A 57,671-nucleotide genomic window follows, 5' to 3' on the forward strand; every position below is an offset into this window, starting at 1 on the left:
CTCTCCCTTAGCGTTGCGTACGTACCATGAATCGAAGTCTTTTGGCTGCATGCGGTATTCCGCATCACTTTGCACCATCACTTTCTTCACACGACCGCGATCAATATAATCGTTAATGTAAGCCCCGCCCCATGCAGCTGACAGGATTTGGTTTACGTCATTGATACTGACATCCAAAGCACGAAGTTTGACGTGGTCAATGTTCACTTTGTACATTGGCGCATCTGCCTGACCGTTTGGACGAACACCGACAAGTTTCGGGTTTTGTGCTGCCATGCCCAGAAGTTGCCCTTGAGCCGCAACTAATGCATCGTGCCCTTTATTCAACGAGTCTTGGAGATAGAAATCGAAACCTGTCGAGTTACCTAGCTCTTGAATCGCTGGAGGGGCGAACGCAAACACCAAAGCTTCTTTAATGGTAGAGAAGTACCCCATCGCTCGGCCCGTAATGGAAGCCGCATCAGCGCCAGGCGCTTCACGCTCAGACCAATCTTTCAAACCGATAAATGCCATCCCCATGTTTTGGCCTTGGCCTGCAAAACTAAAGCCCGCAACGGAGAAGACGGATTTCACGTTGTCTTTCTCATCCACAAGGTAAAAGTCGCGCATTTTCTCAAGTGTTTTTTCCGTCTGCTCTTGCGTTGAGTTAGGCGGCAAAATGGCCATTGAGAATACCGTGCCTTGGTCTTCATCCGGCAAGAATGACGTTGGAAGGTTCATAAATAACCAGCCAGCACCTGCACTCATTGCCAAAAATACAACCAACATGCGACCTGTGCGTTTTAGAAGTTTGGCAACGCCGGTTTCATAGCCTGCTGTCATCGCATCAAACTTGCGGTTAAACCAGCCAAAGAAGCCTTTCTTCTCTAGAAGCTCAGCATCGCCTTTTTTCAGCAACGTAGCACACAATGCTGGAGTCAGAATTATCGCAACCAAAACGGAAAGCGTCATAGCCGCCACAATAGTTATTGAAAACTGACGGTAAATAACCCCGGTAGAACCAGACATAAACGCCATAGGGACGAATACCGCTGAAAGCGTCAAACCGACACCAATCAGGGCACCAGTAATCTGCCCCATCGATTTTTTGGTCGCTTCTTTGGGCTCTAAACCATCTTCATGCATCACACGCTCGACGTTTTCCACCACAACGATGGCATCATCCACCAGCAAACCGATAGCCAGAACCATCGCGAACATGGTTAACGTGTTTACGCTAAATCCAGTCGCGTACAAAATAGCGAAGGTTCCGAGCAATACGACAGGCACTGCGATCGTTGGAATGATCGTCGCACGGAAGTTCTGCAAGAACAGGTACATGATTAAGAACACAAGAAGAATAGCTTCTAATAGCGTTTTAACCACTTCTTGAATCGAGGCTTTGACGAATGGTGTTGTTTCAAATGGGTAAGCAATCTGCAACCCTTCTGGGAACGTTGCACTCAGTTGTTCTAAGCGCTCTTTTACCGCATTGGCTGTCTCAAGCGCGTTTGCGCCAGTACCTAATGAAATACCTAACCCCGATGCTGGGAAGCCATTATATTGGCCTCGAATATCATAACTTTCTGCACCACGCTCAACGCGAGCTACATCTTTCAAATAAACATTCGAACCACTGGCGTCGGACTTAAGAATGATGTCTTGGAACTCTTCTACACTGCTCAAACGACTTGCAGAAGAAATCGTAGCATTCAACAACTGACCCTCCTGCGCAGGTGCCGCACCAAGTTGACCTGAAGAAACTTGCGCGTTCTGTTCACTGATTGCATTTGCTACGTCGATCGCGGTCAAGTTGAATTGCGTAAGCTTAAATGGATCCAGCCAAACTCGCATCGCATACTGCGCACCAAACGCCTGCACTTGTCCTACGCCAGTTACACGACTTATCGGGTCTTGAATATTCGTTACAACAAAGTCGCCGATATCGTTTTCTTTAAAGTCAGGATCTTCAGAATAAACTGCGACAACCATGAGAAATGCCGTATTGGATTTATTGACGACAATACCTTGGTTTTGTACCTCCATCGGCAATGAAGTCAATGCCAATTGCAGTTTGTTCTGCACCTGTACTTGCGCGATATCAGGATCAGCTTCGCTATCAAACGTCAGGGTAATTGTCGCATTACCAAATGCATCACTGCTCGATGATAGGTAGCGAAGGTAATCTAATCCTGTCATGTTTTGCTCGATAACCTGCGTTACCGAGTCTTCAACGGTTTTTGCTGATGCACCTGGATAGCGAGCACTGATGGTGATCGTCGTCGGTGAAATCGTTGGGTATTGCGAGACGGGTAAATTGAATAATGACATTACCCCCGCCAACATCGTTAGAATCGCGAGAACCCAAGCAAATACCGGACGATCGATAAAAAATCGTGCCATGATTACTCCTGTTCACCGTTTTGGATAGTTACCGAACTGCCTGGCCCTACCTTTTGTAAACCGGCGGTAATGACTTTATCACCCGCGTTCAAACCATCAATAATGCGCCATTGGCTATTGATCGCTTCGGCAGTCTTCACTGGTTTCGCTTCCACTTTGTTCTCGCCATTAACCGTCATCACTGTCGCTTTACCTGTCGCATCACGAGATACCGTATTTTGTGGTATTAGAATCGCATCAGGGTCGACACCAGTAATGACCGTCGCACGAACAAACATTCCAGGTAGCAACAAACCGTCAGGGTTTGGGAATTCGGCACGAAGCGTCACGCTGCCCGTACTTTCGTTCACATTGACCTCAGTAAATTTCATTGTGCCTTTGTGTTCGTAAGTGCTGCCATCTTCAAGCATCAATGTAACTTGCGCAGAGTCATCTTCTTGCATATGGCCTTGGGAGAGTGATGCTTTCAAACGCAGCAGTTGCGCGGATGATTGCACAATATCAACATTGATAGGGTCAAGCTGCTGAATGGTCGCTAATTTGGCAGCTTGGTTAGCCGTAACCAACGCACCCGCTGTCACACTCGATTTACCGATCACCCCGCTAATCGGAGCTTTGACTTGCGTATAATCTAAGTTGATTTTTGCTGTGTTGATCTTGGCTTTTGCGACTAGGACCTGCGCTTTCGCTTCTTTGTATGCCGCTTCTGCTTCATCCAAGTCTTGTTGGCTGATGGATTTTTTGGTGATCAAGGTTCTGTAACGCTTCACCGTGGCATAGGTCGACTCTGCCGCAGCTTGCGCACGGATTAATTCCGCTTCAGCGCTCAGCAAATCCGCCTGAAATGATGAATCATCAATTTGATATAGCGACTGTCCTTGTTCAACAAGGCCACCTTCAACAAAATTTCGCTCCGAAATAATGCCAGTGACTTGCGGACGAACTTCTGCTTCTTTGAATGCTCTGCTACGACCCGGCAACTCTACTGTCAATGCTTGGCGCGTTGGCTGCACTGTTAACACTTCTACTTCGGTTACGGGCGCAGGCCCCCCACCTTGGCTCGATCCTTCTTCGCTAGGTTGACATCCAACCACAAAAAGGCTCGACGCAATCAGCAGAGATAGCGTGGTTTTACGTCTCATGAATTTTTCTCTCTTATCTACCGACAAGCCTTCAAGATTCCTTATTAAAAGCTTCTAGAATGACTTAATAATGACTAATGGATGTATATCCAGAACAAATTAATTAGGATGATAAATACCCAGTGTTGTACATACAACAAAATTTACAGTTCTATACGCTTACGAAAAACGTTTATGGTAAAGGTGTTATGAAGTTCTCAAATTTGAAGATTTTGGGTTGGAAATCACATTTTCCTGTGTGCAATTGCAATGGTTAAAAAGCAGCAAAAGTGATGATAAAAGCATCATCACGCTGTACAGAGTTTGTTACCGCTGTCTAGGGTTATTTGCCCACTCTGGTATACGAACTAAAGTGAGAAAGGAATGTAAATATAGTCGAAATTTCACAAGTCAGGTTCGCCACTTATCTAAAAAATAACCCGCTAAGAAGCGGGTTATTTCGTCAGTGAGATTGCTGTTCTCAGCTTATACTTTGAACTGACTGACCTGATGATCTAAACGTTGAGTTTGCTCTGACAACATGGCTAAAGAAGCTTGCGCTTGGTTTACGATTTCCACAATTGAAGTGCTACTGTCTGCAATGCCTTGTACGTTGCTATTTACTTCGTCACTTACTGTACTTTGCTGGCTCGCAGCCGTTGCAATGTGTGTATTCATCTCGTTCATACGTGAAATCGCGTTCAAGATTTCAGAAAGGGATTCACTCGCTCGGCCAGCGGACTTGATCGTTTCATCACTGCTATTTTGGCTACCGCGCATCACTTCTACAGCTTGTCCTGCACCAGATTGTAGCTTTTCAATCATGGTTTGGATTTCTCCCGTACTCTGTTGCGTACGACTGGCTAAAGAACGAACCTCGTCCGCTACCACAGCAAAGCCTCGCCCTTGCTCTCCAGCGCGAGCCGCTTCAATGGCTGCGTTAAGCGCTAATAAGTTTGTTTGCTCGGCAATACCACGAATTACATCCAGTACGGACGCAATGTTACTCACATCATGATCCAATGTGTTAATGACGTGGCTTGCGCTTTCGATTTCACTTGCGAGGCTGCGAATTGAGCTAACCGTTTGATCCAAAATAACATTGGTATTGGTAAGTTCATCATTCGCTGTTTGGCTCGCAACCGCGGCTTCGTTAGCGCTATCGCTTACATTTCTGCTGGTGACTTGCATTTCGTGCACTGCCGCCGCTACCGCCTCACTATCTTTTTGCTGAGAAACGGTCGAGTTCGCGATGGTCTTGGTCAACGAGCTAAGATTTGCCATTTCGTTACGTAGGGTATTTGAGCTTTCAATTACCTGAGCGACTGTCACTTGAATTTTGGACACAAACTGGTTAAATGCGTCTGCTAAATTGCCAATTTCGTCTTGTGTTTTTACATCGATTCGCTGACTTAGATCACCTTCACCGGACGCAATTTCTGTCATCGCATTTTTAATATCATTGATAGGCTTCACAACCGTTTGCAACAACAAAAACGCCATCGCAATAGCGGCCAGAATAACAATCACAATGCCCGCTTCAAGAATGAGTTCTGCTCTTGTTGCAGCCGCTGATATTTCGTCCTTCAATTGGCTTTGCTTTTCTTCTATTGCATCTTTTACAACGTTAAGCTGCGCTCTAACCTCGATAAATTGGTCTTCAAAGGTATGTTTGTGCTCATTGTAGTAACCACGCCATTGAGATTGAGGTAAACGTAGCATCGCCTCATAACTTGCTAACCATTTTTCACCCAAAGAGACAAGCGTTCGAACTTCATTACCATGTGTAGAAGGCGTCACACCGGCTTGCGATAGCTCAATCATTTGTTCCATACGCGGCAGCGCTTTGTATGCGTTGTCTTTGTATTCACCGATGTGGTGATCAATATCGGTTTGAGTATCAGAAAGAGCAACACCTTGGATTGCAGATGTAGCTTGGTAAAGATCGCGGTAAGCATCCTCAATCGTTAATAAGTTCGGCACGATCTGTTCGTTGAGTGTCTCACTCAATTCAGATTGCTTCCAACTTGTCATAACGTTTAATACAGAGCTCACAATAAACAATCCAATAATCAATGACAGCGGAATCACTATCTTCTGCTTGATCGTTAAGTTCTGGAACATGAATAGACTCTCTTTATTTATGGTATACAAACTGCCGGAAATTATATCAAACAAATAGAGTATACTATTAGGTAAAAGAGGCTATTCAACATGAAATCTAATGACTTTTTGACAAGGGTTCTAATTTCAACAATTAGTTGATTTTATACAAAATTTAACAAAGAGATCTTTTCAAAAGATGCAAATTAAAATGCTCTTTCAAAACGAAAAATATGTAACAGAAAGTGAATTAAAAGGGACCACATTTTGAAGAATAGATCGACTCAATGATTTACTGAGAACACATACAAAACACAGTTCTTGGATTGAGCACCACCGCGGAATATGCAAAGGTCCGAACATTTCTTCTAAAGCTCAAAAAAACCATTGTTTATCTGACGTATTTAAGGGTACTCCTTGATGATGTTAGTCGTGATGTTGGCAGACAGGATGCTTACAAGTTTTCGAAGTTAACCAGTAGCACAGTGAACGATTCAGATTTTCTTGAGCGCCAAGGCAATAAAAAAGTTTGCTATTTTCCTCTCAAGAGACGCATTAAAGAAAATAATGCAACCTAGTCACAAAGTCTTGCTACATCTTCAGAAAAGAATGATGTTGCTAAACAAATCTGGTGCAGCATACACATTGAAGCTAAACTCGTTTAAGGAACTTTTTCATATCAATATGAGAAAACATAGATTTCTCAAAGTTACACCGACCATTCAACGATTAAACTAATGTTAGCGTACCGGTACGTCCAAAAACTCCATGCATGAACCATTTGAAAGAGCCAAAATGTTCCAACCCAACTTCGCCTCAGTGGAGTGGCGAGTCGTTTCGCTCGCTCTCCTACTCTCTCTTCCTAACACAGCTCAAGCGGATCCACTAGATAAGGAAATTAGCAACCTTCTCCAACAACGTTTTTCTATCGCGGTTTTGCTGTCCGACACTGACGCAATTGCGTTTGGTATTGGCGACTTTGATCCGAATGCATTATTTGATACCGCCAACCCAGAGTTCGGGACTGACGAGTCAATCAATGAACGTCGAAGCAAATCCGTATATGTTCTCCCTTACACGACTAACTTTGACATAGAGGGCAGCGAGGACTTACATGAGCTGTCGTTTAAGGCATTTACGATACAAACAGAGAATGATCTCAAACTATTCGGCACAAGTAAGGATCTTCTCAAGGAAAGGACATACGGTGCATCGATTGGTTATGGGTATCTATACAAAGCAAGTGAAAACGTCACCCTTAGCACCAGAACGACGACTCACCTTATGCGTTATAAAAACTCATTCTCTACCGATAATAAACTTTCATCCATCATTGGAAGAATCCTAGACGGCCGTGCCGTTAACGTTTCAGCATGGGCGGCAATAGTTCAACCATCCATTAAAGCCAAATACACGTCTCCCACAATTTGGGGGAAATGGCATGCCAGTTCGACATTGAATTCATTCATTGGGCACAGCTGGGGAAGCGCAAATAACGGCAATATAGGCAACCCTAAAGGTTGGTACCTATCTAATGAAATCACCGGTTACTACAATATTTATCACGGTGAGCAGGCTTTATTTACCGGGATTAAAAGAGTCGACCTTTCGCATGATTTAAGCGATGAACTGGGAAGTCCGCATTACTACGAAGCTTCTATAGGATGGCTATTTTATGCACCAAAGCCCTTTGATTGGTTGGACAATTTCGGCATAGGCGTTAACTTCAACTACGGCTCGACTCTCAGAGGCGGCAGCATTCAGCTTTACTACAACAAACAATAAAGCCGTCAATACAGGAACCAGTTGGTAGCATATATAACAAGAAGAACGAGAAGACACAAAAGGAATGGCAGAGTTAGCGTCTTCGCAAACTTTTTCATGAGACTTGGGTTATCAAACACCACACCTTCCGCTTCTCTTACCCTTCGCTCTTCGTCAAAATGCCATTTAATGGCTAAGTAGGCTCCTATCCCTAATACAATAAGCTTAAAAGCTCCAGCAAAGTAAGGAAAGAAATTAGCCCAACTGTCATTCATTATCCATCTCCATCAAATTCAATATCAGCTTTGCGGTGGCAGAATCCAAAATTCATGTAGAATGCCCCCCTCAAAGTCAGACTCTCTGGCTAGCGCCAGTCTACTGCTCGAGATAGCTGTCCACAACTCTCTTTACCATATCGGCATCTATTAATTATTTAATAAATAATAAGAAAGACACTAGCACACTTGCTGAAAAGTAAGTGTCAGTTTGGATTGAAACTCATCAGAAATCGAAAATGGTCCGCAGTCGACTTGTTGATCTAGTGAAAGCCGAATTACCTAGCGCCAAATCGTTCGCTAGTATAAAAATGTAGCCTATCGCACTTCTGGTCGAGTGCTAACGAACTTATGATGCATATGTCATTAGCAGTGCAATTTTAAGTTTATCAATTAGCTAAAGTTTCCCACCTTAACTGCCAGTAAGTTTGCTGTGTTTGAGATGATCTCGACATGACTAGTGTATAAATAGTATGGAGGTTCAAAGTGAAGGCAAGGCAATTTTCCTTACTAAAAATATTGTTTTTGTAATTTTATTTCAGGATTATCGAAACCATCATAAGGATAATTCGAACTAATCTTAATCCATGCTCCTTCAGTTACATTTGCTTTCTTTTACTCACTTCTCGCGACTATTAGTGGCATTTTGAGACAATTTCCTACACTCCTTTCTTTCCCTTAGTTGATATAAATCATGGTTAGAAGAAAACAGAATCACCTGTATTTCTCGATACATGAATCCAAACTGCCCGACTTTTCGTAACTAAATTACAGATAGACACGATTTTTAGTATGGCACGTTTTTGAGGAACCAAGATGTTAGATACCCTCATGCTGTCGCGGATCCAGTTCGCGGCCAATATCAGCTTTCACATTCTCTTCCCGACCATCACCATCGCGTTGGCATGGATGTTGGTGTTTTTCAAGTGGCGATATAACCGCACCCAAGCCCCCGTATGGCTCGATGTTTATTACTTCTGGGTCAAGATATTCGCTCTTACTTTCGCCTTAGGTGTAGTATCCGGCATTACGATGAGTTTCCAGTTTGGTACCAACTGGCCAGGCTTTATGGAACGAGTCGGTAACGTAGCAGGACCATTGCTCGGATACGAAGTGATGACCGCCTTCTTTATGGAAGCCACCTTCCTTGGCGTGATGCTTTTTGGACGAGGACGAGTGCCGGAATGGGTTCATACTCTCGCCACCGTTCTGGTTGCTGTTGGGACAAGTATGTCCGCGTTTTGGATTCTAGTGCTTAACAGCTGGATGCACACACCAAGTGGCTATGAAGTGATTGACGGAATTGTACATGTAACCAGTTGGAAGGAAGTTATTTTCAATCCTTCTTTACCTTACCGTCTTCTGCACACGCTATTAGCATCGGCGCTGACTGCCAGCTTCTTGATTGCGGGTATCTCAGCTTATCAAATAATGAAAAAGCCAGATCACCGCTCAGCCAAACTTGGCCTAAAAGTCGCGCTGTTCGCGGCGGCTGGATTCATCCCAATTCAAATCTTTGTCGGTGACCTTCACGGGTTAAACACGCTTGAACATCAACCTGCAAAAATCGCAGCGATGGAAGGCGTGTGGGAGACCGAGCAAGGCGCGCCTCTTCTTCTGTTTGCGATGCCAAATGAAGAAACTCGCAGCAATGATTTTGAAGTGGGCATCCCAAAGCTGGCGAGTTTGATTCTTACGCATGACTTAGATGGGGAAATCCAAGGACTTAACGAGTTTGCACCTGACCACCCGCCAGTGAAGCCCTTGTTCTTTGGTTTCCGCGTGATGGTTGGTGTTGGTGTCCTTATGTTGCTTGTTAGCTGGTATGGCGCGGTGAAGCTAGCACGTAAAAAAGCGCTACCTAAACCTTACCTGTACACGGTATTAGCCATGACGTTCTCTGGTTGGATAGCCACACTGGCGGGTTGGTATGTTACTGAGATTGGTCGACAACCTTGGTTGGTCAGCGGTGTATTGCGAACATCCGAAGCCGTCACCACGGTTGCGAGCAGTAGCGTGATGACTTCGCTCATTATGTACTTAGCCATTTATGCTGCATTGCTGGTTGCGTACATCCATACCCTATTCTATTTGGCGCGCAAAGACGTTGCAGCCCATGAAGTCCCACTGACACAACAAGAGGCCTAATCATGCTCGACTATCTACCAGAAATTTATCTTCTGCTGCTTGGCTTCTCGGTCTTTATGTATGCCGTGCTCGACGGCTACGATCTTGGCGTCGGTATCCTTTTACCGAGTGATAATGAAGCGCAACGTGACCGAATGATAGCGTCTATCGGCCCTTTCTGGGATGCGAATGAAACGTGGTTGGTGTTAGCCGTTGGTATTCTGCTAATTGCCTTTCCTACTGCTCATAGCTTGATTTTGACGGAACTTTATATGCCGACCGCGATTATGCTTATCGCACTGATCATGCGTGGCGTGGCGTTCGACTTCCGAGCCAAAGCGAACTCGGATCATAAACCTCACTGGGATTGGTGCTTCAGAATTGGCTCGTTAGTCACCGCGCTAACCCAAGGCTACATGGTGGGTCGTTACATCATGGGATTTGAACAATCAACCGAAGCATTTGGCTTTGCTTGGTTAAGCGCACTTTGTGTAGCGGCGGCGTACGTTTACATCGGTGGCGCATGGTTAGTACTAAAAACGGAAGGTGATTTGCAAATACGCTCGGCCCGTTGGTCTCGCCGTGCTGGTTGGTTAGCAGCCTTAGGAATCTTGGTGGTTAGCGTTGTAAACCCAATTGTAAATCAACAAGTTGCCTTGCGTTGGTTCAGCTTCCCAGAAATCTTGTTGCTTGCCCCAGTTCCGTTAATTGTATTGGCAACCATCTTCCTAGTTGATCGCTATTTGCGTCAGGTTCCAATGGTGAATGATCTGGGTGTGCGCTGGCCTTTCTTTGGTGTCACTGTCATTTTCGCGTTGAGCTTTCTCGGGCTTGCGTATAGCTTCTTCCCAGAAGTTGTGCCGGGATTAATGACCGCACAACAAGCTGCCTCCTCGCCTGCGACGTTAATAATCGTGGGCTACGGTGTGATGATTGTTATGCCGGTGATATTGCTTTACACCTTTGTGGTATACCGGATCTTCAAAGGCAAAGCGACAGAACTTAGCTACAAGTAGGAAAGGGAATTCCTCAACAAAGCGCCGCTGCTCATGCGGCGTTTTTTTGCAGTACTCAACGACTAAAGTATCTACCCAAGGCGACTGAGTGGGAACGCTGAGAGAATGTAGCGGCAGCCAGTAGTTTGTTCCTAACTAGAACGAGATAACCGTTTCTCAACTATAGCGATACAGGCACAAAAACAGAAAGAATATTTGATGTTACAAAAGGTAGACCGCCACTTTAAAACGCTTTGAGTATTTTTTGCGCTCAATGTGGTGCAAGTATACTTATGCTTTTTATGACTTGTGAACACTCAATTGCATGTTATGTTGCTGTTGAAATCGTACATGAAATAAGGACAAGAACATGAAGATAAGATGCAAAACGACGCAAAGCATTGAAAAATTTAACCCTGATGACCTCAATCTAAACACAGATCTCTTTGGTATGATTGCTGTTGTATTCGTGTTCATGGCTGTTTTGCTTAGCATCTAGTAGCACTACGTTCATTCTTGTGGCCGTATTCATACCTCATGTGATATGGGTGCTAAATTCTAGATTAAAGCGGATGTGCTAACCCGCACCAATCAGATTATGGCTGCCTCTGTATAGCATCTTCAATTTTGGCGTTGTATAGAGGTGAGATGTGAATAGTTGGCTTGTAGATAGAATGGCGCTTGCACCTTGAGCACTCTTGTGTACTTTCAATTACGCATTACTTTAGTGTAGATACGAAAAAAGGCCTGACAAATCAGACCTTTTAGAATGTGGCGGTGAGTGAGAGATTCGAACTCTCGATACGTTGCCGTATACACACTTTCCAGGCGTGCTCCTTCAGCCACTCGGACAACTCACCGAATCAAATTTTGGTTAGCATCATTGGCTAACGAGGCGCTAATTTAATGATTATGTGCCTGATGGTCAAGGCTAAACATAAAAAAAAGCGCCCTTTTCGAATCGATTGCTCACTAAGTAACTAAATTGAGCAAAACTGGGGCATTTACATGCTTTGAGAATAACCGGGAACACGGAACCAACGGCGGCACATATCCAAGAAGTACCCATACAACACACCCATGCCACAAGAAATAACAGCGTTACTTGCCACTGCGGTCACAATTTGATCTGTAGACGCGCCAACCGCGAATAAGATACCCGCATAAACTGGAGATTGAAATAGTACATAAGCGACCAGATCAGAGATGTTTTTCATAAAGGAAGACGGCGACACCTTACTACCTTGATGCAGCACCCAATCACGAAAAACCCCATACGGCCAAGCAATGGCGATATTCACTGGAATCGATAGCGTACGCGATGCTAGAGATTGCTCAAATGTCATCCCTGAAATCAAAATCTCGACAATCATCCCTGTGATAAAGCAAAAAACAACCATAGCAAAGGTATCCGCTGCGGCGTGACGAATACAAAATGGTCCACGAGACTTCATTTACAAAACCCTTAAAATCAAACACTGCAATTAATAAAAATAATAAAACTATTAACCACTAAAAAGACATCAAGCCAGTTAATGATGCAATTAGAACACACAAAAACTAGCTTATGGCTCTGTATTTAAAATTAAGTTGTAAATTTATAACCAACTTTTAAAGTAAAAGTAGTTTTTTTCACCAATGGCGAGTAAAAACGCCTAAAATTACGTAAAAATGGTACAAAAACACGGATTTCACTTACATAAAAAGGGGTTACGATAATTATTTTGACGTAAAGTTAGAACAAAACTCGGACTGTAAACAGTCACTCCTATAGCTTATGCTACCAAGCTGCGAAAATTCAGAGTATTACCGATATAATCACAGTAGAAGGTCTTGCTGCTTTACTCGTAAAAGTAAAACTGCAAGCCTGTTCATTGCAGGTTAGAAGAGTTTGTGACGACGCTGGATGACGTATGAATAGTAAGAACAATTTACAGTTGCGCCATATTGATTCAGTTATGGTGAGGCCAGCAAAATCGTTAATGTATCGATATCATCTTGGTCCGGGGATTGCTGACGCTTTAAGTTACTTCTTATCCGTTCAGCGACTGAAGAAACGTCGCCACTGAGTTCAAGGGGAGCCTCCGCAATGATCGCTGAAATAGCCTCAAGTGCTTCATTAAGATGTCCATTATCTAGAGCGACATAGAAGTTGAGTAACCACTTTTCAGCATTAAAGCTATCTGCTGCATTTCCATCAAAGTCCGATTGGTACTGATATAACTGTGTCGCATGAAGATACAGTGCATCATTTAATTCAGACTCCACTATTGGTTTCGCTATTATGTGGTCTGCTCCTACATTAATCATACGCTCTTGTGTTTCTTTGAACACATCCGCTGTACAGCCAAAAATCAGTACCGACTTAGCAGGTGAACTCATTGCTCGAATGGCTGATATGGCCCCAACGCCATCTAGAACAGGCATATGATTATCCATCAGTATCAAATCAAATGGTTTGATCGCAACCTCATCGACTGCAAGCTGACCATTTTCGACACTTGTGCACTCAAAGCCCTTGGCTCGGAGGAAAGTTTCCATAATGATCGCATTTGTTCGGTTGTCTTCAACAATGAGTGCTTTCAACCCTTTACAGTTCAATTTATGTGTATTGATTGACTCTACTTTACCCGGCTTGCAAGGTGTAAGGGCAATTTCGACAGTAAAAGTCGTTCCAGCGTCCTCCTGACTCTCTACAACCACTTGCCCACCCATATGTTCCGCGATTTCTTTGACTATTGCTAAACCAAGCCCTGTACCACCAAACCGTCTAGTCGTTGATGACTCTGCTTGCTCAAAAGGACGAAAAATGCGTTTTTGTGCCTCTTTTGAAATACCAATCCCTGTATCTTTTACCTTTAGTATCAGCTTGGTGCCAGCCTTACTCGATTTCTCGGCTAGCTCTACCTCTACGATGCCACGATCGGTGAACTTAACAGCGTTATTGAGTAGATTGAACAGTACTTGACGCAAACGGGCTTTGTCATTGTTGTACCAACGACCCGTTGGTAAATGCGAGACTACTCTAAAGCGAAGACCTTTTTCTGCACATAGCGTTTGATAAACACTCTTGATACTGCCGATAATCGACTCAATTGGGAAAGGCTTATTTTCAAACTCAACATGCCCTTGTTCAATTTTTGAGTAATCTAAAATCTCATTGAGTAATGTCATCATGTGATCACCTGAATCATAAAGTGTTCTCAGGTGCTTACGCTGCTCATCGGTAAGTGGTGTTTTTAACAGTATCTGGGCAGTTCCTAGTACACCGTTCATTGGTGTGCGAATCTCGTGGGACAATGTGGCTAAGAATGCCGTTTTAGCGTTTGTCGAAGCCTGAGCTTTTATTCTCTCCTGCTCTAAATAGATCGTCTTTTCATTGAACTTCTCGATAAGCTGTCCGATTTCGTCATCGCTATCGTAGTCAATATCTATGATCCCACCAGTTTTCGAGTCATCAATCTTAGCGGCAATGCGAACAATTGGTTCAACAATATAGCGATTCAGTAAGTAGTAACCGACCAAGACACACAAGAGCAAAAATGGAATGATCCTCCCCTCAACGCTCATCACTTGTTCAAACACTTGATCGGCGACTTTAGCTTTTGCGTTGACAACTTCCATGCGCCAATCGAACTCTCCGAAATCAAGCTCGCTGACATAAATTTCGTCCGTCAGTTGAAAGTTGTGTTCAATAATCACGTTTGAGTCAGCATCGCGAACCACTACCCCCAAAGAATGCTGGTTCGTGTGCTCTCGAATAAACTGAAAAAGTGCATCAAGTGATAGGTCTACCGTTACAACTCCAGCGAATCGACCGTTTTGGTAGTACGGAGAAGACGCGGTAATCATCTGGACCTGAGTAAAGGTATCGATGTAAACCGTAGACCAACTAACAGAACCTACCGGAGCATCGGCGGCAGCGACATACCAGGCTTCATTATCATAACCGCCAGATTCGGGGTTATTGTAGGAGTGAATTTGGTCAATACCACTATCACTGTTTTTATTGAAGAATAGACTTTGATATCTCCATTGTTCTGCTTTTAGTTCGGGTTTAGGCCATACGCCACCACTAACAAGCATCTTGTCACTCAATTGAAGTATATGTGGAATTATTGTGTTGAGAGATTGAATATTTTCAGTCCCTTGGGCTAGCCCTACTAAGCTGCTCAATACACCTGTAGAACTGAGGAGGGGCTCTTTTATCTCAAGAGCCAGGAGTTGGGTACGTAACTCTAGGTTTTGCTCTAGCTTTTGTCTAACCGGTGGCTCAACAACCAAATAGGCGACAGAACCGATAGTGGCGATAAAGAAGCACAGGTAAAGTGTTAGGGCGAGAATGCTTTTTTTTCTAAGTGATGAGCGAATTTCCATAGATGTGTGAATCATTCCCTAATATCGATTTATCACTAATTGATTGGTAAGATGAGCGCAATCAACCAGCCCATTAACAAATGGTATTCTATTTTGAAACTACAAGACATCCTTTCTCTCCCAGAACTTGACGGTAAACTACTAAACCTAGCAAAAACTCAAGGCTTTGTAACAGCGATGGCTGCAGCGCCAAACGTATTAATGCCTCAAGAGTGGTTGCCATTCTTATGGGGTGGAGAAGAAACAGCGCCATTTACTGACGGTGAACAACTAGAGCAGTACATTGACGAGATTGTACAAATGTGGAACCAAACTCGTCCCGCTCTCCTAGAAGGCACTTGGCAGTGGCCTGCAGGGTGCGCGCTAGATGAGCAAGACATTGTAACAAGTCAGGCTCGCGATTTCTGTGAAGGTGTATTACAAGGCTGGCAACTTGCGCGTGATGACTGGGAAACGTTGATGCCTGAGGATAGCGAAGATAATGCCCTACTCGGTGGTGTTTTACTTTCTCTTACTATGCTTTACGACCCAGAAACAACCATTGAAACATTGGCCGAACAAGGTATGGAAGGCTTAGAGCAGTTTGAAGAGATCTTCAATGCAATGCCAGTGATGTTATGTGGTCTTACCCAGCGCGGTGTTGCATTAGCTGAAGAACAATAGACGCAACGCTGTCGACCATCAAGATTGAACGGCTGAATAGACAAAAAGCTCTCCAAATGGAGAGCTTTTTTGATCATGTTAAAATTACATGTGGAATATACCGCGCCATATCTTGAGTCACTAAGCTACTGTCTTCCCTAATCGAAATACCGGCAGCTCTATCATTGACCAACCAACTGCCAATTAACGTATGGTTTTGCCCAAACTTAGGTAGTGGATGGTATTGCTGGACGATATTGAATTTAGATTCATAAGGCCCTGACGTTTTAACAAAACGTTTTCCATCGATGACGATCTCGATGTTCGCGCCCTCTCGAGAAAATAGTGGCTTGATGACACAATCTCTCATAGTGTTCGCTTTTGAATCGTTAGCAAAATAAGCGGGCAAAAGGTTCGGGTGATTAGGAAAGCGCTCCCACAATAACGGTAAAAGTGCTTTATTGGATAGAATCGACTTCCACATCGGTTCTAACCAGTTTACGTTCGCAGTCGCTAAGTACTTCGCATATTCCTCTTCAAACATAAACTCCCAAGGGTAAAGCTTAAACATCCAACGAATCGCTCTGTCGTCAGCATCCACAAACAGACCATCTTCCGTCACTCCAATATCTTCGACATGCACGAATGCCGTTGCTAACCCTGCCTCTCGCGCGCAATCCTCTAAATACTGGACAGTCCCTTTATCTTCTTCAGTGTACTTGCAGCAGCTAAAGTGAAGTGTTTGTCCTGGTTGGTATTTTGCTATTTCGGCAAAGCGCTCGATCAAAAAGTCTTGAAGAATATTGAATTGATCCGCGCTCTGGTGAACTCGACCTTTATTTACAACATCTTCTAGCCACACCCACTGCCAAAAGCCAGTTTCAAACAAGCTGGTTGGCGTATCCGCATTGTTTTCCAGTAATTTTGCAGGCGAGGTCCCGTTGTACGCGAAATCCAGCCGCGAATAAAGCGAAGGTTCGCTTCGTCTCCATGAAGAAGCGACCTGCTCCCACATAGATTCAGGGATCGCACATTGCGTCAGCAACCGCTCACTCCGAACGACTTCATCCACAATAACCAGGCACATCTGATGCAGCTCTTCAGTGGGCGCTTCTATATCGCGCTCAATTTGCTCCAGCGTGAATTGATAGTAAGCACTCTCATCCCAATACGGTTGGTCATACATGGTATGGAAACCAAAACCAAACTGGCGTGCTAATTCACGCCAGTTTTCGCGCTCTTGTATTTCTCGTCGAAACATAGTTCTTTTTAACCGCCTCGACTGACCGACACCGCTTTACCAAACCCGCCTCGAGACATCGCCCTGCCAATGGTGCCGCCACCACTTTTATTAAGGCTATTCGTCGCAACTTTGGTCGGCTGATTTCGGTAGGAGCCAAAGAATTGCCCTGCTCCATTATAGAATTTGGATTTATAACGGTACATCGGCTCTGAGTAATAGCTCTTGTTATAACCTTTCAACCCGCTTAATGAGCGACTGTAAAAAAAACCGCCAAAGTTAGGTACATAAGCTCGGGAACTGGAACTGTAGTAACAATCATCCTCGTAGAAATCATTCTCGCATTCGAACTCGCTGCGGTAGCGAGGGGCATTTTGTTCGGCACGAGCTAAAGCTTCTTGGTATGCAATGTCACACTGTTCACTAAACTCAGGCGAGTTAGATTTACACTCATCGGCATCAGAAAAAATGTACCCTTCTGTTTTTGACTCGTACGTAGCAAAGAAGAAAATACCACCAAAGGCAGCAAAGGGAAGAATTTTCCCAAGCTTTAAGCTTTTGTCCATGGAAGAACGTTTAACGTTAGAACTCCGCTTCATCGTTCCTCCTAGTAGGTCATGCACGCGGCATTCAATACGCCAACCGAAACAGAAACTGCTGCTAATACGATACCGGCTGGCAGTTCATCTTTTTCGATACGCTCTGCCACTTTCGGAAGTAAAATAAAGCGTACAATTGCAAATGCGATAATTTGAGCAAGCATTGCAACAACGCCCCACACCATAAAATCGACGATATTGACCGAGTTTTTTGCCGCCCCCGAAATCGCGAGACAGTAACCAAGGAAAGCCCCACTTAGCGCAATCGCTGCTGCTGTATTTTGTTTTTCTTTAATCAGATGCCACTCATCGTATGGCGTCAACTTGACGTAGATGAACTTAAACGCCAATACAAAAATAATAGAAACAGAGAAATAGAGTAAAAAGTTTGGGAAGCCTGCTAACAGGCCGGCAATCATGTGCATTATTGTTCCTTGTTCATTTCTTTCCAGGCAAAATCTTCAATACGTTCATCTGCAATGTAAAACAGCTTGGTACTCGCGGGTACTTCAGCATCTAAATCTGGGTTGAGTTGAATACCATCGCCAATATCAAAAGCAATCAGCGTGGCATGATGGCGTCTTTTGAGAAAAACGAAGAGATTCTCAATAGTGGTGGCAGACTGACCCTCGGGATAAATAACTGAGTATTGCGTCATACCTCGTGTTGAAGCCAAAAGCTCCTGATGAAGCGCACTTGAGCCCGGGTCAACCGCCGCTTTTGCCAACATTTCTGCGCCAACAGCAGGTATGCATTCCGCTTTCGGGCAATGCTGACTTAGAAGTCGGCCTAGCGCTTCATCTTTAAAGTAAGCGACCAAATGAGCGGAAGGGTTTACAGATGCGCAGTATAGAGCGGCTGACAAGGTAATGTCGTCCGAGAGATTATCCACAATAATGCAAGCGGCTTCGGCAATATTGGCGTTTTTCATCTCTTGCGAATCGGTATAACTGGTCACTTTGATAAAACTGATTTCGCCAGGTAACGGGTTCTCTATTTCTGAACGGCTGCATAAAACAATCGGGCGCTTTCCCTCTTCTTCATGTTGTAACATGCGAATAAGGTGCATCGTTCTCGATCCATTCCAGCCCAACAATACAATATGGTTTTCCACTCTTACTCTCCGTTTTCCTAAAATACCCGCTCGCCAATAGTCCATCGCTGCTCCAGCGACACGCCCCAATAATGCGGCGAATAAGCTCAAACCGCCGGGGATTACAAATAGTACGACAACCCATTTACCCAAATCAGTTACAGGAGAATGGTCGCCATAACCCACCGTACTCGCCGTAACCATGAGGTAATAGATAAAGTTAGCGAAACTGTCTGTTAATGCGGTTTCACCAGCGAGAACCAGCAGCCACCATGAAAGGCTCACATATAAGCCACTAAAGATGAGAAGGCTTCGGTTGCTCAATTTAAGAAGGTGGGAACTAAGCCACTTTTTAACTACTAACCACACCGCCATAAATTTATGACCTCGATATTCATTGATTGCATCAATAGTAACTCATTGATAGTAAGACACAAAAAAACCAGCCATATTCGGCTGGTTTTTGAGATTTACTTTCAGTTACGCCTACTTTTTAAGCATTACCTTTCACTTGCATATTTAGCTGCTCAGCAAAACCTAGCATGCGGTTAAGCGGTATAAGGGATTTAACACGCAGTTCTTCGTCAACAAAAATCTCGTGCTCTTCACCACCTTCACTAAGCGCTTTCTCAATTGCTTTCAAACCGTTCATTGCCATCCAAGGACAGTGTGCACAGCTGCGACATGTTGCGCCTGCACCTGCGGTTGGCGCTTCGATAAGTTCTTTCTCTGGCACAAGTTGCTGCATTTTAAAGAAAATGCCTTTGTCTGTCGCAACGATCATTTGTTTGTGAGGAAGCTCTTTCGCTGCTTTGATCAGCTGACTCGTTGATCCAACGGCATCGGCAAGTTCTACGACGCTTGCTGGTGACTCAGGGTGAACCAAAATAGCCGCATCTGGATACACGCTCTTCATTTTTCGTAGCGCATCAGCAGAGAACTCATCATGAACCACACACTCACCCTGCCAAAGCAGCATATCTGCGCCAGTTTTGTTAGCGATGTACGATCCTAGGTGACGGTCTGGTCCCCAAATAATTGGCTTATCTTCAGCGTCTAAGTGTTCCACGATTTCAAGCGCAATACTCGATGTAACGACCCAGTCGGCACGGGCTTTAACCGCTGCTGAGGTGTTTGCGTAAACTACAACCGTATGATCAGGGTGAGCATCACAAAACTCGCTGAACTTATCCGCAGGACAGCCAAGGTCGAGCGAACATTCCGCTTCCAACGTTGGCATTAGAATGCGCTTTTCTGGTGTCAGAATTTTTGCCGACTCGCCCATAAAGCGAACACCACCAATAATCAATGTACTTGCAGGGTGACGATTACCAAACTTCGCCATTTCCAACGAGTCACCAACAAACCCGCCAGTGTCTTCAGCTAGGGCTTGAATCTCAGGGTCGGTATAATAGTGTGCGATAAGTACCGCATCTTTTTCTTTGAGTAACTTTTTAATACGCTCAATGTAAGATGCTTTTTCTTCTTCGCTTAATGGAACTGGTTTCGGTGGGAATGGGTAAACAGTGTCGATTTTATCTAATATATGGCTCATTGCTCTTGCTCTACGCAACTTCCTTTAATCCGAGTATTGTAACCTCGTTAATTTTCAAAAACCAACTTGTCGCGGGGATTTCTAGCGGTCTAGCCGTATATCTTTGTTACAGGTAGCATTTCCGAGTAGCGAAATTCGGTGCAACACAAGGTCAGAGGCTCTGCATCATTGCTATCGACTTAGCCGTTCTGCACCAACAAAAAATGGAAAAGAAAAAGGAAGCCGAGGCTTCCTTTTCAAAACATAACGTCTTACAGCTTAGAGCTGGCAAGTTTTGCAGATGCACTACCTGGGTATTCATCAACCACTTGTTGGTAGTACTTTTTCGCTTGAGCTGCATTGTTATTACGCTCAGCGATTTCGCCTAACTTAAGCAACGCATCGGCTCGCTTGTTGGAGTCTTTATAAGACACAACAGCGGCAAAACTTTTCACTGCATCCTCATCCTGCTTTTTAGCGAAGTACAACTGACCTAACCAGTAGTGAGAATTCGCTGAATATGTAGAATCAGGATAATCTTTCTGGAACTGCTGGAACGCTGCAATTGCACCAGTGTAATCACGCTTTTTGAGAATGAGGTCAACTGCATTCTGATATGCCGTTTGCTCATCAACATTTGGAGTGTACTGACCACCTGTTTTCACAGGTTGTGCTTCTTGTGCAGGTGCGGATTTTATCTCTCCACGAATACGATCCAGCTCGACAAACAACTCACGTTGACGTTGCAACATTTGTTTCATTTCGTAGCTATTTCGCTCTAATTGACCACGCAATTCACTGATCTCTTGTGACATTTGGTCAATTTGCTGTTGCATTTGGAGCTGAACGCGATTGCGATTTTGTAGCAAACGTTCTAGACGCTCTACTTCCGTTTCAGATGAACGGCTCTTAGAGACGGATGATGTGCTGTTGAGATCGGATACTGGAGCTGGTGCAGCGAACGCAAAGTTCGCTGCACTTGCCAGTAACGTAAGCGCAACAGCGCGCTTAGTGTTACTGAACATGAGGATTACCTCGAATTAGTATACTAGAACCGCGCGACGGTTCTTAGCGTAAACTTCATCTGATTGACCTAGAAGAAGTGGCTTCTCTTCACCGTAGCTAACGATTGAGATTTGGTCAGCTTGAACACCTAGTGCTTGTAGGTAGTTCGCTACTGCTTGTGCACGACGCTCACCTAGAGCAATGTTGTACTCAGGTGTACCGCGCTCATCAGCGTGACCTTCGATAGTTACGTTAAGTGCTGGGTTCTTGCTTAGGTAAGAAGCGTGAGCCGCTAGCATCTCTTCGTAATCTGCTGCAATTGTTGAGTTGTCAAAAGCAAAGTAGATTGTTTGAGTTTCACGTAGCGCTTGCTCTTTTAGCTCTTGCTCTGTCAACTGACCGCTTTGATCAATTGGCGTAGCTACTGTTGTTTCCACTGCGCCATTGTTGTTTGTTGCTGCACCAGTGTTAGAAGCAGCGTCGTCGCTTGAACTACACGCTGTAACAGCCATTACAGGAAGCGCGATTAGTAGCCCTTTTAGAACCTTGTTCAGTTGCATCTTATTTTCCTTTATTAATCAAACTTATTACTACAAAAACGGTGACCATGCAGGCGCTCGAACACGCCCATTTGTTGCCGGTAATCTAGCTTTGAATCGACCATCAATTGACACCATCGATAGTACGTTTTTCTTGTTGTAAATCGAGCTATACACAACCATGCCACCGTTTGGGGCAATACTAGGAGACTCATCAAGCAAGGTCTTAGTTAAGACTTGAAGAGCACCAGTTTCCAAATCTTGTTTCGCCAAATTAAATCCTGCGTTGCTGCGGTTCACCATAACTAGGAATCGCCCATCAGGAGTAATCTGACCACCCAAATTTTGGCTGCCTTGCCAAGTCAAACGGTCAATAGAACCGCTGCCCAAATTTACTTGATAAATCTGTGGTTTACCACCCCTATCCGATGTGAAAATCAACGATTTTCCATCCGGATGCCAGAACGGTTCCGTATTATTTGATCTGCCACGCGTAATTTGCGTCAGCTTACGAGTGTTAAGGTCAAACGTATAAACATGAAGCGAGCCTGTTTTAGAAAGAACAATCGCTAACTTATTGCCATCTGGCGAAAATCTTGGCGCACCATTGTGACGTGGGTATGAAGTAATTTTCTCACGTTCACCGGTGTAGATGTTCATGATGAAGATTTCTGCTTGGCCATTTTGGAAGCTAACATACGCAAGCTTTTTACCATCTGGTGACCACGCTGGTGACATTAATGGCTGCTTAGAACGTAAAACCAGACGCTCATTGTAGCCATCGTAATCAGCGACTCGAAGTTGGTAAGGGAAACGGTCTTTATCGTTCACTACCACATATGCGATACGAGTCATGAAAGCGCCACGGTCGCCAGTTAACTGTTCATACACCAAATCAGAGATACGGTGAGCGTACTCACGCATACGAGGCCCTTGAACAGTGGCTACTTTATTGAACAGCACATGATCTTTTGACAGAACCAATTCACCGTCACTACCAAGCGCCTTACTCTTCCCACCTGTTAACTGACCACGCACAATATCAACAAGTTGATAGTTGATAACGTAGTCACCTTGGTCGTTTTGCTTGATTGAACCAGTCAATAGCGCATCCACACCTAAATTGGTCCAAGCATCAAAATTAACTTCTGATTCACTGAACGGTGTTTGTGGCATTTTGCTCGTTGGAACTGGGCTGAATTTACCACTACGTTGTAAATCCGAGGCGATAACAGCAGAAACATCCGTTGGAAGCGCTTGTGTGCCCTCCCACTTAAACGGAACAACAGCAATTGGTCGTGCTGAATCAATACCATCGGTAATGACCAACTCTAATGCGGCATTCGCCACATTTGTCATACTGCTAAACAGTACAAACATTCCTAGTAAAAGGCGTCTAATCACGTCTTATTCCTTTTAGTCCAAAGCAACAGTTATGTTGATGTCTTTTAGTCTTTCATTGACCGCTGATTCTGAAGATTTAGGGAACGTCCCTACCTGAGCTATTGCTCGCTTCGCCGCAGCACACACTCGAGTATCGCCACTCAAAACGGTAACACCAGAGACCATCATATCAGTTCCTGTCGGAATCAATTTGATGTTTACCCTACACTCCTTTCCCAGCAAGTAGTCATCCTTAATCAGCTTTTGCTGAATATTTTGAGTATAGATGGATGACATACGAGAAAGTTCGTCGTCAATAAATTGATTGCGCGCAGCACTGTTTTTACTGACCTCATCCTCGAGACCCGCAAAAATATCATCTAACGCGGCTTCTTGAGCTTTACGCTCACGCTCGGCACGCTCAGCTGCTTCTCTCGCTTTACGCTCTCGCTCCGCTGCCTCTTTTGCCGCTTTCTCTTTTGCAATGCGCTCTTGTTCAGCTTTTTCAGCAGCTTCACGCTCACGACGTGCTTTTTCTTCCGCTTCTTTTGCTGCTTTTTCACGAGCCAAACGTTCTTGCTCAGCTTTTGCTATAGCCGCTTCTTTTGCTAAACGCTCCTGCTCAGCTTTACGCACGGCTTCTTCTTTTTCCTTGCGCTCTTTTTCTAGCTTAGCAGCTCGCTCTTTTTCTTTGCGAACACGTTCTTCTTCCTGCTTGCGCTCTTGCTCTTTTTTCTTACGTGCAGCTTCTGCTTCTCGCGCCGCTTGAGCATCTTTCGCTTGCTGCTCTTTCAACTTGCGAATTTGCTCTTCTTCAGCTTTGCGGTTTTTTTCTAGCTGCTCTGCTTCGCGTCTCAGTTTATCAAGACGCTCTTGTTCTTTTTTCGCTGCCTTTTCGCGTTGCTGGCGAATTTCTTCCGCTTGTTGCTGCACAAGTTTTGGATCGATGACAACAGCTTGAACCATTTGCCCTGTAGGCTCTGGTTTAGACATGTTGAAGTCCGTCCCCCAAAGCAGGGCTGCAACTAGAATTGCATGCAAACCAACCGATATTGCTATCGGTTTGGCGTATTGGTTGGGTTTCTTCTTGTGATCTTTCATAGATAATTGATGTCTATTCCCTGATATCGGTCATTAGACCTACCTTAGGGATACCAGCTCGACTTAGTTCATCTAGCAATAGAACAACATCGGCATATGGTGTTGCCGCGTCGCCACCTACCGCAACTGGTGAATCCGGCTTAACCTCTCGCTCCGCTTTCACTCGCACAATAACATCTTGCAACGACAAACCTCGCTGAACTTCTTCATCATTTACGCTTAGGCCTAAATTACCCTCGCTATCAATTTCGATGATAATAAAGCTACTGTCAGTCTCGCCAGCAAGGTCTTGCATAGATTCTGCGGTCGATGTTTTCGGAAGATCAACGTCGACGCCTTGAGTCACAAATGGAGCGGTCGCCATAAAAATGATCAACAGTACGAGCATTACGTCGATATACGGAACAACGTTGATCTCCGCTGTCATTTTTCGCTTTTTAGGTTGATAACCCGCCATGCTTTATTCCTTATCCGCGCTGTCTCGGCCAGCCATCGCTTGACGATGAAGGATGCTGTGGAATTCTTCAGAAAATGTTGCGTAAGTGTGCTCTAGTTTACTCACTTTATTGCTTAGACGGTTGTACGCCATTACTGCCGGAATAGCCGCAAATAGCCCCATCGCTGTCGCGATAAGTGCCTCGGCGATACCCGGTGCAACCATAGACAACGTAGCTTGCTTTACTTCACCCAGCGCAATAAAGGCGTGCATGATGCCCCAAACGGTACCAAATAGGCCGATATAAGGGCTTATAGAACCGACTGTTGCCAAAAACGGTAAGCTTGTTTCTAGCTCATCTACTTCACGAGAAACAGCAACGCGCATTGCGCGGCCAGTGCCTTCCATGATGTAAGCTGGTGAATTTGCGTTGCTCTTACGTAGGCGAGCAAACTCTGTAAAACCTGCGTAGAAGATTTCTTCTGTGCCTTCAATTTCGTCTTTACGCGCTTTTACTTTTTGGTAAAGCAGAGAAAGATCAGTACCCGACCAAAATTTGTCTTCAAACTGCTCTGCATTTTTTGATGCTTGAGAAAGCACTTTGCTGCGCTTGATGATCATTGCCCATGACACAATTGACATGCCAAGCAACGTCAGCATCACAAGCTTTACCAACAGACTGGCCTGAAGAAAGAGATCTAAAATGGAAATATCAGCAGTCACTATTTGTTAGCTCCGAATTTATAAAGGTTGGAATAGCTATTGGTTTCATTTTCTTATTATCGATACATGCTACCTTAACCGAGGCCTTGCACAATATCTTGCCTTGATCATTGACCAACTCTTGACAGAATTGCAGAGAAGCACGTTTTATTTCTGACACTCGGGTTACGACTGTCAGATGCTCGTCCAGCCTAGCCCCTTGGTTGAAATCGATATCCATGTGTCGGACAACAAAGCCGATATTTTGTTCCAGTAACACATGTTGAGAAATGCCTTTAGCACGTAACATCTCTGTCCGTGCGCGCTCAAAGAATTTTAGATAATTAGAATGATATACAACACCGCCCGCATCAGTGTCTTCATAGTACACGGTGATCGGCCAGTGAAAGAGATTTGATGTGCCTTGCAAGGGAGTACCAATATATTCAATTCTTTAAAGTAATTACTATAACTGAAGCGACAGCAATTGGTACCGAGCTAAGGAAATATTTTTGAAATTTGTAGAAAAAATAAAAGCTAGGCGAGATACCTAGCTTTTATTCGATGATTTAGTAACCGACTTTATTACAGCATATTTCAGCCTAAATGAAATAAAGTGCCGTTAGATAAATTAAGATAGCTAACGAGAAATAAGGACTAAACAAAACTTGCCAGTACCAGTTTCTTGGCTTGAAGCCCACCCCATACACCATGCTTGAACATACAGACCAAATCAGTGCTGGTGCGATGATTGAGTTAAAACCACCAATTGCTTGATGGTAAGCTTCAGGGTCCCACATCACCAATCCTATGTGCATAAAGCCAAGGATGAGAGATAAGACTCGTAGCAGAGTCTTATCCATTGGTGCGTGAAGTTTCGCTACCTTATCAGCGAGGTTACTCACTGTCTTTATCCATCATTTCTGAGTGCTCTAGCCAAAGAGCGTTGATGATACCGAATGCACAAGCAAGTAGTACACCTAGAATCCATGCGAAATACCACATAGTAAATGCTCCTTAGTAAAGTGAGTTTTTGTTGTCTTCAATGTACTGGTCATCAAGGCGACCAAACATCTTGTAGTAAGTCCAAGATGTGTAACCAAGGATGATTGGCACCATAACAAACGCAACGCCTGTCATTAGGTTCAGAGTCAGCTCAGATGACGTTGCATCCCACATTGTTAAGCTGTGGCTTGGCATTAAGTCTGAAGGCATGATGAATGGGAACATCGCAAAACCTGCAGTAAAGATAACACCAGCAACACCCAAGCTTGAAGTAATGAACGAAATCGCACATTTTTCAAGACGAGATGCCAATACAGCGAGAAGCGGCATTGCAACACCTAATACAGGAGCAGCCCATAGTAGTGGGTAGTTTTCAAAGTTCTTCATCCACGCACCAGCTTCACGGATAACCTCTTTGTTTAGAGGGTTAGAAGCAGCGTTAGTGTCGATACCGCCAACAATGACGTAGCCATCGATATTTTGGATCCAGAAACCAGCCGCTACAAACGCAGCAACCGTCAGTAAACCAGCCAACTGAGCAACGTTGCGCGCACGCACATGCACTTCGCCTGTTGTTTTCATTTGTAGCCAAGTAGAACCTTGCATCAAAATCATGAACAAGCTTACTAGACCACACAACAGTGCAAATGGGTTTAGTAGACCAAAGAATGAGCCATGGTATGTTGGCATCAAGAACTCACTCAATTGGAACGGTACACCTTGTAGAAGGTTACCAAACGCCACACCAAAGATGATTGGCGGAACAAAACCACTGATTGAGATACAGATATCCCAGGTATTGCGCCATTTTGGATCTTCGATTTTAGAGCGGTAGTCTAGGCCCAGAGGACGAAGCCATAGCGCTGCTAGTGTCAAAATCATCGCTAAGTAAAAGCCTGAAAATGACGTTGCGTAAACCAAAGGCCAAGCTGCGAACAGTGCACCACCAGCAGTGATAAGCCAAACTTGGTTACCATCCCAGTGAGGAGCAATTGAGTTAATCATGACACGGCGTTGCGTGTCGTTTTTACCGATAATAGGTACAAGCGCGCCTACACCCATATCGAAGCCGTCTGTTACTGCAAAACCAACTAGTAGAACACCGATTAGTACCCACCAGATGAGTCGCAAGATTTCGTAATCAAACATCTTGTTATCTCCTTACCTTACGCTTCTACTTGGCGACTAACTTTGTCTTCAACAGAGTCAGCATTTTGCTCGAAGTGGTAGCGACCCGTTTTCAGGCTACTTGGGCCTTTACGAGCGAATTTCAACATTAGGTAAACTTCTGCAATCAGGAATACCGTGTATAGCGCCAGAATTGCGAAGAGTGAAGTCCAGATTTCACCTGCAGTTAGCGCAGAAGCTGCAACATGCACTGGTAGAATTTCACCTACAGCCCAAGGCTGACGGCCGTACTCAGCGACGAACCAACCCGCTTCAATTGCAATCCAAGGTAGTGGAATGCTAAATAGTGCAGCTTTTAGAATCCATTGTTTCTGTTCAATCTTCTGACGACACGTTTGGATAAACGCCGCACCAAAGACAAACAACATGATGAAGCCACAAGCAACCATGATACGGAATGACCAGAATAGCGGCCATACTGTTGGGATTGAGTCGTCCGCAGCAGCTTGGATTTGCTCTTCTGTTGCATCAACAACATTGTCTGTGTAGCGCTTTAGAAGTAGACCGTAACCTAGGTCACCTTTCACTTCATCAAACGCAGTCATGTTTTCTTCTGACTTGTCGCCCGCACGAAGCTTCTCTAGAAGTTCATAAGCGTACATGCCGTCACGAATACGATCGACGTGTTCATCACGTAAATCACGAAGACCTGTTACTTGCTCATCAAAAGAGCGTGTCGCGATAATACCCATTACGTAAGGGATCTTAATTGCGTAATCGGTATGCATCGTTTCCTGGTTAGGAACACCAAATAACGTAAATGCGGCAGGTGCAGGTTCAGTGTGCCACTCTGCTTCAATTGCAGCGAGTTTCACTTTTTGAACTTCACCAAGCTCGTAGCCAGATTCGTCACCAAGAACGATGGTAGATAAGATAGCTGCAATACCGAAAGAAGCAGCAATAGCAAACGAACGACGAGCAAACGCAATGTCACGACCTTTTAATAGGTAGTATGAACTGATGCCTAGAATAAACATTGCGCCACAAGTGTAACCAGAAGCAACCGTATGCACGAACTTAACCTGAGCAACTGGGTTTAGTACAACCTCAGAGAAGCTCACCATTTCCATTCGCATGGTTTCGAAGTTGAAATCTGCGCCTACTGGGTTTTGCATCCAGCCGTTTGCGATAAGAATCCAAAGAGCAGAGAAGTTAGAGCCTAGTGCCACAAGCCAGGTAACCGCTAAGTGTTGGCGTTTAGATAGACGATCCCACCCGAAGAAGAATAGACCAACAAAAGTTGACTCCAGGAAGAATGCGACAAGTGCTTCGATCGCTAGCGGTGCACCGAAGATATCACCTACATAGTGGGAGTAGTAAGACCAGTTCGTACCAAACTGGAACTCCATGGTAAGGCCTGTCGCCACACCAAGTGCAAAGTTAATACCGAATAGCTTACCCCAGAACTTGGTCATGTCCTTATAGATTTGCTTGTTCGTCATTACGTACATCGATTCCATAATGGCCAGAAGGAAGGCCATACCAAGGGTCAATGGTACGAATAGGAAGTGATACATCGCTGTCAGTGCAAACTGCAACCGCGATAGATCAACTACGTCAATCATGGTAACTCCTATGTGTCGGCTGAATGACACTCTCTACATATTGCAATCCATATTCAGGTGTTATTTACACTTGAAAAATGTTGAATTATCACAACTCATTGTTGCAAAAATGTGCTTCATTGGTTAGTTAATTGTTAAGCATCAGCTAATATAGCTGGGGCTAATATTACTTGTAAAAACAGATTGTTTCAAAAGGTTTATAGCCGTAACGCGCTTTGATATACATCAATGTTTATGCGCGGAATTTGCACAAAAATCCATCACATTGATCTAGATCAACCAGTATTGGATACGGATGTTAAGAGAGAGTAATCAGGAGAGAAATTAACCAGTTGCAAGCAAACATCGAGTTAACAATCAATGCTTTTTACTTACTAAACCAGTATGAGAAAAAATTCAAAAAATGTGAGTTTGGTCAACTTTAATGAAGCGCTGGGCAACAACGGCCCAGCGAGGGAATCTTATTTTTCAATTCCGAAATGCAAATACGCACGATCTGTCGCGATTCTTCCACGCGGAGTGCGTTGTAAATAACCTTGCTGAATAAGATAAGGTTCAAGAACGTCTTCAATAGTGTCCTTTTCTTCACCTATCGCCGCTGCCATGTTGTCGAGCCCGACCGGACCACCACCAAATTTTTCCATAATCGCGAGTAGTAGCTTACGGTCCATGTAATCGAAGCCTTCGGCGTCCACATCAAGCATATTCAACGCCTTATCGGCAACATCGGCACAAATGTGACCATTGCCTTTTACTTCCGCATAATCACGAACACGACGTAGCAAACGGTTAGCAATACGTGGTGTGCCACGCGCACGTCTTGCCACTTCCAATGCACCTTCAGGTTCCATTGATAAACCTAAACAATCCGCGCTTCGCTGCACGATATCTTGGAGGTCTTTTATCTTATAAAACTCAAGGCGCTGAGTAATACCAAAGCGGTCGCGCAATGGTGACGTTAAAGAGCCCGCTCGGGTCGTCGCACCAATTAACGTAAATGGTGGTAAATCGATCTTAATAGAACGAGCGGCCGGACCTTCACCGATCATAATATCCAGTTGATAATCTTCCATCGCCGGATACAGCACCTCTTCAACCATCGGGCTCAAGCGGTGAATCTCATCGATGAACAACACATCGTTTTCTTCGAGGTTGGTTAACAGCGCGGCCAAATCGCCTGCTTTCTCAAGTACAGGGCCTGAAGTAGTGCGAATGTTCACTTCCATTTCATTGGCAACGATGTTCGCAAGTGTGGTTTTACCCAAACCTGGGGGACCAAAAATCAAAAGGTGATCAAGTGCTTCGCTACGTAACTGAGCAGCTTTAATGAAGATCTCCATTTGGTCACGGACATGGTCCTGACCTTGGTAATCCGCTAATTTTTTTGGCCGAATAGCACGATCAATGACATCTTCATCACGAAAGGCAGGGTTTTCTGGCGCGATTAAACGATCGGCTTCAATCATCTTTTTACCTTGAAAAATGGTTACCTGAGAGAATAATGCCGCTCGTTTAACAGCAAGTGGCATATTTCTATATCTCGTCATCCTGTACAGCGACGAAGGAGCGTGATACAGGATCTTCTATCCGAGCGATTTATGGTCAAATTGTTTCATTAACCGCTCAGCGTGCTGCTATTAGATTCCCAGTCTCGCCAGGCTCGCTGGAATGACACAAAAAACATCGTTAAGCGATTGGCATTAACCTTAGAGAATGAGTTATCTTGAACAAATGTTCACTGTGCAACCAGCGTTACACCATTGATTTTAGAGCTTCACGGATCATTTGCTCACTGCTCATGTCCGGTTTAGCGATCTGAGATACCACTTTCGACGCTTGAGTCGGCTTGTAACCTAGAGCTAGAAGCGCACTGATTGCTTCTTCTTCCGCGTTGTTGGATGTCGCACTAGAATCCGCAGGAGCAGCATCCGTAAATGGTGTAAATAGATCGCCAGCGCCCCACCCTTTCAAGCGGTCTTTCATTTCAACAACCAATCTCTCTGCGGTTTTCTTGCCAACGCCTGGAAGCTTAACCAGCGTAGAAACGTCTTCATGTTCCACACAAGTAACAAATTGCGTTGCTGTCATACCAGAGAGAATACCAAGACCGAGTTTAGGACCAACGCCATTGGCTTTGATCACTTCACGGAAAAGTGCTCGTTCTTTTACCGTGTTGAAACCGTATAGCAATTGCGCATCTTCACGGACAACAAAGTGAGTATAAATAATGGCTTCTTCGCCAACATTTGGCAGTTCGTAAAAACAGCTCATTGGCATCTGGACTTCATAGCCAATGCCATTAACTTCAATTAATACTTCAGGTGGTTGCTTTTCAATCAGTATGCCACGAAGACGTCCAATCACTATAAATACTCTTTGGAAATGAATTTGCGACAGGATAATAAAGAACTGGATAGACATCCAGTTAATTTTAACGGTAGCGCCCTTTTCTGGCACTGGTTGCTTTGCCCGCTAACGCAACGAGAGTCTTGTTAGTATTGGCATGACAAATCGCCACACCTAAAGCATCGGCTGCATCCGCTTGAGGCTTGGCGGGCAATTTAAGCATCTGCTGAACCATATGCTGAACTTGCGCTTTGTCCGCGCCACCAGTGCCGACGACAGCTTGCTTAATAAGACGAGCCGCGTATTCAAATACCGGCAACTCCGCATTCACCGCAGCAACAATTGCACTGCCACGAGCTTGGCCAAGTTTTAGCGCTGAATCCGCGTTTTTGGCCATAAACACTTGCTCGATCGCGAAAACGTCCGGTTGAAACTGGGTAATGATTTCCGTGACGCCTGCATAAATCTGTTTAAGCCGACCCGGAAGTTCTTTTTCTGAAGTACGAATGCAGCCACTACCAAGGTATTGCAAGTGGCGTCCATTTTGACGAATGACCCCATAGCCGGTAATGCGCGAACCTGGGTCAATGCCCAAAATAATTGACATGAATGTTCCTAAAAATGAGGCCTAATTCGGCCTCAGTCTTTTTATTATTACTTGCTAACTTCGGAGCAAATACCGCTCCCGACACCTTGAGTTTAATCTAGCGTAGCAGCAACGTCGTCAGAGATATCACCATTGTGATAAACCTCTTGAACGTCGTCCAGATCTTCCAAAGCGTCAATCAAACGAAGTAGTTTTGGCGCAGTGTCCGCGTCCAAATCTGCTTTCGTAGATGGGATCAGAGACACCTCAGCGTTCTCTGCCTCAAACCCTGCGGCATCAAGAGCATCTTTTACGAGTCCAAAATCGCCTGGGGCCGTGTAGACATCAATCGAGCCATCTTCTGCCGTTTCAATGTCATCAGCACCACTTTCTAATGCTACTTCCATTACCGCATCCTCATCTAAACCTGGGCCATATGAAATCACGCCTTTCTTGTCGAAAAGATAGTTGACGCTACCATCCGTCCCCAGATTACCGCCTGACTTTGAGAATGCATGGCGTACGCCAGATACCGTACGATTTCGGTTATCCGTCATACATTCGACCATGACCGCCGTACCACCTGGACCATAACCTTCATAGATCACGGTTTCCATGTTGTCGTCGCCTTCACCACCAGCACCTCGGCTGACAGCGCGATTGACAGTGTCACGTGTCATGTTGTTAGACAGTGCTTTATCAATTGCGGCTCGCAAACGTGGGTTATTTTCTGGCTCACCGCCCCCCTCTTTTGCCGCAACAACGATTTCACGGATTAATTTAGTAAAGATTTTGCCGCGCTTCGCATCTTGCGCTGCTTTACGGTGACGAATATTCGCCCATTTACTATGACCAGCCATAATTCACCTTTTAATGTATTTTGACGCTTAATAACAAAACATGTTCTAAAAGCGTTGCTTGGGAAATTGCTTTGGAAGTTTCTTGGGTTTATTTAAACAAAAACTCCCGCAGTTGCGGGAGTTTTCTTCAAATGTTGTGCGCTTATTCTGCGTCTTTTTCTTTCGCTGCAGTTACTGCGATGGCTAGCTCTTCTAGCGCTGCTGGGTTCGCAATACTTGGTGCGTCTGTTAGTAGACACGCAGCTGCTGTTGTTTTAGGGAACGCGATAACATCACGGATGTTCTCTGTACCACATAGCAGCATTACTAGACGGTCTAGACCAAATGCAAGACCAGCATGTGGAGGCGTACCGAATTTCAGCGCATCAAGCAGGAAGCCGAACTTAAGCTGTTGCTCTTCAGGTGTGATACCTAGAATATCAAATACGGCTTCTTGCATATCTGCGTTGTGGATACGAACAGAGCCGCCGCCCACTTCGTAGCCATTTAGAACCATATCGTAAGCGTTAGAATTTGCCGCAGCAGGGTTTGCTTTTAGCTCTTCTGCAGTCACACCTAGAGGCGATGTGAATGGGTGGTGCATCGCGTGTAGGTTGCCTTCGTCATCTTCTTCGAACATTGGGAAGTCAACAACCCATAGTGGAGCCCATGCAGACTCATCCGTTAGCTCTAGGTCTTTACCTAGTTTCAAACGTAGCGCACCCATTGCTTCTGCAACGATGCCCGCTTTATCAGCGCCAAATAGGATAATGTCACCAGATTCCGCTTGAGTACGATCTAGAATGCCGTTGATCACGTCTTCATTTAGGAACTTAGCGACTGGAGATTGGATACCTTCCATGCCCGCTGCACGGTCGTTAACCTTCATCCAAGCTAGACCTTTCGCACCGTAGATGCCAACGAATTCACCGTAGCCATCAATTTGCTTACGAGTCAAAGATGCACCACCTGGAACGCGAATAACGGCAACGCGGCCTTTTTCGTCGTTTGCTGGACCTGAGAATACTTTGAACTCAACATCTTTCACTAGGTCAGCAACGTCTACTAGTTCCAGTGGGTTACGTAGGTCTGGCTTGTCCGAACCGAAACGACGAATCGCTTCGCTGAACGGCATTACTGGGAATTCACCTAGGTCAACATTTAGTAGCTCTTGCCACATTTCACGAACCATTTTCTCAGTCGTTGCACGAACTTGGTCAGCCGTCATGAATGACGTTTCGATATCGATCTGAGTGAATTCTGGTTGACGGTCAGCACGCAAGTCTTCATCACGGAAACACTTAACGATTTGGTAGTAACGGTCAAAACCAGACATCATTAGAAGTTGTTTGAATAGCTGTGGAGACTGAGGAAGCGCGTAGAAGCTGCCTTTGTGAACACGGCTAGGTACTAGGTAGTCACGAGCGCCTTCTGGAGTCGCTTTTGTTAGGACTGGTGTTTCGATGTCTAGGAAGCCGTTGTCATCTAGGAAACGACGAACAAAGCTAGACGCTTTAGCACGTAGCTTGATGCGGTCGCTCATTTCAGGACGACGTAGATCTAGGTAACGGTACTTCAGGCGCTGCTCTTCAGAGTTCTTTTGGTTGAAGTCTAGAGGCAGAACATCAGAACGGTTGATGATTTCAAGACCTTTCGCAAGGATCTCAACTTCACCTGTTGCCATGTCTTTGTTTGCTTGGCTCTCTGGGCGAACGCGCACTTCACCCGTTAGTTTGATACAGAATTCATTACGAAGTGTGTTCGCCACTTCATACGCATCCGCCATATCTGGATCAACAACTACCTGAACGATACCTTCGCGATCTCGCATATCAATAAAAATAAGACCGCCTAAATCACGACGACGGTTAACCCAGCCGCAAAGTTCTACAGTTTGTCCTGCAAGGGACTTGTTCAGGTGACCACAGTAATGGGTACGCATAATGAAATTCCCAATCTCTCAAATGTTGTTAACTACGCTCTGTCAGCCTCATTGCTAAGCAGAGTAAAGATTCAGTTATACGCTGAATGTCCACGAAAATCGACTACTCAACATACAATTACGTGTGTTTTATCATTCACTGGTGCTTTTTAGTACAACAAATGTTCAAAAGCGCACCAAAGCGAAAAAATTGGGGAGGATTATAGCGTGAAATTACCTATTTCAGCAAAACTCTCGTAAAGTATTCACACGAGTAGCAAGCAGTAAAGAATAATGGATAACTTACCTCTTCGACTTGGATTGACGATGTGGTCGCACAATCAATGGCAACAAAGTTTTTACGGCAGCGGGACAAAGCCCGCTGAACGTTTAGAAAGGTATGCGCAAGTGTTTCATACCGTGGAAGGCAACACAACATTTTATGCCACACCGACGCTCAATACAGTGCAAAACTGGAGAGCCGCAACCCACGATGATTTTCGCTTTACTTTCAAACTTCCTAAAGCCATCACTCATGAGCAAATGCTAAGAGGTTGCAGCGAACAACTGAGAGACTTCATGAAAGTCATGGAGCCTTTGCATGACCGTGTGGGCCAATGGACAATTCAATTACCAGCCGCATTTGGTCCTGAGCACCTTTATCGACTGAAAAAGTTCTGTGCGAGCTTTCCACCTAACTTCCCTCTCGGTGTTGAGGTTCGCCATATGGCATTTTTCTCCAAAGGCGAAGAAGAGCGAGCACTTAACCAATGGTTAGTAGAGAATAATATTGACCGCATTATTATGGATAGCCGCCCAGTCTTTGCCGCTAAGCCCGACAATGAGGCGATTATTGATGCGCAAATGAAAAAACCACGAGTACCTGTTCACGCCATTGCTACCGCTTCACACCCTTTGATTCGCTTTATTGGTCATCCAGAAGAACAGCAAAATTACGAGTTTTTTAAACCATGGCTCAACAAGTTGCCACAATGGATTGCCGAAGGTAAACAGCCATATATCATGATCCATACCGCAGACAATATAATTGCGCCAGAGTTGGCCGCAAACCTATATAAAGACATACAAAAGCGTATCATGCTCCCTGAGTTAGCACCTTTCCCTGCTGACGATGGCAACTCGCAGTTACAGATGTTCTAACGCAACACATGACAGAGGCGCGAAATTCCCATAAAATACGCGCCTTTTTTGGTGCCTGACATTTTCAGGCAGCTTGTATGCAGAGACTTAGTTATGAACCCTAAGAGCATTCCAGATACTATTTTTTCGGCTCCAATCGATAAAATTGGGGATTTCACGTTCGATGAACGCGTAGCGGAAGTATTTCCTGACATGATTCAACGATCGGTACCGGGTTACAGCAATATCATTTCTGCAATCGGTATGCTGGCAGAGCGTTTTGTAAAACCTCACTCAAACATCTATGACCTAGGCTGTTCTTTGGGTGCTGCAACATTGTCTATGCGTCGCCATATCAAACAAGAAGGTTGCCAAATCATCGCAGTGGACAACTCTCCGGCGATGGTTGAGCGTTGTAAACTTCACGTCAACGCTTACCGCAGTGACACTCCTGTGGATGTAGTAGAAGCAGACATTCGCAATATCGAAATTGAAAACGCGTCAGTGGTGGTGTTGAACTTCACTTTGCAATTCCTCTCTCCAGAAGATCGTTACTCCTTGCTCGAAAAAATTTACGCAGGCCTGCGTCCGGGCGGCATTTTGATTCTATCGGAGAAGTTCGTCTTCGAAGATGAAGTGTCGAACGAACTGTTAATTGACCTTCACCACGACTTTAAACGTGCGAATGGTTATAGCGAACTAGAAATCAGCCAAAAGCGCAGCGCGATAGAAAACGTAATGCGCCCAGATTCAAAGAAAGAACATAAAGAGCGTTTCGCTAAAATTGGCTTTTCTAGCTACGATGTTTGGTTCCAATGCTTTAACTTCGGCTCCATGTTCGCGATTAAATAGACCGTGCATACCAAGCCTGAACCATACCGATTTCGGCTTTTGTTAATAATTTATACCCATCAACTCAGCGATTGACTAACTATGTTTAACTTTGCAAATTTCTACCAATTGATTGCCCAAGACACTCGTCTTCAACCTTGGCTTAATGTGCTTCCGCAACAGCTAACGGATTGGCAAAATGCAGAGCACGGTGACTTTGGTCGCTGGTTGAAAGCACTGAACAAAATCCCAGCGGGTAGACCGGACAACATCGACATTGTTGATTCTGTCACGATTTCAAACAATGAGCCCATGCCTCAAGGGGAACTTAAAAAGCTAGAAAGCTTACTTCGTACATTCCATCCTTGGCGCAAAGGCCCATACCACGTACACGGCATCCATATTGATACTGAGTGGCGCAGTGATTGGAAATGGGACCGCGTGCTTCCGCATATTTCACCATTAAAGAATCGCAGCGTACTCGATGTAGGTTGTGGTAACGGATACCACATGTGGCGCATGCTAGGCGAAGGTGCACGCTTAACTGTCGGTATCGATCCATCTCACCTGTTCCTGATTCAGTTCGAAGCAATTCGTAAACTAATGGGCGATGACCAACGTGCACACCTATTGCCATTGGGTATTGAACAACTACCTAAGTTAGAAGCGTTCGATACGGTATTCAGCATGGGCGTGCTTTACCATCGCCGCTCGCCTCTCGATCATTTAGTGCAACTAAAAGATCAATTGGTATCTGGAGGTGAACTCGTATTGGAAACACTCGTGATTGAAGGTGATGAGAATGCAGTACTGGTCCCGACTTCTCGTTACGCGCAAATGCGTAATGTCTATTTCTTCCCTTCAGCAAAAGCCCTAAAAGTGTGGTTAGAATTGGTCGGTTTTGAAGATGTTCGTATCGTTGATGAAAACATCACATCCGTAGATGAACAACGTACCACAGATTGGATGACGCATAACTCTCTACCTGACTACTTAGATCCGAACGACCCAAGCAAGACTGTAGAAGGCTACCCTGCCCCTCGCCGCGCGGTTCTTGTCGCTCGCAAATCATAATTCGCTGAGATTCCTGACATTGTCTTAACTCATTTTACGAGTTAAGACATTACCCTCTTTCCTCGTAATGAGCGAGTTTGATTTTTGAATCCATTTTTCACGTCAAAATATAAGCACGCTCTAAATAAGGATGCGCTTTTATGTCCTTGATTTTTGGCTTTTCATCACTATTCCTCAAACAATAAGTAATAGAGAAACATTCTTACTTGTGAGGCTTTATCGATATAAGCTAAACTCCTAAAAAATAAACAACTTAATCCAATCCCAAGGTTTTCAATGTTATTACGATTGACCCCGATTGTTGCCATCGCCTTACTATCTGGATGCTCACTAACCAAAGGCGAACAGTACCACCAAGAAACGTTAGCGGCGATTCAAAATTCAGAAGCGAATGTCAATAATCGCATTACCAACCTAGAGCTACAGCTCAGCAACCAATCGGACTATATCGACAGCCTTGAAGAACAAGTCGATAAACTACAGGTTGAACTTCTTACATTTCGCGATGAAGCAATGGCAGAAGTAAAAAAACCGAAAGAGCCGATTATTGTCCAATCTCCCGCTCCTGTGGAACCAACCCCAACTCACGATATTGTCCTTGGCTCTATCGAAAAGGTCACTGTAGAGTCGATTAAGCAAACTTTTGATGCACGTATCGACACTGGTGCCGCGACGTCGTCTTTAAATGCCGTTGATATTGAAGAGTTCGAAAGAAATGGCAAAAAATGGGTCCGATTCCACTTAGCAGACACCAGTAAATCCGAAGAAGAGAAAAGTACTTGGATCGAAGCTCCTGTCATTCGCTACGTCAAAATCCGCCAGGTTACCAGTGAAGAGTTAGAACGCCGCGCTGTGGTAGAACTTTGGGTGCGCGTTGGAAAAATTCATGAAAAAGCGCAATTTACGTTGGCAGATCGCTCACATATGAACCATCCTATTTTACTGGGTAGAGAATTTATGCGCGACATAGCACTTGTCGATGTAAGTCGTACCTATATCCAAACGGACGAAGATAAAAAATAATAAGGTAGATTATGACGTCAAAAATACCGTTTTACCTTTCTATCATCTTATTGGTGATTGCGGGCATTGCTCTGAGTGTTTTCAGACATGAAAACTACGGCGTGCCTTGGACGCCAGGCGAAACTCGCCAGGTATGGGATGTAGAAGCTCGTATTGAGTTCAATGCTAACGGCAACGAAGTAAAAGCGTCACTTGCAGCACCTCATACACAAAGTGGTTACACACTTATCGGTGAATCTGCTTCCTCATCAGGTTATGGCGTTTCCTACATCAATGACGATTCAGGCCGTCGTGCAGAATGGTCAATTCGCCAAGCTCAAGGGCCACAAACCATATACTACAAAGCCCAGTTCTTAGTAGACCCTCAGGCTAAAGTCACTCCTTTACCGCCAACGGAAGACATTACGCCACCAACGCTATCAGCACCACAAGCAGCAGCGGCAAATGCCCTTATCGAACGTGCGATGAGTCGCTCAGCCGATAATGTGACGTTTACTCGTGAGCTTATCAAAGCGCTTAATGACCCAGATAGCCAAAACTCGTCGCTACTACTGAACGATTTCAGCCGTACTGATGCACTGCATAATATTTTGCTTACCGCAGGTATACAAAGCAAAACCGTCGGTGTTATCGAACTAGAAGATGGTCGTCGACGCCAAACAATTCAACCAATGGTTCAGGTTTGGTCAGGTAAAGATTGGGTACTGTTTTCGCCAAAATCCGAACAAAAAGCAGTGAAACCCAACTTGTTAGTGTGGGATGAATCAAACGTATCCTTACTTGACCTTGTTGGTGGTAAAAATAGCCAAGTGCATTTCTCGATGATTAAGCAAGAAATGACACCACAACAAGCTACAAACAACAAAATAGAAGCAGATGGATTACTGAATATTTCAATTCATAGCTTACCTTTGGAAGAGCAAGCGATGTTCAAAACCATCATGCTCATCCCTATTGGTGCTCTGATCGTTGTGTTCTTGCGTGTGATTATCGGCCTGAAAACATCCGGTACCTTCATGCCTGTGTTGATTGCCGTTGCTTTTGTTCAAACTCAACTATTAACGGGTATTGTCGGTTTCTTGCTAATTGTAGGTACAGGCCTGATTATTCGAAGCTATTTGTCTAGGTTGAACTTATTGCTGGTAGCAAGGATATCTGCGGTCATTATTACCGTTATCATGATCATCTCGGTGTTCACCGTTGTTGCGTTTAAGATGGGCTTAACGGAAGGCCTAACAATTACCTTCTTCCCTATGATCATCTTGTCTTGGACGATTGAACGTATGTCAATCCTATGGGAAGAAGAAGGTGCGAAGGAAGTTGCTCTGCAAGGTGGTGGTTCATTGCTGACAGCGGTATTAGTTTATCTTGCAATGACGAACTCATACATTCAACACTTAACCTTTAACTTCATTGGTCTACAGTTGATTGTTCTGGCCGGTATTCTATTACTAGGTACTTACACAGGTTACCGCCTCACTGAGCTACGACGCTTCAAACCACTAGCGGAGGACTAAACGATGTTCGAAAGTTTTACTTCGCCGTCTAAGCTTCGCCATAAAGGCATTATGGGGATGAACAAGCGTAACCACAGCTATATTGGCCGTTACAATGATCGTTCTAAATACCCACTTGTCGATGACAAGCTAAAGACCAAAATTATTGCACAGGCAGCAGGAGCAACAGTTCCTGCCCTGATCGGTGTCATTCATAACCAAGCTGAAGTTAAGACTATCCACAAAATGGTTGAGAACTGGCCTGGTTTTGTAATCAAACCTGCACAAGGTAGTGGCGGTAAAGGCATTCTGGTTGTTACGTCTCACAAAAACGGGGTATATACCAAACCCTCCGGCTCTACAATTGGTAGGGATGAGGTCGAGCGTCACATTAGTAATGCGCTAGCTGGCCTTTTCTCTCTTGGTGGTAAAAATGACGTTGCTGTGGTTGAAAACTTAATCAAGTTTGATGACTGTTTTGATGGCTTCAGTTATGAAGGCGTACCAGATGTTCGGATCATCGTATTTAAAGGTTATCCAGTAATGGCGATGATGCGCTGCTCTACAGCGGCTTCCGACGGCAAAGCAAACCTTCACCAAGGTGCGGTAGGAGTAGGCATTGACATCGCGACAGGTAAAGCCGTCAGAGCGGTGCAGTTCGATCATCCAGTGACTCATCACCCTGATACAGGTAAAGACCTTTCGACCCTTCAAGTACCGCATTGGGAGCGCTTGCTGGAGCTTGCGTCAAGTGCCTGGGAAATGACAGGTTTGGGATACATGGGTACGGATATGGTGCTGGATAAAGATGAAGGACCTATGGTTTTAGAGCTTAACGCTCGCCCTGGTCTGGCAATCCAAATCGCTAATGGTGCAGGCTTGCTTCCTCGTTTGAAACACATAGAGAGCCTTGGCACACCTGCTGAGTATCCAAAACCGATTGAACGCGTCGCTTACGCGGCAGAGCAGTTCGGTGTGAAGCCGTTGTTCTAACCCTCCGACATAATGTTCGTTATTACTCGCCAGTAATTGTCATGATTACTGGCGTTTTTGTTCCCGCATCCAAAAACCTTGCACTTGCTCTCCTTATTAAACACATCCTTCTCATATATAAGTTGAATCAATGATCGAGCTAACAAAATCAACATAGATCGTTTCTTTTCTACTTTGCCTTTTGAGTATGATGAGAGCTCCCCTTACTCAACTTGAGAGGTTGGGAAATGCTAATAAAAGAAACAAATAATGATGAACCAGAGCTTGAAGAACAAGAGAGCTTAGACCAACACCTACAACGCTTGTCTGAGCTTTCTGTCCAAGCACTCGAAGAGCTTGCTGAAATGATCGAAGTCAGGGACGATATTCCAGAGGAATAAACGTCGCTTCCTCATTAAGTTCCGTTAATAAGCCGAGACTGCCGTCCTACAGTCTCGGCTTATCTTATGTATTTCGAAGCCTGCCTCGTAAACAGATACAAAAACGCCCGCATTCATTGCGGGCGTTTTGTTAGATTCGAAGTTTACGATTCAAACTCTTCAATCATCTCTTGTGCTTCGGTCTTAGGCTTATCCGTTTGACCAAAACCGCGCAGACCCACTACGTGTACGTGTTCGTGGTCTTTAAACACCTTACGTACCAGTTTGTAGGTCGTACCTTTCTCTGGGCTGATGTTTTCTGGTGCCGCGATAAGAAGCTGCATATCCAGACGGTCACATAATTCGAACAATGTCGCGATCGATTTCGCATCCAGACGCGCTGCTTCATCTAAGAACAGCAGACGACAAGGCACAATGTCTTTACTGCGCAGGCGGCGTGATTCTTCTTCCCAGCTTTGAACAACCATCAGTAGGATTGACTGACCAGTACCGATCGCCTCACCTGTTGATAGCGCGCCAGACTCAGCCTGTAGCCAACCATCTGTACCACGGTTCACTTCTACACTTAGCTCTAGGTAGTTACGGTAATCCAGTAGCTCTTCACCCAAAACCTGAGGAGAACGTTGACCCATATCGATATGTGGGTTCACACGTTGGAACAGCTTCGCCATTGCTTCGGAGAAAGTAAAGCGAGTCGATTCAAACAGGTCTTTGTGCTGCTCTTGTTGTGTCGCTAGACCGTTCAGTAGCACTTCGTGACTTTCGCGGATCTTCACGTTTAGACGTACGCCCTTCACCTGACCAAACGAAATGTTCGACAAGCCTTGATTCAGCATACGAATACGGTTTTGCTCACGCTGAATCGTCTTCTTGATGATGCTCGCTACCGACTCAGAGCTGATCGCTAGACGGTTTTCACGTTGCGTTAGCTCTTCCGTTAGACGCGCCAGCTCGACTTCCATCTCTTCGATTGCTTCAACTGGGTCATCAGTACGGATGATATCCTGACGAATACGCTCACGAAGGTGTTGGTATACAGCAATATAGAACAGAACTTTACGCTCTGGGCGAGCGTTGTCTTCTGATAGACGCAGCGCATCACGCAGGTCGTCATTGTTCGCAACCGCTAGACGCAGCGCACCCAGTGATTTATCCGACATCGAACGCAGTTCATCCGCTGACATGTAAGCCAGTTCACGCTTGTGTAGACGACGTTCAACATCGTTCTCGCGCGCCAGACGAAGTACAGAGCACCAGCCAGCTTTCGCTGCAACCACAAAGGTACGTAGCTCAACGTATTCTTTCTGAACTTTCTTCAGACGTTTCGCCAAGCCTTTCATCTCTAGTTCAGTAGAGGTGATTGTGCGCTCGTATTCGCTCTTACGGCTACGAGACGTGTGTAGACGCTCATGCAATTCATCACGACGACGCATTGCACGTTCTTCAGCACCTTCGTCCGCGTTCACGCCAAACTCTTGAAGTTCTTGTTTGAACTCTTGAACCGTTTCCAGTTTCGCTTGGTGTGAACTCTTCAATGACGCCAATACTTGGTTGTATTGGTTCATTTGGCCTTGCGACTGTTTCAACTCTTCACGAGAGCGTGTACGCATTTGTTCAGCTTGAACCAGTTTTGCTTTTAGCTGCTCGCTCAGTTCGCTGCTCTTGTTCAGTAGGTCTACTGAATCTGAGTAAGCGAAGTAGTGGCGACGCTCAACGAGATCTGAGAGTGCAAAGATTTGCTTCTTAAGATCTTGTAGCTGTTCGTCTGCCGCTTTGTATTCTGCTTCTAGCGCGTCGAATTGCTCTGGGTCAGCATCAAGCGCAGACGCAATATTCTCTAATTGCGCGACGGCTTTTGCATGGTTGCTTAAGAAGTTCTTCGCCTCTGCAAGCTGAGCGATTTTCTCTTCTAGCTCATCAAAACGCGCTTGCAATGACTCATCTTCAACAAGCACCATGTGTGACGCTAGCTTGTCCAGAGAAGACAACGCTTGCTTGCTGGTTTGAAGCTGAGAACGTTGTTGTTGCTCTTTCGCATCCAGATCCGCCAACACGCGAGCAATTTGGTTACGCTTATCACGAATAGTTGCCAGTGCTTGTTCTGGATCGGCGTCAAAAGCAACCTGAATGTGGTTAGACACAAATAGGTTAAACGCTTGGTACAAGCGCTGCATTTTCTGAGAATCAAACGCCGCTTTTGCGTGTTTCTCTACCACTTCTTCTCGTTCGTTACGCAGCAACTCTAGACGCTGCTCACGTGCCGCACGGCCAAACAATGGGATCTCAGGCAAGCGAGAGTAACGCATTTGGCGATCGTTCATACGAACGCAAACCGCGCCCTCTAACTCTTCTGCATCGAACGAGCTGTCATCAAAGGCATCGATGTCACCTTCAATGATGTACAAGTCTTCTGGACAGTCGTCTAGCTCTACCAGTTTCTCTTCGATGCCTGACAAGTCAGAAACAACGATAGCGTGACGAGCCGGACCGTACATCGCACTGAAATAAGGCGCGTCATCAATCGTGATGTCATCGTAGATCTCAGACAGCAATACACCGCCCAGCGTATCTGCCAAACCTTTCAGGCGAGGGTCATTTGAACCACCAGGAGAAGCAAGACGCTCAATCTCAGAGTCTAGCTGGCTACGGCGCTCAGCAAGCTTATCTTTAGCTAAAGACAGCTCCCTTTCTTGTTCAAGGACAACTTGCATGTGGTTCATTACCGCATGGCGATCCTCAAGCTCTTCACCGCTCTGCTCTCTCAGTTTCTCTAGCGCATCGTTCGCCGCGATCCAAGCTGGTGCTATTGCTTCAAGCTTACTGATTTCTGCCACCGCGTTTTGCTCTAGACGGCGCTGTTCACCACGCTGATCACGAACTTCTTCTTGAGCTATCTCTAGTGATTCGATTTGCGTCGCATGACGTTCACGTTCTTGTTCAAACGTAACCTCATCGGTTAGTTCAACGTGATATTGCTTTTTGTATTCAGCAACCAGTTCACGTGCTTGACGCTGCTGGTTAAGGCTGCGTTCGAGATCACGGTGTTGTGCTCGCCATTGCTGTTCGTTTTGTGCGATTTGTTGTGACTCACGCGCTTTCGCGATTGCAGTTTTCGCATGTTCAGACGCGTCTTTGCGCTCAACTTGACCAACGATGCTTTGTACCAGTTTAAGCGCGGTTTCAAACTGCTCTGCCGCTGCAGAGGACATGTCCAGTTTGTGCTTAACCGATAGCAACGCATTGGTGTTTTCTGATTCTTTGCTCTTAAGCTCAGAGACAAGCGCTTGAGCCGATTCCGCCGTTAGGCTGTCATCGCCAAGTAGCTTCTTCGCTTTCTCCAGCGCTTGAACTGCTTGTTGATATTGAAGGGCGCGAGTTTGCTGAACGTCAAGAGCTTGCTGGTAATCAGCAAGTTGCGTCTTAAGGCTATCCACCTCTTCTTCTGCAACGGTAGCTTGCTCTTCAGCCATCATCACGCGTTCTTGCGCTTCTTCCACTACCATCATTTGTTCTTCAAGACGCTCGCTCAGCTCTTCAAGATCTTCTTGGTAGCGTTCGATCTTCTCTTGCTGACGCAGCGCGTTTTGCACCAGTTGCAAGTGATCAGAAGCCGCTTGGTAGTCTTGCTCTAAAGAAGATTCGGATTCGATCAGCAGTTCCAGCTCTTCTTGAACGCGGTTAAGCAGATTGTTTTGCTCAATCAAGGTCTCGCGAGAACCAAATAACTCTGAACGCAAAGACAATGTCTGTTCTAGTTTTTTACGGCGCTCGTTGGCATGGCGCATATAGTCCGCTGCCACGTAGTTGGTCGACTCTGTAATCAAATGTTTGAACAAGTCACGGTCTGCTTGCGTGGTTTTGATCGCTTCTAGCGTCATGCGGTTTTCACGCAGCGCCGATTCCATATCTTGGAACGCTTTCTTCACGCCGCCGTTTTGTGGCAGAAGGTAGTCACGTAGCGAACGGGTAATCGCACTTGAGATACCACCGTAAAGCGATGCTTCGATCAGGCGGTAGAATTTAGAACGGTCACCAGAGTTACGCAGTTTCTTCGGAATCACACCGAATTCAAACATTTGTGCGTGGTAATCCACGATAGAAGAGAAGGCTTTAAATTGAACGCCTTCAAATTCTGCGATTGATTCTTTTACTTCATTGATTTGACGTACACGAGCTTGAGTCGCAGATACGCTTTCAACCAAGATATCTGTTGGTTTCACATGGCTTGGAAGACCTTGGATAACAAACGGTTTGATGTCTACTTTCTTATCACGACCTGCAACTTGCTGCAGTTTTACTGCGAACAATAGGCGTTGGTTACGTGAGTTCACCACGTCAAGCGCCGCATAACACGCGCCCGGCTGTAGCTTACCGTACAGACCTTTGTCGCGAGACGATTGGCTGCTGCCTGCTTCTGTCGTGTTACGGAAGTGCAGTAGCGTTTGGTCAGGAATCAATGCGGTGATGAACGCCGCCATTGTGGTTGATTTACCTGCACCGTTACCACCTGATAGCGTGGTGACCAGACCATCGATGTCAAACGTACGGGCAAAGAAGCCGTTCCAGTTGACCATGGTCAGCGATTGGTATTTACCGCGTTCAATCATGCTCATGCTTCACCCTCTTCTGTTGTTTCTTCTTGGGCTTGGTCGTCTTGATCTTCTTCAGACAATAAGCTGCCTTGGCTTGGCTCTTTGGTGTGCACTACTGCTTCACCATCACGGATCAGACGCAGCTGCGCTTCACGCATGTCATCGCCAATACGTACATCGGCACCAAAGCGGAATACCGCTTCACTGATGCTGAATTTACCGGTTTCACCGATGTTGATGATCATGCCTAGGCGACGCAGACGACGAAGTGACGTACGTACTTTTTCAAACAGCTTTTCTTTATCAAGGTCAGAACCGGTAGCACGGTTCGTCACTAGCTTCATCAGCTTATTTTCATCTGCTAGAGCAAGCAGTTCGTCGTACAGCTCTTGGTTAGTGAAGATGCCTTCGTGCGCAAGACGCTCTGGGCTTAGGTAAAGGAAACACAGTACCTTACCCACCAGCATATCCAGTTCAGAAAGAACACTACGGCCAATCAGAGACGTTGAACGAGGACGAAGGTAGAAGAAACCTTCTGGCGCTTTCACCAATTCGGTGTTGTAGCGTTGGTAGAAAGAAGAAAGCTCAAGTTCGAAATCCGACAACAACGCGTGATTGTCTAGATCTTCACTTGAGATATGACGCCCTGCTCGAAGCATGCTGTCTAGCGCTGGGAACAGAGGGTTAGAAATTGCTTTTGCCAGATTCTCTGACATGTATTCATTAGTATCGGTCGATGACATTCGCTTGTACCTTTGCCCCAAATTCGTTGATTGCTTTCCAGTCTGGTTGAATCGCTTGGTAATCCGATTCTGAATACCCTAGACGTACAGCTTGATCGACGATAATGCGAGCTAAATCAAAATGATGAGTGTAAGGGTGCTGTGCAAGGTAATCTCGCAGTACCACACTCAAATCGATTGGTGTGCCTTGATCTTTATGCGCTTTCAGCATGTCACCAATTCGCTCTGCCAACTCATCATTGACTTGTTGAAACTCTTCGTATTCTACTTCCATCGGAACTTGACCCGTGACCTCGTCATCACGCAGTACTAGGGCCTCATCACGAAGGTCGGAAAGCCTCTCCGCATCTGCATAAGTCAGATACCAAGGCGCATCGAAGTAATCTTTGACAGATTGACGCAGACGCGAGCTAAACGCACGATTCTTATCCATATCGATTGCAGTACGGATAAACTTGTGCACGTGTCGGTCGTAACCAATCCAAAGGTCGATAGCTTGCTGGCCCCAGCTTGTGATTCGGTCCAGCTTCATTTGCAGACCAAACAAGGCTTCTTCGATAAACTCCAGCTCAGGGTCACCGTAAACAATTTCTTGAATATCGAGGATCTGAGTTTGCAGTTCATCACTGGCGGCTTGCAGCGTATCTTGAAGTTCACGCAACGTGCTTGATGTTTCTGACAGTAGCGCTTCACAGTTGTTGATCGCTTCACGCCAGTCTTTGTTAAGCAGATCAGCAATCTGTTGTTTAACAGACTGTTGCTGCTCATCCATCACACGTTGGTTAAGGTCGATTTGATCGAAGATCTCGCCTACAGAATATTTCAAAATTCCGTAAACGTTTTTCTTCCAGTGGCCCGGAGTGCCACCCTTTTGTGCAGCTTCAATCGCTTTTGCCATTTCATCCGCTACCATCGATAGCTGGATAGAAAGACGCAGTTTCGAGAACTCGCGATGACGCACGTAGTAGTCGGTAATTCCTATCGCTAATGGCGACAAGCGGTAAATGCTCGCTCCGTCAGTAATCTCACTGACAAAACGGCTCATAAGACGCTGCTTAACCATCTCGTTGATGGCATTGTTCGCACGGAAAGCCGAAGCTTCGCCGGTCTCATCAAAAAGTCGAGTGACGATGGCAAATGCGTCGTGCAATTCACCTTCACCCAATTCTTCATCGAACCTTTCATTACTTAGTACAGCGATAGCAATCAAAAATGCCAATCGCTCAGTGGTCAGGTTCAACGAGAAATCGTGCTGCTTAACCCAGCCAACCAACTCATCGATTGGTTGCTCTGCAGCATTGAGAGTCATCTCACTCATCGTTATTCCTGTTTATCGTTCTTCTTAGCCCACACGTGTATGTAGCGGCCTAATGAGAGGTATGGCTCTTGTCGACAAAGTTGTTTTTCTAGCGCCAACACATCTTCAAACTCGTAATCGCCCATGTATTGCATATTGCCTATGTAATCACTGAAGGAACGAATACCAGATTTGCCACAAATACTAAAACCAGAATCTTCTATCCATTGATAGACCTCTTCGGGTTTTAGGCCTTTCTGTGGCTGTAGTTTAAATCTTTTCCGGTGAGGCATGCCGTCTAAAATATGAGGAATGTTGCCACAAACCACATTTTTATAGACTAAACCGTGGTGGTTGTAGAACATGACTGATGCGATGCCTCCCGGTTTTACTTGCTCTAGAACTGTTTCAAGTGCGGCCTTAGGATCAACCAGCCACTCCATCACAGCGTGGAACATAACCAGATCGACCTGTACATCCATATGTTCACCGATGGATTGGACAGGCGAATGAATCAGGCGATACTGCTCAAGCAAACCGTTTTTTTCAATATCCTGCTTAGCCAACTGCAGCATTTCCGAAGATAGATCACATAAAGCGATTCGATGTCCGAGCTTAGCAAGCTTTTGCGACATTTGTGCCAAACCACCACCAGCGTCTAACACTTCTAGGGGTTGCTGGTCAGCATCTAATTCACTTAGAATCTGTAGAAAATCTTCCCACACAATGATTTGGCGGATCTCCCCTTTATCGGAGCCGTAAATATTTTTTGCAAATTTGTGGGCGATATCGTCGAAATTGCGGTCTTCTGTCACTTCTGCTGAGTTATCATAACGGATTGTGCCGCTATTCTGGCACAAGGAAAGCAGGAATAAAGAGGGATACCCTCATTTTTATTATCAATTGATGTTTTTTCGGACTATTTATGTATGTTTGAGCTGAAAAAAGTAGTGTCAGCCATGCTTATGCCCCTTCCGGCATTGCTGCTGATAGGCTTGTTGGGTCTTGCTCTCATTAGTTTTACTACAAAACGTAAAACTGGCTGCTTCGTTGTTCTATTCTCTTTTGTTGGCATTTTTCTTGTTGCCTTCCAACCTGTTTCAACCAAGCTTCTTATGCCGTTAGAGCGAGAGCATAAAGCCTTTTTGCCAGTTTCTGGCACCATCGACTACGTGATGGTTTTAGGGAATGGTCATGTTATCGATGACGAAATTCCACCCACCTCGCAGTTAAGCCGTGCAGCATTAATGCGCTTAACTGAGGGCATTCGTATTTTAAGAATGTATCCAGGCGCGAAATTAATCTTATCCGGCTATGCTGGCGGATCTGAAATTAGCCACGCGCGAATGATGGCGAACGTTGCCCTTGCGTTGGGAGTCGCGAAATCCGATATCATTTTATTAGAAGATGCGAAAGATACGTGGGAAGAGGCGCGTCAAGCGGCTGCATTCGTTCAACAAAAGGAAATTGTGTTAGTCACTTCTGCGAGTCACATGAGCCGTGCATTGTATGAGTTCAACGCAGCAGGCATTAAACCAATCCCAGCCCCGACCAACTTCTTAGCTATTAGCGAGATAAGTCAACCTTGGGATAAATACTCACCTAAAGCGCGTTACTTAGAACAAACAGAGCTTTATTGGCATGAGTACTTGGGCAGTATTTGGCAAAGGTTGCGTGATACTGTCGGCCAAACACCAATGGTTGAAGCAAACTAGTATTATCTTGAAGCCACAAAAAAGGAGAGCCGAAGCTCTCCTTTTTCTTTTTACGATTGAGTTATGTTCAAACTAGTCACCAGCAAACATATAGCCCTCGCCGTGTACCGTTACAAAAATCTGTGGGTTCTTAGGATCGAACTCCATTTTTGCGCGCATACGTCGAATAAGAACATCAATGGTGCGGTCATTCGGCGCATCCACTCGATGGCTGATCATGTTCAAAATACGCTCACGACTTAACACCTGGTTAGGGTAAGACGATAATGCCACCAAAAGTTCATACTCTGCTTTAGTTAGTTTTACTGGCTCACCGTTGCGGCTAAGTGCGCGACGTTGAATGTCGAATGTCCACTCCCCAAAGCGCACAATGTGCTCTTCACTGGTTTCATTCGCTTTCGAGCTGCCACTGCGCGCTGCTGAAATACGCCACAGCAAGTTTTTAACGCGAACTAACAGCTCTCTCAGTTCAAAAGGTTTTGTCACATAATCGTCAGCACCCATTTCTAGGCCTACGATTTTATCAATGCTATCCGTGCGTCCTGTTACTAATATGATACCAATATCCGATTGGCTACGTAACTCACGAGTAAGCATCAGGCCGTCTTCACCAGGCAGGTTAATATCCAGCATGATCAGGTCTACATCGCCCGCTTGCAAAACTTCACGCATTTCTGCGCCACTCTCTGCTTCGCTGACTTGGTAGCCCTCATTTTGGAAATACCCCGCAAGCTTACTACGAGTTACAACATCATCTTCTACGACTAATACGTGATAGCTCATTTACACCACTTTTCTGTCTTCTTATTATCCAAGACGTATTCTATTCATAACTAGTAACATTTCTAGTCATAGATACATTAAAACGCAAGATTTAGCGTTTTTATTGATTCAAAACAAGCTTGCCCATTGCTATTAATAAACGGTCATTTTTGACCATAAAACATAACAATTATAGTTACTGCTATTCATTTTAATTGATTACACTTAGGGGATATCCCTAATTGACTTTGTGATGCATGACTTGAAGCATCATTCAGGAGCCCAAAATGCAAGAAGTGAAAGCTTTTAATGAAAAACGCGCTGAAATTTACTGGTGGTTTTCGAGCTTGTTCGCAAAAGAACTAACAGAGAAAGAATTGGAAGCCTATCACAGTGTTGAAATTCGCAGTTTTCTCGCAGGTTTAGGTGAAAATGAGTCGCTGAAACCAGCTGTTGATAGCCTAGTTGATGCATTGAATCGGTTACAAGATCGTGAAGATGCACAACTAGAGCTTGCAGCTGACTTTTGTGAACTGTTTTTGAAGACAGAAAAATACGGCGCTCTTCCTTACGCATCCATGTACATTGGTGAATCAGGTTTACTGAATGACAAGCCAGCTGAGGAAATGGAAAAGTTGATGGCTGAATTTGGCGTTCAAGTAGACGAAAACCTAAAGGAACCTGCGGATCACTTAGCCGTTGAGCTCGACTTTCTCGGGAACATGATTATCCGCTCAAACGAGCTTGAACAAGAAAAACACATGGAAGAAGCCTTCGTTAAACAAAACGACTTTATCCAGCAACAATTGATGTCTTGGTTACCTCAGTTTTCAGACAAATGTAAAAAATTCGACGAATTTGGATTTTACTCGAGTGTCGCGAAACTATTAGTTGCATTTTGTAAACTAGACAGCGCCTACCTTCTTGGTGAATAATTGCCGCCTATTTTTAGGGAGCCTGCCTATCGGGCTTCCTGTATGCCTGAAAGTGACCAATTGTAAGTAACTTGGGTATAATATTCGTTTGCCTTAACTTAGCGCAAAGACGCTTGGTTATTTAGCAGTCAAAATGTGACTTCAAATACACAAATCTCGTGCTGAAAACATTGCTAGTCAGTCCACATAGGGCTAAAATGTGAGCGCAAACGATTAAATATGATTTATATGTAAACCGCTGAAATATAGCGGTTTTTGTGTTTTCTTAACAGGTTGATGGCAATTTCTCATCAGATAGAAAAAAGATAAAATTCATCGACCGATGCTGCTACGCACCCTTTTGTCGCACTTGGATCAACCGCTGCCGAGACACTTAGCGCCAATTTTATATTGCTAGGTGTGAAACCATTAGAGCATCAGGTACATCCAATACGACATATTTCAGTAGCTCGATACAGGACACCATTTATGGCCACGATAAAAGACGTTGCTCGCTTAGCCGGCGTTTCCACTACGACAGTTTCGCACGTTATCAATAAAACGCGTTTCGTTGCAGAAGCAACGCAAGAAAAAGTAATGAAAGCCGTTGACGAGCTGAATTACGCGCCAAGTGCCGTTGCACGCAGCCTAAAATGCAACTCAACTCGTACGATTGGCATGTTAGTAACTCAATCAACTAACCTATTTTTCTCAGAAGTGATTGATGGCGTTGAGAGCTACTGTTACCGCCAAGGCTATACTCTGATTTTATGTAACACAGGCGGGATTTACGAAAAACAACGCGATTACATTCGTATGCTGGCTGAAAAGCGCGTTGATGGCATCCTAGTGATGTGTTCTGACTTAACCGAAGAACTAAAAGAGATGCTTGACCGTCATGCGGACATTCCTAAAGTGGTCATGGATTGGGGCCCAGAGAGCTCACAAGCAGACAAGATCATGGATAACTCAGAAGAAGGTGGCTACATTGCAACCAAACATCTGATTGACAATGGTCATACGGATATCGCTTGTCTAAGCGGTCATTTTGAAAAGCTTGCTTGCCAAGAGCGCATTGCAGGTTTCCGTCGCGCAATGAGTGAAGCGAACCTAGCTGTAAATGAAGACTGGATCCTTGAAGGTAACTTTGAATGTGATACGGCCGTATTAGTTGCAGATAAAATTACCGCAATGGACAAGCGCCCGACGGCGGTATTCTGTTTTAACGACACAATGGCTCTAGGCCTAATGAGCCGCTTGCAACAAAACGGGATCAAAATTCCTGAAGATATTTCAGTGATCGGCTACGACAACATCGAGCTTGCGGAATACTTCTCTCCACCGCTAACGACTATCCACCAACCTAAACGTCGTGTTGGTAAAAATGCATTCGAAATTCTACTTGAGCGTATCAAAGATAAAGAACACGAAAAACGAATTTTCGAAATGCAACCTGAGCTTGTAATTCGAAATACTGTGAAAAAAATGAACTAAATTTCACTGTATTTAACCGTGTTAAATAAGCGCTCTACAGGGGCGCTTATTTTTTTGGGAAAATTAAGCATTCTCTAATACTTCACACAGCTCTAATAACAATTGACTAACGTTAACTCCCTGTTTTATATAAATGTAATATATATTAAGAACTCCTTTTCAAAGGCCAATTTGCACCTTTCCATATGCAAAATAGAGCATTCAATCTATCATTTTTATTGAACCGAAATCACACTTTTAACGCTAAACCGTGATGTTAATTCAATATAAGAAGTATGCTCATTGTGTCACGCACAGGGCAAACCATTCGAAAGAGTGGGACGCAAAGCCTCCGGCCTGAACCATATTACGATATGGAAGGTAGCGGGGTTACCGATGGCAAGTGTGTAAGCAATGACTTTACTCTGTAATGACATTGTTTTTACGCATGTTTGCTACTCTCTCGGACCTGACTTTTGGTGGCGTAATATTAATTACACCGAGATAACAAAACATGGATAAACCGATACTCAAAGACTCTATGAAGCTATTTGAGGCACTTGGTAATATCAAGTCGCGCTCAATGTTTGGTGGCTTCGGACTATTCGCTGATGAAACAATGTTTGCACTAGTGGTAAACAATCAGCTTCATATCAGAGCAGACCAAAAAACTTCATCTGACTTCGAGAAACAAGGGCTAAAGCCTTACGTTTATAAAAAACGTGGCTTTCCAGTCGTTACAAAGTACTACGCTATTTCCAGCGATTTATGGGAATCAAGCGAACGCTTAATCGAAGTAGCGAATCAATCATTGAAAAAGGCAAAGCTTGAGAAAGAACAGCAAGCAAGTACAAAGCCTAACCGTTTGAAAGATTTGCCTAACTTACGACTGGCTACCGAGCGCATGCTAAAAAAAGCCGGCATCGAATCCGTAGAGAAGCTTGAAGAGGAAGGTGCGCTTAACGCCTATAAAGCGATAAGAGATACGCACTCTGCAACCGTCAACATTGAGTTGCTATGGGCACTAGAAGGTGCTATCAACGGCACTCATTGGAGTGTAGTACCTCAAGCTCGCCGAGATGAGTTGATGAACGGCCTCCAATAAAAGTCGGCCTAAAAACTATCTTGTAAAACCGCAGTCTAATCTGCGGTTTTTTTGTGAAATTTTTTCGGTTTTCCTACTGTCTTATTACATATATCCCAAATTGGAATCAAAATTATGAATAAGAAACTGATATTAGGTCTCATCCTACTAGCGGCTATCGTCTTTTTAGGTATTAACTTTGGCCAGTATTTAACCTTAGAGAATGCAAAAGCCCAACAAGAAGCACTAACTACATACATCGATCAGAATTTTGTATTCTCGGCTGCGATTTACTTTTTTACCTACATTGCAATTACCGCTTTTTCTATCCCAGGAGCGGCAGTAGTCACCTTACTTGGTGCAGCCTTATTTGGTTTTTGGACAAGCTTGCTACTGGTTTCTTTCGCTAGCACTATGGGGGCAACACTGGCCTTCTTGAGCAGCCGATACTTATTGCGTGACTGGGTACAAAACAAATTCGGAAATAAACTCAACGCAATTAATCAAGGTGTCGAAAAAGACGGAGCTTTTTATCTATTTTCCTTGCGTCTAATCCCTGTATTCCCTTTCTTTCTAATCAACTTACTGATGGGCTTAACACCGATGTCTGTAGGTCGATTTTATCTCACTAGCCAAATAGGTATGCTGCCAGGCACAGCCGTATATCTGAATGCAGGTACTCAGTTAGCAACAATTGAAAGCCTATCGGGCATTGTTTCACCCGCAGTATTAGCGTCTTTTGCGCTATTGGGACTATTTCCAATCATCACTAAATGGGTTATGAATAAAGTAAGGCCGACACCAAGTCAGCAAAACTCGTAATTGGTGAAGTGGGTATTTTGATGAAAATATTTATCGCTAAAAACCCAGCAGAAGCACACATTGTATGTGAGCTGCTTAAAGTGGAACAAATTTACTGTGAAGTTCGCGGAGAAGGTATTTTCGGCTTAAAAGGAGAACTGCCGTTTGGTGATGATACCGATCCTTATGTGTGGCTTTTTGACACGGCACAAAAGATGAAAGCTGAAGAAATAGTAAAAGCATATCGAAAACAATCCGATAGGCATGAGTATCAAGATTGGCAATGCCCAAAATGTCATGAAATAAACGAAGGGCAATTTGGTGCATGTTGGCAATGTGGATATCAACTAGGAGAGCTATAGCGGCTCTCCTATTCAGTGGATGCACTCAGTTTTAAGCACATACAGCTTGCTGTTTAATAAACTCGATGGAGTGTTGATTGAAGTCTTCTGGACGCTCTACATTGCATACATGACCACAATTCGGGATTTCTCGTAGAATGCTGAGCTTATGTGCTGCAACCATTTCTTTGACAGGTTTAATAAACATGTAATCCCTGTCGCCCATTAAGTAAAGAGTCGGAATGGGTAACTCTCGATCTTTAAAATATTTCATTAACGGATTTACATCAGCGGCAAGAATAAACCAACGTTTAAATTCTTTTTGGCAAAGCTTCTTGGCTTCGCGAATAAAAAGGTGGCGAGATTCTCGTTGGCTTCTTTGAGGCATAACAATATAAGCGAACAGTTTGTAGAGCCACATGTACGGTAGGATATGCTTACAAAAATTACCTAATTTCACCAATATCTGAGAACGAGTGTTAAGCCTTGTGACAGCACCGCCGAGCACCATCGAACGTACGCGCTCTGATGACAATTCAGCAAGGTTTCGAACAATAATAGTACCAAGCGACATACCGACAAAATGAGCGGATTGGATCTTTAAATGATCCAATACTTTCAAAATATCTTGGGTAACTTCCGTAAAGGTATAACGGCTAGCAATGAGCTCTTTAAGTAACTGATTTGACTTTCCATGACCTCTTAAATCGATCAGCAATAAGTTAAAGTGTTGCTTGTAAGCTTTAATTTGCTTGAACCAGATAGAAGAGCTACCACCAGCACCGTGCACAAATACAACCCACTCATTACTAGTAGGGTGCAAATAGGTTTTATGAAAAAGTAGCGGCTGGGTCATATTGAGTATCAAAAAGATCGTGCTATTGAGTAAAAAGCCATCCTACCACACTCCCCTTACTCAAGATAATAAAGGCACCTCATTCGGTGCCTTTCGTTACAATTTTAAGTCAAACTAACGCTGAGTGGTAAAGCTGCAAATAAGATTCTGCGGCCTTTTGCCAACAAAAGTCTTGTTGCATCGCGTGCAACTGTACTTTATTCACTTCAGGCTCGTTTTGAGCGTAGAGCAACAGTGCCCTTAGCATCGTTAACAACAATGCCTGCGGTGTCGGTTCGAAAAAAACAAACCCCGTTGCTTCAGATGGGTTTACATCATAATCGCTAACGCTGTCCTTTAAGCCACCAACACCGCGTACTATCGGTAATGTCCCATAAGCCATACTATAGATTTGGTTTAAGCCACATGGTTCAAACTCAGAAGGCATCAAGAAGAAATCAGAACCAGCTTCAACGATATGCGCAAGTTCATTGTCATACGCTTCTACAAAGGCAAATTTGCTAGAAAACTTCGCGGCAACCTCTCGTAACTGAGCGGCAAGAACAGGGTCTCCGGTCCCAACGACAACTAGCTGAACATCGTGCTTCAAAAAATCGGCCAAAGCAGGCAACAAGTAATGAACGCCTTTCTGCTGGGTCAACCGACAAACCATACCGAACATAGCTACATTTTTTTCGGGCAAATTTAGTCGTTGTTGTAATGCTTTTTTACAAGCTTTCTTCCCTTGCGACATACTTTGCTGGTCGGCGCAGTAATTAACCGGCAAGTAGGTATCCGTTTCCGGATTCCAAGCGCTGTAATCACAACCATTCAAGATGCCGACTAAGTCCTGCGCACGTTGCTGAAACTCCCAAGCCATGCCGTGACTGCCAAGCTCTGTTTTTAGTTCCTCTGCGTACGTAGGGCTAACCGCGTTTATCTTATCTGCATTCATTACACCAGCTTTAAGCATCGTAATATGCGTTGCACTCACCGCAGCATCGGGAACGTTTCTACAATGAAACTCTGGCAAACACTGCACGTCTTCATAACTAAATACGCCTTTAAAGACCGCATTGTGAATTGAAATGACGCTTTTAGTATGAGCAAAAAACGGATCATTGCCATACCTGTGCTTGAGCAAAAATGGAACAAGACCTGTGTGCCAATCGTTCGCGTGTATGATATTAGGTTGAAAGGCGAGCTTGGGTAACATATCGAGACATGCTGCACTAAAAAACGCAAAGCGCTCGCCGTTATCAGTATACGCTTGGTTGTTCTCCGCATACATTGATGGTCGATTGAAATA

General features: G+C 44.7%; 52 protein-coding genes, 1 tRNA gene and 1 riboswitch (1 of these 54 running past the window's edge). Of the genes, 18 read left to right on the plus strand and 35 right to left on the minus strand.

What is annotated here, in order from left to right:
• From IQP38_RS07075 to IQP38_RS07085, 3 genes are all read right to left on the minus strand, one after another.
• A partial coding sequence (locus IQP38_RS07075) for an efflux RND transporter permease subunit (RefSeq protein ID WP_228010000.1) occupies nucleotides 1-2,382 on the minus strand: 2,382 nt, incomplete at its 3' end.
• A 2-nt stretch (nucleotides 2,383-2,384) separates the two neighbouring features.
• Complete coding sequence (locus tag IQP38_RS07080) at nucleotides 2,385-3,524, minus strand: efflux RND transporter periplasmic adaptor subunit (RefSeq protein ID WP_017635040.1); 1,140 nt, start codon at nucleotides 3,522-3,524, stop codon at nucleotides 2,385-2,387.
• Between the two features lie 465 nt (nucleotides 3,525-3,989).
• The gene (locus tag IQP38_RS07085; protein ID WP_005378266.1) at nucleotides 3,990-5,627 is read right to left on the minus strand and encodes a methyl-accepting chemotaxis protein; all 1,638 of its coding nucleotides are present in this window, start codon (nucleotides 5,625-5,627) and stop codon (nucleotides 3,990-3,992) included.
• A 774-nt stretch (nucleotides 5,628-6,401) separates the two neighbouring features.
• Here IQP38_RS07085 and IQP38_RS07090 point away from each other — a divergent pair.
• Nucleotides 6,402-7,391: a Solitary outer membrane autotransporter beta-barrel domain gene (locus IQP38_RS07090; RefSeq protein ID WP_017820055.1), complete on the plus strand. Its 990-nt coding sequence runs from the start codon at nucleotides 6,402-6,404 to the stop codon at nucleotides 7,389-7,391.
• 5 nt (nucleotides 7,392-7,396) lie between these two features.
• On the opposite strand, the gene IQP38_RS07095 is transcribed toward IQP38_RS07090, so the two are convergent.
• Nucleotides 7,397-7,645, minus strand: coding sequence for a hypothetical protein (locus IQP38_RS07095; protein WP_005378271.1), 249 nt, complete (start codon nucleotides 7,643-7,645; stop codon nucleotides 7,397-7,399).
• A gap of 816 nt (nucleotides 7,646-8,461) precedes the next feature.
• Between IQP38_RS07095 and IQP38_RS07100 the strand changes: the two genes are divergently transcribed.
• The 3 genes from IQP38_RS07100 to IQP38_RS26900 all read left to right on the plus strand — a co-directional run bounded on the left by IQP38_RS07100 (nucleotide 8,462) and on the right by IQP38_RS26900 (nucleotide 11,266).
• Nucleotides 8,462-9,793, plus strand: coding sequence for a cytochrome ubiquinol oxidase subunit I (locus IQP38_RS07100; protein WP_005388402.1), 1,332 nt, complete (start codon nucleotides 8,462-8,464; stop codon nucleotides 9,791-9,793).
• Between the two features lie 2 nt (nucleotides 9,794-9,795).
• Nucleotides 9,796-10,788 carry a cytochrome d ubiquinol oxidase subunit II gene (locus IQP38_RS07105; RefSeq protein WP_017820054.1) on the plus strand — a complete coding sequence of 331 codons (993 nt, stop codon included), beginning with the start codon at nucleotides 9,796-9,798 and terminating at the stop codon, nucleotides 10,786-10,788.
• Nucleotides 10,789-11,137: 349 nt separating this feature from the next.
• Nucleotides 11,138-11,266 (plus strand): hypothetical protein, encoded by a 129-nt coding sequence (locus tag IQP38_RS26900; RefSeq protein ID WP_005378275.1) that lies wholly within the window; start codon nucleotides 11,138-11,140, stop codon nucleotides 11,264-11,266.
• Nucleotides 11,267-11,539: 273 nt separating this feature from the next.
• Here the strand turns inward: IQP38_RS26900 and IQP38_RS07110 are convergent.
• The 3 genes from IQP38_RS07110 to IQP38_RS07120 form a co-directional block, all read right to left on the minus strand.
• Nucleotides 11,540-11,627 (minus strand) — tRNA-Ser (locus IQP38_RS07110).
• A gap of 144 nt (nucleotides 11,628-11,771) precedes the next feature.
• Nucleotides 11,772-12,221 carry an L-alanine exporter AlaE gene (locus tag IQP38_RS07115; protein ID WP_005378276.1) on the minus strand — a complete coding sequence of 150 codons (450 nt, stop codon included), beginning with the start codon at nucleotides 12,219-12,221 and terminating at the stop codon, nucleotides 11,772-11,774.
• A gap of 502 nt (nucleotides 12,222-12,723) precedes the next feature.
• Nucleotides 12,724-15,144 carry a hybrid sensor histidine kinase/response regulator gene (locus IQP38_RS07120; protein ID WP_193837472.1) on the minus strand — a complete coding sequence of 807 codons (2,421 nt, stop codon included), beginning with the start codon at nucleotides 15,142-15,144 and terminating at the stop codon, nucleotides 12,724-12,726.
• Nucleotides 15,145-15,195: 51 nt separating this feature from the next.
• Between IQP38_RS07120 and IQP38_RS07125 the strand changes: the two genes are divergently transcribed.
• Nucleotides 15,196-15,807, plus strand: a complete 612-nt coding sequence (locus IQP38_RS07125; protein WP_005378278.1) for a YecA family protein — start codon at nucleotides 15,196-15,198, stop codon at nucleotides 15,805-15,807.
• 73 nt (nucleotides 15,808-15,880) lie between these two features.
• Here IQP38_RS07125 and IQP38_RS07130 read toward each other — a convergent pair whose 3' ends face one another.
• The 21 genes from IQP38_RS07130 to aspS all read right to left on the minus strand — a co-directional run bounded on the left by IQP38_RS07130 (nucleotide 15,881) and on the right by aspS (nucleotide 34,889).
• Nucleotides 15,881-17,047 carry a glutathionylspermidine synthase family protein gene (locus IQP38_RS07130; protein WP_193837453.1) on the minus strand — a complete coding sequence of 389 codons (1,167 nt, stop codon included), beginning with the start codon at nucleotides 17,045-17,047 and terminating at the stop codon, nucleotides 15,881-15,883.
• 8 nt (nucleotides 17,048-17,055) lie between these two features.
• Complete coding sequence (locus IQP38_RS07135) at nucleotides 17,056-17,625, minus strand: DUF1190 domain-containing protein (protein ID WP_193837454.1); 570 nt, start codon at nucleotides 17,623-17,625, stop codon at nucleotides 17,056-17,058.
• A gap of 8 nt (nucleotides 17,626-17,633) precedes the next feature.
• A complete protein-coding gene (locus IQP38_RS07140) occupies nucleotides 17,634-18,050 on the minus strand; it encodes a DUF350 domain-containing protein (RefSeq protein ID WP_005378281.1) in 417 nt (138 codons plus the stop codon).
• Nucleotides 18,050-19,093: a potassium channel protein gene (locus tag IQP38_RS07145; protein ID WP_158173768.1), complete on the minus strand. Its 1,044-nt coding sequence runs from the start codon at nucleotides 19,091-19,093 to the stop codon at nucleotides 18,050-18,052. The genes IQP38_RS07140 and IQP38_RS07145 overlap by 1 nt, the downstream gene beginning before the upstream one ends.
• Nucleotides 19,094-19,211: 118 nt before the next feature.
• Complete coding sequence (gene nadA, locus IQP38_RS07150; RefSeq protein ID WP_158173767.1) at nucleotides 19,212-20,273, minus strand: quinolinate synthase NadA; 1,062 nt, start codon at nucleotides 20,271-20,273, stop codon at nucleotides 19,212-19,214.
• A gap of 251 nt (nucleotides 20,274-20,524) precedes the next feature.
• Nucleotides 20,525-21,277, minus strand: a complete 753-nt coding sequence (gene ybgF, locus IQP38_RS07155) for a tol-pal system protein YbgF (RefSeq protein ID WP_064367995.1) — start codon at nucleotides 21,275-21,277, stop codon at nucleotides 20,525-20,527.
• Nucleotides 21,278-21,292: 15 nt separating this feature from the next.
• Complete coding sequence (gene pal, locus IQP38_RS07160) at nucleotides 21,293-21,817, minus strand: peptidoglycan-associated lipoprotein Pal (RefSeq protein WP_005378293.1); 525 nt, start codon at nucleotides 21,815-21,817, stop codon at nucleotides 21,293-21,295.
• 30 nt (nucleotides 21,818-21,847) lie between these two features.
• Nucleotides 21,848-23,200, minus strand: a complete 1,353-nt coding sequence (gene tolB / locus IQP38_RS07165; protein ID WP_005387925.1) for a Tol-Pal system beta propeller repeat protein TolB — start codon at nucleotides 23,198-23,200, stop codon at nucleotides 21,848-21,850.
• Nucleotides 23,201-23,212: 12 nt separating this feature from the next.
• On the minus strand, nucleotides 23,213-24,280 hold the full coding sequence (gene tolA, locus IQP38_RS07170; protein WP_193837455.1) for a cell envelope integrity protein TolA: 1,068 nt from the start codon (nucleotides 24,278-24,280) through the stop codon (nucleotides 23,213-23,215).
• A 13-nt stretch (nucleotides 24,281-24,293) separates the two neighbouring features.
• Nucleotides 24,294-24,737 carry an ExbD/TolR family protein gene (locus tag IQP38_RS07175; RefSeq protein ID WP_005378298.1) on the minus strand — a complete coding sequence of 148 codons (444 nt, stop codon included), beginning with the start codon at nucleotides 24,735-24,737 and terminating at the stop codon, nucleotides 24,294-24,296.
• Between the two features lie 3 nt (nucleotides 24,738-24,740).
• On the minus strand, nucleotides 24,741-25,439 hold the full coding sequence (gene tolQ / locus IQP38_RS07180; protein ID WP_193837456.1) for a protein TolQ: 699 nt from the start codon (nucleotides 25,437-25,439) through the stop codon (nucleotides 24,741-24,743).
• Complete coding sequence (ybgC, locus tag IQP38_RS07185) at nucleotides 25,429-25,848, minus strand: tol-pal system-associated acyl-CoA thioesterase (protein WP_017820044.1); 420 nt, start codon at nucleotides 25,846-25,848, stop codon at nucleotides 25,429-25,431. Before ybgC ends, tolQ begins: the two co-directional genes overlap by 11 nt.
• Before the next feature lie 172 nt (nucleotides 25,849-26,020).
• On the minus strand, nucleotides 26,021-26,323 hold the full coding sequence (gene ybgE, locus IQP38_RS07190) for a cyd operon protein YbgE (protein ID WP_033905055.1): 303 nt from the start codon (nucleotides 26,321-26,323) through the stop codon (nucleotides 26,021-26,023).
• Nucleotides 26,316-26,423 (minus strand): cytochrome bd-I oxidase subunit CydX, encoded by a 108-nt coding sequence (cydX, locus tag IQP38_RS07195; RefSeq protein ID WP_000270284.1) that lies wholly within the window; start codon nucleotides 26,421-26,423, stop codon nucleotides 26,316-26,318. Before cydX ends, ybgE begins: the two co-directional genes overlap by 8 nt.
• Nucleotides 26,424-26,435: 12 nt before the next feature.
• A complete protein-coding gene (gene cydB, locus IQP38_RS07200; protein ID WP_006742909.1) occupies nucleotides 26,436-27,572 on the minus strand; it encodes a cytochrome d ubiquinol oxidase subunit II in 1,137 nt (378 codons plus the stop codon).
• 17 nt (nucleotides 27,573-27,589) lie between these two features.
• Entirely contained in the window at nucleotides 27,590-29,176 is a 1,587-nt protein-coding gene (gene cydA / locus IQP38_RS07205) for a cytochrome ubiquinol oxidase subunit I (RefSeq protein ID WP_005378311.1), read from the minus strand.
• A gap of 461 nt (nucleotides 29,177-29,637) precedes the next feature.
• Nucleotides 29,638-30,642 carry a Holliday junction branch migration DNA helicase RuvB gene (gene ruvB, locus IQP38_RS07210; protein WP_005378312.1) on the minus strand — a complete coding sequence of 335 codons (1,005 nt, stop codon included), beginning with the start codon at nucleotides 30,640-30,642 and terminating at the stop codon, nucleotides 29,638-29,640.
• Nucleotides 30,643-30,928: 286 nt separating this feature from the next.
• Nucleotides 30,929-31,540 carry a Holliday junction branch migration protein RuvA gene (gene ruvA / locus IQP38_RS07215; protein ID WP_017820041.1) on the minus strand — a complete coding sequence of 204 codons (612 nt, stop codon included), beginning with the start codon at nucleotides 31,538-31,540 and terminating at the stop codon, nucleotides 30,929-30,931.
• 67 nt (nucleotides 31,541-31,607) lie between these two features.
• A complete protein-coding gene (gene ruvC, locus IQP38_RS07220; protein ID WP_005387909.1) occupies nucleotides 31,608-32,129 on the minus strand; it encodes a crossover junction endodeoxyribonuclease RuvC in 522 nt (173 codons plus the stop codon).
• Nucleotides 32,130-32,221: 92 nt separating this feature from the next.
• Nucleotides 32,222-32,968 (minus strand): YebC/PmpR family DNA-binding transcriptional regulator, encoded by a 747-nt coding sequence (locus IQP38_RS07225; RefSeq protein WP_005378402.1) that lies wholly within the window; start codon nucleotides 32,966-32,968, stop codon nucleotides 32,222-32,224.
• A 142-nt stretch (nucleotides 32,969-33,110) separates the two neighbouring features.
• Nucleotides 33,111-34,889, minus strand: coding sequence for an aspartate--tRNA ligase (aspS, locus tag IQP38_RS07230; RefSeq protein ID WP_005378401.1), 1,779 nt, complete (start codon nucleotides 34,887-34,889; stop codon nucleotides 33,111-33,113).
• Between the two features lie 273 nt (nucleotides 34,890-35,162).
• On the opposite strand from aspS, the gene IQP38_RS07235 reads away from it, so the two are divergent.
• From IQP38_RS07235 to IQP38_RS07265, 7 genes are all read left to right on the plus strand, one after another.
• On the plus strand, nucleotides 35,163-36,029 hold the full coding sequence (locus IQP38_RS07235; RefSeq protein ID WP_170960341.1) for a DUF72 domain-containing protein: 867 nt from the start codon (nucleotides 35,163-35,165) through the stop codon (nucleotides 36,027-36,029).
• Between the two features lie 93 nt (nucleotides 36,030-36,122).
• Nucleotides 36,123-36,860, plus strand: coding sequence for a carboxy-S-adenosyl-L-methionine synthase CmoA (gene cmoA, locus IQP38_RS07240; RefSeq protein WP_136976027.1), 738 nt, complete (start codon nucleotides 36,123-36,125; stop codon nucleotides 36,858-36,860).
• 81 nt (nucleotides 36,861-36,941) lie between these two features.
• Nucleotides 36,942-37,913, plus strand: a complete 972-nt coding sequence (cmoB, locus tag IQP38_RS07245) for a tRNA 5-methoxyuridine(34)/uridine 5-oxyacetic acid(34) synthase CmoB (RefSeq protein ID WP_005387902.1) — start codon at nucleotides 36,942-36,944, stop codon at nucleotides 37,911-37,913.
• Nucleotides 37,914-38,189: 276 nt separating this feature from the next.
• Nucleotides 38,190-38,936, plus strand: coding sequence for an ATP-dependent zinc protease (locus IQP38_RS07250; protein ID WP_005378391.1), 747 nt, complete (start codon nucleotides 38,190-38,192; stop codon nucleotides 38,934-38,936).
• An 11-nt stretch (nucleotides 38,937-38,947) separates the two neighbouring features.
• The gene (locus IQP38_RS07255; protein WP_005378389.1) at nucleotides 38,948-40,453 is read left to right on the plus strand and encodes an inactive transglutaminase family protein; all 1,506 of its coding nucleotides are present in this window, start codon (nucleotides 38,948-38,950) and stop codon (nucleotides 40,451-40,453) included.
• Nucleotides 40,454-40,456: 3 nt separating this feature from the next.
• On the plus strand, nucleotides 40,457-41,425 hold the full coding sequence (locus tag IQP38_RS07260; RefSeq protein ID WP_005378387.1) for an alpha-L-glutamate ligase-like protein: 969 nt from the start codon (nucleotides 40,457-40,459) through the stop codon (nucleotides 41,423-41,425).
• Between the two features lie 227 nt (nucleotides 41,426-41,652).
• A complete protein-coding gene (locus IQP38_RS07265) occupies nucleotides 41,653-41,805 on the plus strand; it encodes a hypothetical protein (RefSeq protein WP_005378381.1) in 153 nt (50 codons plus the stop codon).
• 143 nt (nucleotides 41,806-41,948) lie between these two features.
• Here the strand turns inward: IQP38_RS07265 and mukB are convergent, their stop codons facing one another.
• From mukB to cmoM, 4 genes are read right to left on the minus strand one after another with little or no spacing between them, the layout of a single operon-like run.
• The gene (gene mukB / locus IQP38_RS07270) at nucleotides 41,949-46,412 is read right to left on the minus strand and encodes a chromosome partition protein MukB (RefSeq protein ID WP_193837473.1); all 4,464 of its coding nucleotides are present in this window, start codon (nucleotides 46,410-46,412) and stop codon (nucleotides 41,949-41,951) included.
• A gap of 2 nt (nucleotides 46,413-46,414) precedes the next feature.
• On the minus strand, nucleotides 46,415-47,140 hold the full coding sequence (gene mukE / locus IQP38_RS07275) for a chromosome partition protein MukE (RefSeq protein WP_005378379.1): 726 nt from the start codon (nucleotides 47,138-47,140) through the stop codon (nucleotides 46,415-46,417).
• Nucleotides 47,121-48,458, minus strand: coding sequence for a chromosome partition protein MukF (mukF, locus tag IQP38_RS07280; protein WP_005378378.1), 1,338 nt, complete (start codon nucleotides 48,456-48,458; stop codon nucleotides 47,121-47,123). The genes mukE and mukF overlap by 20 nt, the downstream gene beginning before the upstream one ends.
• A 2-nt stretch (nucleotides 48,459-48,460) precedes the next feature.
• The gene (cmoM, locus tag IQP38_RS07285) at nucleotides 48,461-49,252 is read right to left on the minus strand and encodes a tRNA uridine 5-oxyacetic acid(34) methyltransferase CmoM (RefSeq protein ID WP_033905340.1); all 792 of its coding nucleotides are present in this window, start codon (nucleotides 49,250-49,252) and stop codon (nucleotides 48,461-48,463) included.
• 114 nt (nucleotides 49,253-49,366) lie between these two features.
• Between cmoM and elyC the strand changes: the two genes are divergently transcribed.
• On the plus strand, nucleotides 49,367-50,152 hold the full coding sequence (elyC, locus tag IQP38_RS07290) for an envelope biogenesis factor ElyC (protein WP_005387893.1): 786 nt from the start codon (nucleotides 49,367-49,369) through the stop codon (nucleotides 50,150-50,152).
• Nucleotides 50,153-50,224: 72 nt separating this feature from the next.
• Here elyC and torR read toward each other — a convergent pair whose 3' ends face one another.
• Nucleotides 50,225-50,935: a two-component system response regulator TorR gene (gene torR / locus IQP38_RS07295; RefSeq protein ID WP_005378370.1), complete on the minus strand. Its 711-nt coding sequence runs from the start codon at nucleotides 50,933-50,935 to the stop codon at nucleotides 50,225-50,227.
• Between the two features lie 266 nt (nucleotides 50,936-51,201).
• On the opposite strand from torR, the gene torD reads away from it, so the two are divergent.
• The 5 genes from torD to IQP38_RS07320 all read left to right on the plus strand — a co-directional run bounded on the left by torD (nucleotide 51,202) and on the right by IQP38_RS07320 (nucleotide 55,548).
• Entirely contained in the window at nucleotides 51,202-51,849 is a 648-nt protein-coding gene (torD, locus tag IQP38_RS07300; RefSeq protein WP_005378369.1) for a molecular chaperone TorD, read from the plus strand.
• A gap of 468 nt (nucleotides 51,850-52,317) precedes the next feature.
• The gene (purR, locus tag IQP38_RS07305) at nucleotides 52,318-53,322 is read left to right on the plus strand and encodes an HTH-type transcriptional repressor PurR (protein WP_005378368.1); all 1,005 of its coding nucleotides are present in this window, start codon (nucleotides 52,318-52,320) and stop codon (nucleotides 53,320-53,322) included.
• Between the two features lie 287 nt (nucleotides 53,323-53,609).
• A riboswitch (cyclic di-GMP riboswitch) is annotated at nucleotides 53,610-53,699 on the plus strand.
• Nucleotides 53,700-53,815: 116 nt separating this feature from the next.
• Complete coding sequence (locus IQP38_RS07310) at nucleotides 53,816-54,406, plus strand: TfoX/Sxy family DNA transformation protein (protein ID WP_005378367.1); 591 nt, start codon at nucleotides 53,816-53,818, stop codon at nucleotides 54,404-54,406.
• Nucleotides 54,407-54,520: 114 nt separating this feature from the next.
• Nucleotides 54,521-55,207 (plus strand): TVP38/TMEM64 family protein, encoded by a 687-nt coding sequence (locus IQP38_RS07315; protein WP_005378366.1) that lies wholly within the window; start codon nucleotides 54,521-54,523, stop codon nucleotides 55,205-55,207.
• Between the two features lie 20 nt (nucleotides 55,208-55,227).
• Complete coding sequence (locus tag IQP38_RS07320; protein WP_017820033.1) at nucleotides 55,228-55,548, plus strand: DUF2007 domain-containing protein; 321 nt, start codon at nucleotides 55,228-55,230, stop codon at nucleotides 55,546-55,548.
• Between the two features lie 31 nt (nucleotides 55,549-55,579).
• On the opposite strand, the gene IQP38_RS07325 is transcribed toward IQP38_RS07320, so the two are convergent.
• Together IQP38_RS07325 and glgA are read right to left on the minus strand one after the other, a co-directional pair.
• Nucleotides 55,580-56,383 carry an alpha/beta fold hydrolase gene (locus IQP38_RS07325; protein WP_017820032.1) on the minus strand — a complete coding sequence of 268 codons (804 nt, stop codon included), beginning with the start codon at nucleotides 56,381-56,383 and terminating at the stop codon, nucleotides 55,580-55,582.
• Nucleotides 56,384-56,492: 109 nt separating this feature from the next.
• Nucleotides 56,493-57,671, minus strand: partial view of a glycogen synthase GlgA gene (gene glgA / locus IQP38_RS07330; RefSeq protein WP_193837457.1) — the 3' portion only. The gene runs 279 nt beyond the window's last position; 1,179 of the gene's 1,458 nt are visible here — the last part of the coding sequence; its start codon lies off the right edge, out of view; it ends in the stop codon at nucleotides 56,493-56,495.

Source organism: Vibrio sp. OPT41 (genome assembly GCF_015163595.1).
GTDB lineage: Bacteria > Pseudomonadota > Gammaproteobacteria > Enterobacterales > Vibrionaceae > Vibrio > Vibrio alginolyticus.

Bases quoted from the DNA above. Each gene is read 5' to 3' on its own strand.
- IQP38_RS07080 (WP_017635040.1), bottom strand. From the start codon at position 3,524: ATGAGACGTAAAACCACGCTATCTCTGCTGATTGCGTCGAGCCTTTTT.
- IQP38_RS07085 (WP_005378266.1), bottom strand. From the start codon at position 5,627: ATGTTCCAGAACTTAACGATCAAGCAGAAGATAGTGATTCCGCTGTCA.
- IQP38_RS07090 (WP_017820055.1), top strand. From the start codon at position 6,402: ATGTTCCAACCCAACTTCGCCTCAGTGGAGTGGCGAGTCGTTTCGCTC.
- IQP38_RS07095 (WP_005378271.1), bottom strand. From the start codon at position 7,645: ATGAATGACAGTTGGGCTAATTTCTTTCCTTACTTTGCTGGAGCTTTT.
- IQP38_RS07100 (WP_005388402.1), top strand. From the start codon at position 8,462: ATGTTAGATACCCTCATGCTGTCGCGGATCCAGTTCGCGGCCAATATC.
- IQP38_RS07105 (WP_017820054.1), top strand. From the start codon at position 9,796: ATGCTCGACTATCTACCAGAAATTTATCTTCTGCTGCTTGGCTTCTCG.
- IQP38_RS26900 (WP_005378275.1), top strand. From the start codon at position 11,138: ATGAAGATAAGATGCAAAACGACGCAAAGCATTGAAAAATTTAACCCT.
- IQP38_RS07115 (WP_005378276.1), bottom strand. From the start codon at position 12,221: ATGAAGTCTCGTGGACCATTTTGTATTCGTCACGCCGCAGCGGATACC.
- IQP38_RS07120 (WP_193837472.1), bottom strand. From the start codon at position 15,144: ATGGAAATTCGCTCATCACTTAGAAAAAAAAGCATTCTCGCCCTAACA.
- IQP38_RS07125 (WP_005378278.1), top strand. From the start codon at position 15,196: ATGAGCGCAATCAACCAGCCCATTAACAAATGGTATTCTATTTTGAAA.
- IQP38_RS07130 (WP_193837453.1), bottom strand. From the start codon at position 17,047: ATGTTTCGACGAGAAATACAAGAGCGCGAAAACTGGCGTGAATTAGCA.
- IQP38_RS07135 (WP_193837454.1), bottom strand. From the start codon at position 17,625: ATGAAGCGGAGTTCTAACGTTAAACGTTCTTCCATGGACAAAAGCTTA.
- IQP38_RS07140 (WP_005378281.1), bottom strand. From the start codon at position 18,050: ATGCACATGATTGCCGGCCTGTTAGCAGGCTTCCCAAACTTTTTACTC.
- IQP38_RS07145 (WP_158173768.1), bottom strand. From the start codon at position 19,093: ATGGCGGTGTGGTTAGTAGTTAAAAAGTGGCTTAGTTCCCACCTTCTT.
- nadA (WP_158173767.1), bottom strand. From the start codon at position 20,273: ATGAGCCATATATTAGATAAAATCGACACTGTTTACCCATTCCCACCG.
- ybgF (WP_064367995.1), bottom strand. From the start codon at position 21,277: ATGTTCAGTAACACTAAGCGCGCTGTTGCGCTTACGTTACTGGCAAGT.
- pal (WP_005378293.1), bottom strand. From the start codon at position 21,817: ATGCAACTGAACAAGGTTCTAAAAGGGCTACTAATCGCGCTTCCTGTA.
- tolA (WP_193837455.1), bottom strand. From the start codon at position 24,280: ATGAAAGATCACAAGAAGAAACCCAACCAATACGCCAAACCGATAGCA.
- IQP38_RS07175 (WP_005378298.1), bottom strand. From the start codon at position 24,737: ATGGCGGGTTATCAACCTAAAAAGCGAAAAATGACAGCGGAGATCAAC.
- cydX (WP_000270284.1), bottom strand. From the start codon at position 26,423: ATGTGGTATTTCGCATGGATTCTAGGTGTACTACTTGCTTGTGCATTC.
- cydB (WP_006742909.1), bottom strand. From the start codon at position 27,572: ATGTTTGATTACGAAATCTTGCGACTCATCTGGTGGGTACTAATCGGT.
- cydA (WP_005378311.1), bottom strand. From the start codon at position 29,176: ATGATTGACGTAGTTGATCTATCGCGGTTGCAGTTTGCACTGACAGCG.
- ruvB (WP_005378312.1), bottom strand. From the start codon at position 30,642: ATGATTGAAGCCGATCGTTTAATCGCGCCAGAAAACCCTGCCTTTCGT.
- ruvC (WP_005387909.1), bottom strand. From the start codon at position 32,129: ATGTCAATTATTTTGGGCATTGACCCAGGTTCGCGCATTACCGGCTAT.
- IQP38_RS07225 (WP_005378402.1), bottom strand. From the start codon at position 32,968: ATGGCTGGTCATAGTAAATGGGCGAATATTCGTCACCGTAAAGCAGCG.
- aspS (WP_005378401.1), bottom strand. From the start codon at position 34,889: ATGCGTACCCATTACTGTGGTCACCTGAACAAGTCCCTTGCAGGACAA.
- IQP38_RS07235 (WP_170960341.1), top strand. From the start codon at position 35,163: ATGGATAACTTACCTCTTCGACTTGGATTGACGATGTGGTCGCACAAT.
- cmoA (WP_136976027.1), top strand. From the start codon at position 36,123: ATGAACCCTAAGAGCATTCCAGATACTATTTTTTCGGCTCCAATCGAT.
- cmoB (WP_005387902.1), top strand. From the start codon at position 36,942: ATGTTTAACTTTGCAAATTTCTACCAATTGATTGCCCAAGACACTCGT.
- IQP38_RS07250 (WP_005378391.1), top strand. From the start codon at position 38,190: ATGTTATTACGATTGACCCCGATTGTTGCCATCGCCTTACTATCTGGA.
- IQP38_RS07255 (WP_005378389.1), top strand. From the start codon at position 38,948: ATGACGTCAAAAATACCGTTTTACCTTTCTATCATCTTATTGGTGATT.
- IQP38_RS07260 (WP_005378387.1), top strand. From the start codon at position 40,457: ATGTTCGAAAGTTTTACTTCGCCGTCTAAGCTTCGCCATAAAGGCATT.
- IQP38_RS07265 (WP_005378381.1), top strand. From the start codon at position 41,653: ATGCTAATAAAAGAAACAAATAATGATGAACCAGAGCTTGAAGAACAA.
- mukB (WP_193837473.1), bottom strand. From the start codon at position 46,412: ATGATTGAACGCGGTAAATACCAATCGCTGACCATGGTCAACTGGAAC.
- mukE (WP_005378379.1), bottom strand. From the start codon at position 47,140: ATGTCATCGACCGATACTAATGAATACATGTCAGAGAATCTGGCAAAA.
- mukF (WP_005378378.1), bottom strand. From the start codon at position 48,458: ATGAGTGAGATGACTCTCAATGCTGCAGAGCAACCAATCGATGAGTTG.
- elyC (WP_005387893.1), top strand. From the start codon at position 49,367: ATGTTTGAGCTGAAAAAAGTAGTGTCAGCCATGCTTATGCCCCTTCCG.
- torR (WP_005378370.1), bottom strand. From the start codon at position 50,935: ATGAGCTATCACGTATTAGTCGTAGAAGATGATGTTGTAACTCGTAGT.
- torD (WP_005378369.1), top strand. From the start codon at position 51,202: ATGCAAGAAGTGAAAGCTTTTAATGAAAAACGCGCTGAAATTTACTGG.
- purR (WP_005378368.1), top strand. From the start codon at position 52,318: ATGGCCACGATAAAAGACGTTGCTCGCTTAGCCGGCGTTTCCACTACG.
- IQP38_RS07310 (WP_005378367.1), top strand. From the start codon at position 53,816: ATGGATAAACCGATACTCAAAGACTCTATGAAGCTATTTGAGGCACTT.
- IQP38_RS07315 (WP_005378366.1), top strand. From the start codon at position 54,521: ATGAATAAGAAACTGATATTAGGTCTCATCCTACTAGCGGCTATCGTC.
- IQP38_RS07320 (WP_017820033.1), top strand. From the start codon at position 55,228: ATGAAAATATTTATCGCTAAAAACCCAGCAGAAGCACACATTGTATGT.
- IQP38_RS07325 (WP_017820032.1), bottom strand. From the start codon at position 56,383: ATGACCCAGCCGCTACTTTTTCATAAAACCTATTTGCACCCTACTAGT.